This window comes from Haloferax gibbonsii, assembly GCF_001190965.1.
GTDB lineage: Archaea > Halobacteriota > Halobacteria > Halobacteriales > Haloferacaceae > Haloferax > Haloferax gibbonsii.
Genome location: NZ_CP011947.1, coordinates 2,817,074 through 2,872,673 on the forward strand (window position 1 = coordinate 2,817,074; position 55,600 = coordinate 2,872,673).

General features: G+C 66.2%; 52 protein-coding genes, 2 tRNA genes, 3 rRNA genes and 2 pseudogenes (2 of these 59 cut by a window edge). 30 read left to right on the forward strand and 29 right to left on the reverse strand.

What is annotated here, in order from left to right; genetic code table 11:
• On the reverse strand, positions 1–298 hold the start of the coding sequence (locus ABY42_RS14355; protein ID WP_050459822.1) for a hypothetical protein. It extends 623 nt beyond the left edge of the window; the window shows 298 of its 921 coding nt (coding positions 1–298); its start codon is at positions 296–298; its stop codon lies beyond the left edge, outside the window.
• Between the two features lie 126 nt (positions 299–424).
• On the opposite strand from ABY42_RS14355, the gene ABY42_RS14360 reads away from it, so the two are divergent.
• Positions 425–748, forward strand: coding sequence for a hypothetical protein (locus ABY42_RS14360; RefSeq protein ID WP_004969267.1), 324 nt, complete (start codon positions 425–427; stop codon positions 746–748).
• 26 nt (positions 749–774) lie between these two features.
• Here the strand turns inward: ABY42_RS14360 and ABY42_RS14365 are convergent, their stop codons facing one another.
• Positions 775–1,212, reverse strand: coding sequence for a hypothetical protein (locus tag ABY42_RS14365; protein WP_050459823.1), 438 nt, complete (start codon positions 1,210–1,212; stop codon positions 775–777).
• Positions 1,213–1,305: 93 nt separating this feature from the next.
• Here ABY42_RS14365 and ABY42_RS14370 point away from each other — a divergent pair, with 93 nt between their 5' ends.
• A complete protein-coding gene (locus ABY42_RS14370) occupies positions 1,306–1,569 on the forward strand; it encodes a BolA family protein (protein ID WP_004974320.1) in 264 nt (87 codons plus the stop codon).
• Positions 1,570–1,669: 100 nt separating this feature from the next.
• On the opposite strand, the gene ABY42_RS14375 is transcribed toward ABY42_RS14370, so the two are convergent.
• From ABY42_RS14375 to ABY42_RS14390, 4 genes are all read right to left on the reverse strand, one after another.
• A complete protein-coding gene (locus tag ABY42_RS14375) occupies positions 1,670–2,809 on the reverse strand; it encodes an ABC transporter ATP-binding protein (protein ID WP_004974319.1) in 1,140 nt (379 codons plus the stop codon).
• 90 nt (positions 2,810–2,899) lie between these two features.
• Complete coding sequence (locus tag ABY42_RS14380) at positions 2,900–3,859, reverse strand: carbohydrate ABC transporter permease (protein WP_004974317.1); 960 nt, start codon at positions 3,857–3,859, stop codon at positions 2,900–2,902.
• The gene (locus tag ABY42_RS14385; protein ID WP_050459824.1) at positions 3,856–4,926 is read right to left on the reverse strand and encodes a carbohydrate ABC transporter permease; all 1,071 of its coding nucleotides are present in this window, start codon (positions 4,924–4,926) and stop codon (positions 3,856–3,858) included. The genes ABY42_RS14380 and ABY42_RS14385 overlap by 4 nt, the downstream gene beginning before the upstream one ends.
• A 24-nt stretch (positions 4,927–4,950) precedes the next feature.
• Complete coding sequence (locus ABY42_RS14390) at positions 4,951–6,321, reverse strand: extracellular solute-binding protein (protein WP_050459825.1); 1,371 nt, start codon at positions 6,319–6,321, stop codon at positions 4,951–4,953.
• A 243-nt stretch (positions 6,322–6,564) separates the two neighbouring features.
• Here ABY42_RS14390 and ABY42_RS14395 point away from each other — a divergent pair, with 243 nt between their 5' ends.
• From ABY42_RS14395 to gatE, 3 genes are all read left to right on the forward strand, one after another.
• Positions 6,565–7,974 (forward strand): class II fumarate hydratase, encoded by a 1,410-nt coding sequence (locus ABY42_RS14395; RefSeq protein WP_004974311.1) that lies wholly within the window; start codon positions 6,565–6,567, stop codon positions 7,972–7,974.
• A 236-nt stretch (positions 7,975–8,210) separates the two neighbouring features.
• The gene (locus ABY42_RS20115) at positions 8,211–8,375 is read left to right on the forward strand and encodes an HVO_2901 family zinc finger protein (RefSeq protein WP_191965854.1); all 165 of its coding nucleotides are present in this window, start codon (positions 8,211–8,213) and stop codon (positions 8,373–8,375) included.
• Positions 8,376–8,422: 47 nt separating this feature from the next.
• Positions 8,423–10,297, forward strand: a complete 1,875-nt coding sequence (gene gatE, locus ABY42_RS14400; RefSeq protein ID WP_004974308.1) for a Glu-tRNA(Gln) amidotransferase subunit GatE — start codon at positions 8,423–8,425, stop codon at positions 10,295–10,297.
• 33 nt (positions 10,298–10,330) lie between these two features.
• Here the strand turns inward: gatE and ABY42_RS14405 are convergent, their stop codons facing one another.
• Entirely contained in the window at positions 10,331–10,858 is a 528-nt protein-coding gene (locus tag ABY42_RS14405) for a hypothetical protein (RefSeq protein WP_004974306.1), read from the reverse strand.
• Position 10,859: 1 nt separating this feature from the next.
• Positions 10,860–11,780: a M48 family metallopeptidase gene (locus tag ABY42_RS14410; protein WP_050459951.1), complete on the reverse strand. Its 921-nt coding sequence runs from the start codon at positions 11,778–11,780 to the stop codon at positions 10,860–10,862.
• 173 nt (positions 11,781–11,953) lie between these two features.
• On the opposite strand from ABY42_RS14410, the gene ABY42_RS14415 reads away from it, so the two are divergent.
• Positions 11,954–12,415 (forward strand): MaoC family dehydratase, encoded by a 462-nt coding sequence (locus ABY42_RS14415; protein WP_050459826.1) that lies wholly within the window; start codon positions 11,954–11,956, stop codon positions 12,413–12,415.
• Positions 12,416–12,453: 38 nt separating this feature from the next.
• Here the strand turns inward: ABY42_RS14415 and ABY42_RS14420 are convergent, their stop codons facing one another.
• From ABY42_RS14420 to ABY42_RS14440, 5 genes are read right to left on the reverse strand one after another with little or no spacing between them, the layout of a single operon-like run.
• Entirely contained in the window at positions 12,454–13,233 is a 780-nt protein-coding gene (locus ABY42_RS14420; protein ID WP_004974300.1) for an RNA methyltransferase, read from the reverse strand.
• Entirely contained in the window at positions 13,230–13,817 is a 588-nt protein-coding gene (locus ABY42_RS14425; protein ID WP_004974299.1) for a hypothetical protein, read from the reverse strand. Before ABY42_RS14425 ends, ABY42_RS14420 begins: the two co-directional genes overlap by 4 nt.
• 44 nt (positions 13,818–13,861) lie before the next feature.
• Positions 13,862–14,854 (reverse strand): PstS family phosphate ABC transporter substrate-binding protein, encoded by a 993-nt coding sequence (locus tag ABY42_RS14430; RefSeq protein WP_050459952.1) that lies wholly within the window; start codon positions 14,852–14,854, stop codon positions 13,862–13,864.
• A gap of 55 nt (positions 14,855–14,909) precedes the next feature.
• Entirely contained in the window at positions 14,910–16,961 is a 2,052-nt protein-coding gene (locus ABY42_RS14435) for a HAMP domain-containing sensor histidine kinase (protein WP_050459827.1), read from the reverse strand.
• Between the two features lie 22 nt (positions 16,962–16,983).
• Positions 16,984–17,553 (reverse strand): response regulator, encoded by a 570-nt coding sequence (locus tag ABY42_RS14440; protein WP_050459828.1) that lies wholly within the window; start codon positions 17,551–17,553, stop codon positions 16,984–16,986.
• A 177-nt stretch (positions 17,554–17,730) separates the two neighbouring features.
• On the opposite strand from ABY42_RS14440, the gene ABY42_RS14445 reads away from it, so the two are divergent.
• On the forward strand, positions 17,731–18,870 hold the full coding sequence (locus ABY42_RS14445) for a dihydropteroate synthase (protein WP_004974291.1): 1,140 nt from the start codon (positions 17,731–17,733) through the stop codon (positions 18,868–18,870).
• Between the two features lie 188 nt (positions 18,871–19,058).
• Positions 19,059–19,742, forward strand: a complete 684-nt coding sequence (locus ABY42_RS14450) for a 6-hydroxymethylpterin diphosphokinase MptE-like protein (RefSeq protein ID WP_050459829.1) — start codon at positions 19,059–19,061, stop codon at positions 19,740–19,742.
• A gap of 64 nt (positions 19,743–19,806) precedes the next feature.
• On the opposite strand, the gene ABY42_RS14455 is transcribed toward ABY42_RS14450, so the two are convergent.
• A complete protein-coding gene (locus tag ABY42_RS14455) occupies positions 19,807–20,574 on the reverse strand; it encodes a hypothetical protein (protein ID WP_082220696.1) in 768 nt (255 codons plus the stop codon).
• A 389-nt stretch (positions 20,575–20,963) separates the two neighbouring features.
• Here ABY42_RS14455 and ABY42_RS14460 point away from each other — a divergent pair, with 389 nt between their 5' ends.
• The 4 genes and pseudogenes from ABY42_RS14460 to sod (ABY42_RS19495) form a co-directional block, all read left to right on the forward strand.
• Positions 20,964–22,412 (forward strand): cryptochrome/photolyase family protein, encoded by a 1,449-nt coding sequence (locus ABY42_RS14460; RefSeq protein WP_050459831.1) that lies wholly within the window; start codon positions 20,964–20,966, stop codon positions 22,410–22,412.
• 102 nt (positions 22,413–22,514) lie between these two features.
• Entirely contained in the window at positions 22,515–23,120 is a 606-nt protein-coding gene (locus ABY42_RS14465) for a DJ-1/PfpI family protein (protein ID WP_050459832.1), read from the forward strand.
• Between the two features lie 137 nt (positions 23,121–23,257).
• A pseudogene (sod, locus tag ABY42_RS19490) lies at positions 23,258–23,785 on the forward strand (superoxide dismutase); the annotation flags it as partial.
• Positions 23,785–24,033, forward strand: a pseudogene (gene sod / locus ABY42_RS19495) (superoxide dismutase [Mn]); the annotation flags it as partial. The pseudogenes sod (ABY42_RS19490) and sod (ABY42_RS19495), both read left to right, overlap by 1 nt.
• A gap of 106 nt (positions 24,034–24,139) precedes the next feature.
• Here sod (ABY42_RS19495) and ABY42_RS14475 read toward each other — a convergent pair.
• Positions 24,140–24,565, reverse strand: a complete 426-nt coding sequence (locus ABY42_RS14475; RefSeq protein WP_004974280.1) for a DUF7522 family protein — start codon at positions 24,563–24,565, stop codon at positions 24,140–24,142.
• A 164-nt stretch (positions 24,566–24,729) separates the two neighbouring features.
• Between ABY42_RS14475 and ABY42_RS14480 the strand changes: the two genes are divergently transcribed.
• Both ABY42_RS14480 and ABY42_RS14485 read left to right on the forward strand, forming a co-directional pair.
• Positions 24,730–25,020, forward strand: a complete 291-nt coding sequence (locus ABY42_RS14480) for a DUF5827 family protein (protein WP_004974279.1) — start codon at positions 24,730–24,732, stop codon at positions 25,018–25,020.
• A 104-nt stretch (positions 25,021–25,124) separates the two neighbouring features.
• Positions 25,125–25,883, forward strand: a complete 759-nt coding sequence (locus ABY42_RS14485; protein WP_004974278.1) for an SDR family oxidoreductase — start codon at positions 25,125–25,127, stop codon at positions 25,881–25,883.
• A gap of 75 nt (positions 25,884–25,958) precedes the next feature.
• Here the strand turns inward: ABY42_RS14485 and ABY42_RS14490 are convergent, their stop codons facing one another.
• Entirely contained in the window at positions 25,959–26,537 is a 579-nt protein-coding gene (locus ABY42_RS14490) for an MBL fold metallo-hydrolase (RefSeq protein ID WP_004974277.1), read from the reverse strand.
• A gap of 116 nt (positions 26,538–26,653) precedes the next feature.
• On the opposite strand from ABY42_RS14490, the gene thyA reads away from it, so the two are divergent.
• Genes thyA through ABY42_RS14505 form a run of 3 tightly spaced genes read left to right on the forward strand, consistent with a single transcriptional unit; the run spans position 26,654 to position 28,447 of the window.
• Positions 26,654–27,652: a thymidylate synthase gene (gene thyA, locus ABY42_RS14495; RefSeq protein WP_004974274.1), complete on the forward strand. Its 999-nt coding sequence runs from the start codon at positions 26,654–26,656 to the stop codon at positions 27,650–27,652.
• Entirely contained in the window at positions 27,649–28,251 is a 603-nt protein-coding gene (locus tag ABY42_RS14500; RefSeq protein ID WP_050459833.1) for a dihydrofolate reductase, read from the forward strand. Before thyA ends, ABY42_RS14500 begins: the two co-directional genes overlap by 4 nt.
• Complete coding sequence (locus tag ABY42_RS14505; RefSeq protein ID WP_004974272.1) at positions 28,244–28,447, forward strand: DUF4177 domain-containing protein; 204 nt, start codon at positions 28,244–28,246, stop codon at positions 28,445–28,447. Before ABY42_RS14500 ends, ABY42_RS14505 begins: the two co-directional genes overlap by 8 nt.
• Before the next feature lie 30 nt (positions 28,448–28,477).
• Here the strand turns inward: ABY42_RS14505 and ABY42_RS14510 are convergent, their stop codons facing one another.
• Positions 28,478–28,963: a hypothetical protein gene (locus tag ABY42_RS14510; RefSeq protein WP_004974269.1), complete on the reverse strand. Its 486-nt coding sequence runs from the start codon at positions 28,961–28,963 to the stop codon at positions 28,478–28,480.
• Between the two features lie 200 nt (positions 28,964–29,163).
• Between ABY42_RS14510 and ABY42_RS14515 the strand changes: the two genes are divergently transcribed.
• The 6 genes from ABY42_RS14515 to ABY42_RS14540 all read left to right on the forward strand — a co-directional run bounded on the left by ABY42_RS14515 (position 29,164) and on the right by ABY42_RS14540 (position 33,529).
• Positions 29,164–30,078, forward strand: a complete 915-nt coding sequence (locus tag ABY42_RS14515; protein WP_050459834.1) for a hypothetical protein — start codon at positions 29,164–29,166, stop codon at positions 30,076–30,078.
• Between the two features lie 62 nt (positions 30,079–30,140).
• Positions 30,141–30,323 carry an HVO_2922 family protein gene (locus ABY42_RS14520; RefSeq protein WP_004974266.1) on the forward strand — a complete coding sequence of 61 codons (183 nt, stop codon included), beginning with the start codon at positions 30,141–30,143 and terminating at the stop codon, positions 30,321–30,323.
• Positions 30,324–30,481: 158 nt separating this feature from the next.
• A complete protein-coding gene (gene psmA2, locus ABY42_RS14525) occupies positions 30,482–31,231 on the forward strand; it encodes a proteasome subunit alpha (protein WP_050459835.1) in 750 nt (249 codons plus the stop codon).
• Positions 31,232–32,110 carry an MOSC domain-containing protein gene (locus ABY42_RS14530; RefSeq protein ID WP_050459836.1) on the forward strand — a complete coding sequence of 293 codons (879 nt, stop codon included), beginning with the start codon at positions 31,232–31,234 and terminating at the stop codon, positions 32,108–32,110.
• A 102-nt stretch (positions 32,111–32,212) separates the two neighbouring features.
• The gene (locus tag ABY42_RS14535) at positions 32,213–33,370 is read left to right on the forward strand and encodes a metal-dependent hydrolase family protein (protein ID WP_050459837.1); all 1,158 of its coding nucleotides are present in this window, start codon (positions 32,213–32,215) and stop codon (positions 33,368–33,370) included.
• Positions 33,371–33,454: 84 nt separating this feature from the next.
• Positions 33,455–33,529, forward strand: a tRNA-Glu gene (locus ABY42_RS14540).
• Positions 33,530–33,752: 223 nt separating this feature from the next.
• Here the strand turns inward: ABY42_RS14540 and ABY42_RS14545 are convergent.
• Entirely contained in the window at positions 33,753–34,472 is a 720-nt protein-coding gene (locus ABY42_RS14545) for a helix-turn-helix domain-containing protein (protein ID WP_004974252.1), read from the reverse strand.
• A 301-nt stretch (positions 34,473–34,773) separates the two neighbouring features.
• Here ABY42_RS14545 and ABY42_RS14550 point away from each other — a divergent pair, with 301 nt between their 5' ends.
• Both ABY42_RS14550 and ABY42_RS14555 read left to right on the forward strand, forming a co-directional pair.
• Positions 34,774–36,087: a 5'-deoxyadenosine deaminase gene (locus ABY42_RS14550; protein WP_050459838.1), complete on the forward strand. Its 1,314-nt coding sequence runs from the start codon at positions 34,774–34,776 to the stop codon at positions 36,085–36,087.
• An 84-nt stretch (positions 36,088–36,171) separates the two neighbouring features.
• Positions 36,172–36,786: a GNAT family N-acetyltransferase gene (locus tag ABY42_RS14555; RefSeq protein ID WP_004974244.1), complete on the forward strand. Its 615-nt coding sequence runs from the start codon at positions 36,172–36,174 to the stop codon at positions 36,784–36,786.
• Positions 36,787–36,831: 45 nt separating this feature from the next.
• Here ABY42_RS14555 and ABY42_RS14560 read toward each other — a convergent pair whose 3' ends face one another.
• Both ABY42_RS14560 and ABY42_RS14565 read right to left on the reverse strand, forming a co-directional pair.
• Positions 36,832–37,242: a hypothetical protein gene (locus ABY42_RS14560; protein WP_004974241.1), complete on the reverse strand. Its 411-nt coding sequence runs from the start codon at positions 37,240–37,242 to the stop codon at positions 36,832–36,834.
• Positions 37,243–37,296: 54 nt separating this feature from the next.
• Positions 37,297–38,487, reverse strand: a complete 1,191-nt coding sequence (locus ABY42_RS14565) for a redox-regulated ATPase YchF (RefSeq protein WP_004974239.1) — start codon at positions 38,485–38,487, stop codon at positions 37,297–37,299.
• A 265-nt stretch (positions 38,488–38,752) separates the two neighbouring features.
• Between ABY42_RS14565 and ABY42_RS14570 the strand changes: the two genes are divergently transcribed.
• Entirely contained in the window at positions 38,753–39,130 is a 378-nt protein-coding gene (locus ABY42_RS14570; RefSeq protein ID WP_050459839.1) for a hypothetical protein, read from the forward strand.
• Between the two features lie 20 nt (positions 39,131–39,150).
• Positions 39,151–39,561: a hypothetical protein gene (locus ABY42_RS14575; protein ID WP_004974233.1), complete on the forward strand. Its 411-nt coding sequence runs from the start codon at positions 39,151–39,153 to the stop codon at positions 39,559–39,561.
• A 142-nt stretch (positions 39,562–39,703) separates the two neighbouring features.
• Here ABY42_RS14575 and ABY42_RS14580 read toward each other — a convergent pair whose 3' ends face one another.
• The 6 genes from ABY42_RS14580 to ABY42_RS14605 form a co-directional block, all read right to left on the reverse strand.
• Positions 39,704–41,218: a hypothetical protein gene (locus ABY42_RS14580; RefSeq protein ID WP_050459840.1), complete on the reverse strand. Its 1,515-nt coding sequence runs from the start codon at positions 41,216–41,218 to the stop codon at positions 39,704–39,706.
• Positions 41,219–41,563: 345 nt separating this feature from the next.
• Positions 41,564–41,685: ribosomal RNA gene (gene rrf, locus ABY42_RS14585) — 5S ribosomal RNA — on the reverse strand.
• Positions 41,686–41,798: 113 nt separating this feature from the next.
• Positions 41,799–44,711 (reverse strand): 23S ribosomal RNA (locus tag ABY42_RS14590).
• A gap of 216 nt (positions 44,712–44,927) precedes the next feature.
• Positions 44,928–44,999, reverse strand: a tRNA-Ala gene (locus tag ABY42_RS14595).
• Between the two features lie 97 nt (positions 45,000–45,096).
• Positions 45,097–46,569: ribosomal RNA gene (locus ABY42_RS14600) — 16S ribosomal RNA — on the reverse strand.
• Together the 16S, 23S and 5S rRNA genes with 1 tRNA gene alongside form the textbook arrangement of a ribosomal RNA operon.
• 993 nt (positions 46,570–47,562) lie before the next feature.
• Positions 47,563–47,877: a non-histone chromosomal MC1 family protein gene (locus tag ABY42_RS14605; protein WP_004044781.1), complete on the reverse strand. Its 315-nt coding sequence runs from the start codon at positions 47,875–47,877 to the stop codon at positions 47,563–47,565.
• A 238-nt stretch (positions 47,878–48,115) separates the two neighbouring features.
• On the opposite strand from ABY42_RS14605, the gene ABY42_RS14610 reads away from it, so the two are divergent.
• The 3 genes from ABY42_RS14610 to ABY42_RS14620 all read left to right on the forward strand — a co-directional run bounded on the left by ABY42_RS14610 (position 48,116) and on the right by ABY42_RS14620 (position 50,837).
• The gene (locus tag ABY42_RS14610; RefSeq protein WP_004044784.1) at positions 48,116–48,313 is read left to right on the forward strand and encodes a hypothetical protein; all 198 of its coding nucleotides are present in this window, start codon (positions 48,116–48,118) and stop codon (positions 48,311–48,313) included.
• A 60-nt stretch (positions 48,314–48,373) separates the two neighbouring features.
• Positions 48,374–49,429, forward strand: a complete 1,056-nt coding sequence (locus ABY42_RS14615) for a quinone-dependent dihydroorotate dehydrogenase (protein WP_004974225.1) — start codon at positions 48,374–48,376, stop codon at positions 49,427–49,429.
• Between the two features lie 97 nt (positions 49,430–49,526).
• On the forward strand, positions 49,527–50,837 hold the full coding sequence (locus ABY42_RS14620) for a DUF6498-containing protein (protein ID WP_269433823.1): 1,311 nt from the start codon (positions 49,527–49,529) through the stop codon (positions 50,835–50,837).
• A gap of 66 nt (positions 50,838–50,903) precedes the next feature.
• Here the strand turns inward: ABY42_RS14620 and ABY42_RS14625 are convergent, their stop codons facing one another.
• The 3 genes from ABY42_RS14625 to pheT all read right to left on the reverse strand — a co-directional run.
• Positions 50,904–53,516, reverse strand: a complete 2,613-nt coding sequence (locus ABY42_RS14625; protein WP_050459842.1) for a valine--tRNA ligase — start codon at positions 53,514–53,516, stop codon at positions 50,904–50,906.
• Positions 53,517–53,606: 90 nt separating this feature from the next.
• Positions 53,607–54,812 carry a trans-sulfuration enzyme family protein gene (locus tag ABY42_RS14630; RefSeq protein ID WP_049905035.1) on the reverse strand — a complete coding sequence of 402 codons (1,206 nt, stop codon included), beginning with the start codon at positions 54,810–54,812 and terminating at the stop codon, positions 53,607–53,609.
• Between the two features lie 330 nt (positions 54,813–55,142).
• On the reverse strand, positions 55,143–55,600 hold the 3' portion of the coding sequence (gene pheT / locus ABY42_RS14635) for a phenylalanine--tRNA ligase subunit beta (protein WP_050459843.1). It continues 1,255 nt past the right edge of the window; only the last 458 of its 1,713 coding nucleotides appear in the window; its start codon lies beyond the right edge, outside the window; its stop codon occupies positions 55,143–55,145.

Genomic DNA, 55,600 nt, shown 5'->3' on the forward strand with positions numbered 1-55,600 from the left:
AGTACGCGCCGTCGTGTTCGACGTAGTCGCCCGAATCGAGCGGGAGATGGCGGTACGTACTGTACGTGGCCTCGCCCTCGCTGACCGCAGTTGCGACGAGACGCGACACCGTGTCAGCGTGCTCGTGGAAGTCCTGAGTCACGGTATCGACCAGTTCGGGGTCGGAGAGTGCCGTCGCTTCGAGCGAGTAGCTGGAGGGACAGCTATTGCCGGGGAGCCCGCCGAGACAGCCCGAGAGAAGGGCCGAACCGGCCGCGAGCCCGCCGAGGAGGGACCGTCGGGAGAGTTCCGAGGACATGCACGGAAATTGCCGGATTACCAGTAAGTGTCTTCTGTCGGGAACCGTCGACCGGGCGGCGGGACGCACGGCGGACAGATACCGCGGTCGAAACGCGTATCCCCGTGACGACCCCATCGCCGGGCGATGACGCTCGACGAACTCACAGACGACGTTGACGCGGCCTACGGAGACCTCGGCGACAGCCTCGACGTGTCGCTCGACCGCGAGACGCGACACGAACTCGCCATGCTCGTCGCTCTGTTCGACCCCGACGACGCCGACGAACTCGTCCGCCGGGCGGTCCACGCGCTGTTCCAGTCGGAACTCGACCGCGGACAGCTCGACTTCCACCTCCGGCAGGGCTACGACGTGACCTACGACGAGTACCTCGCGGGGATGACCTACGAGGAGATGACCGGGCAGTCGCAGGCCCCGCCGCGGGACGACGTGCGCCGCTACCAGATGTAACCGCGGTCGAGACGGGGCGAACCGACTCAGACGATTTCGGCCTCGATTTCGACGCCGTCGGTGCGGCGGTAACGGTGGGAGCCGTCGTCGCCGTCGCGGACGACCTCGAACGCCCGGAGGAGCACCACCAGTCGTTCCTCGCCGAGGTTGGCGCGGAGGACGACGCCCTCGCCGGTGACGACCACGTACGGCGGGGCCGCGACGGGCGGCGCGGCCATCGGTCTGCCGGTGGCCGTCACCGCGTCGGCGAGGGCTCGCGGCAGTCGAGAGAGCGCGCCGGAGCCGTCGAGCGCGCGCCTGAACGGCGGCATGACGCGCTCGCGGTCCGCCACCGAATCGCCGTCCCACTCGGCGGCGACGGCGGTGGCGCACTGGCCGACGACGGTCAACAGTCGCTCGTGTTCGTCGCGGAGCACGCGAGCGGCCTCCTCGGCGAGTCCAGCGTGGGGTGTCGCGTCAGTCACGAACCGAGGTGTGTCGTCACCGTATAAAAAGCTCCGCGAGTACGCCCGTCACTTCCCGGACGCTTTTTGCCGGCGCGGGCCGCCAGTACGCACATGGAACTCGCCGCCATCGAGGAACTCATCGAATCGCACATCGAGGACGCCGACGCGACGGTCTCGCGGCCGCGAACGGTCGACGAGAACCACGAGGACGACCACTACGCCGCTGTCGTCGTCTCGCCCGCCTTCGAGGGGAAGTCGCTGGTCAAGCAGCACCAACTCGTCTACGACGCCCTCGGCGACCACATGACGACGGACATCCACGCGATGGAACTGAAGACGTACACGCCCGAGGAGTACGCGGCGCTGGAGGAGTGAGCGAACCGCCGCGACCGACGTACTGAGCGAACGGCGAACCGACCGAAAAGAATCCGACTCGACTGAATCCGGCTGAACCCGACTGAACCCAACGGCCCGCTCAGAGGTTCGCTTCCGGCGCGTCGAGGTCGGCCGACTCTAACGACCTGTTCTGGAGCGTCTCGCCGGTGGTCGCGTCGAACAGGTGAACCGCGTCCTCGGGGATGCGGGCGACGACGGACTCGCCGGCTTCGACTCGGCGCATCCCGCCGACGGTGGCGACGAAGCGGCGCTCGCCGCCGAGTTCGAGGTAGACCGCGTTCTCGTTGCCCATCGGTTCGACCACGTCGACGGTCGTCTCGTAGGCGTGGTCCGCGGCCGCGTCGTCGATGACTTCGACGTCCTCGGGGCGGATACCGAGGGTGACGCGCTCCGAGCCCTCGACCGCGTTCGCGGACTTCGCCGAGAGTTCGTAGGAGAACGCGTCGCCGACGAGTTCGTCGCCCTGCACGTCCATCTCGAAGAAGTTCATCGACGGCTCGCCGATGAAGCCCGCGACGAAGCGGTTCGCCGGGCGGTGGTACGCCTCCAGCGGCGTGGCGACCTGCTGGAGTTCGCCGTCGTTGAGGATGGCGATTCGGTCGCCCATCGTCATCGCCTCCGTCTGGTCGTGCGTGACGTAGACGGTGGTGACGCCGAGGTCCTCCTGCAGGCGCTGGAGCTCCGTCCGCATCTGCGAGCGGAGCTTGGCGTCCAGGTTGGACAGTGGCTCGTCCATCAGGAACACCTCGGGGTCGCGAACGATTGCGCGCCCGAGCGCGACCCGCTGTTGCTGGCCGCCGGAGAGTTCGCCGGGCTTGCGGTCGAGCAGGTCGGCGATACCGAGCATGGACGACGTCTCCTCGACCAGTTCGTCGATGTCGGCGTCGGCCATGTCGGTCGACTCCTCCAGCCCGAAGCGCATGTTCCCGCGGACGGTCATGTGCGGGTACAGCGCGTACGACTGGAACACCATCGCGATGTCCCGGTCGCGCGGCGGGCGGTTGTCCATCCGGTCGTCGCCGAGGCGAATCTCGCCCTCGGAGACGGTCTCTAACCCCGCAATCATGCGGAGCGTGGTCGATTTCCCGCACCCCGAGGGACCGACGAGAACGAGGAACTCGCCGTCCTCGATGGTCACGGAGGCGTCGTCGACGGCGACGACTTTGGAGCCGCCGTCGTCGAAGAACTTCGATACGTGGTCGAGCGTGAGGTCAGCCATGGGTCTGTGTGCGTGTCGTGGTGGTCGTCTGCGATGCGACGAGGGAGGTACGGGAGCGGCGGAAGCCGACCGCGCCGCGTGCGAGTCGGCTCATGTGCCGCCCGCGACCCCCTTCGCGAACTTGTCCCCGAACAGGACGTAGACGAGCAACGTCGGCAGGGCGGCGACGAACGCGCCGGCCATCTGCGTGTTGAACGTCTGGATGATGCCGCCGGTCAGTTCGTTGAGCGCGATAGTCGCCACCGCCGCGGGGCCGGACCCCGAGGGGATGATGATGAGCGCGAACAGCAGGTCGTTCCAGACCTGCGTGAACTGGTAGATGAGCGTCACCGCGAACATCGGCATCGAAAGCGGGAGCACGATGCGGCGGTAGACGGTGAACGCGCCCGCGCCGTCGAGGCGAGCGGCCTCCAGCATCTCCGTCGAGAGCTTCTTGTAGTAGCCTCGGAACAGCAGCGTCGTGATGGGAATCCCGTACGCCGTGTGGGTGATGATGAGGTTGATGATGCTCGCGTAGTGCGGGTGGGTGGCGAGTTCGACCGTCCCGAGGACGGGCACCTGCGCCGAGAACACCGTGATGTCGAGAACCGGCGCGAGCAACGACTGCGTGTCCACGATGGCCCAGAGCCGCGACAGCGGGATGAGCACCGCCTGGTACGGGATGAAGATGCCCGCGATGAACAGCGCGACGACGCCGAGTTGGCCGCGCCACTCGAAGTTCGTGAGTCCGTACGCCGCGAAGCTGCCGAACAGCGCCGACAGCACCGTCGCCGGCACGGCCAGCATGATGCTGTTGAGGATGGCCGACGACAGCGTGTCGATGGCGACGCCGAACGGTTCGAGCGTGAAGCCCTCGACCGTCGGCGGCACGAACGGCGGCGACGTGGCGAACTCGGCTTCGGTCTTCAGCGCGGTCATCAGCCCCGATTCGAGGGGCGACAGGTAGAACGCCACCAGCCCGACGAGCGTCGCGTAGAGGGCGACGCGAAGCGGGTCGACGGCTTCGAGGTCGACGCCGACGCGCTCCGCGAGGTCGTCGCGGACGCTCATAGTTCACCCCGCCGGTACTCGCCGTAGAGGTACGGCGCGACCACGGTCAGCGCGACGACGAAGAGCACCACGGCGATGGCGGAGCCGTAGGCCCACTCGTTGGCCGAGAAGGCCTGTCGGTACATCATCGTCGAGAGGATGTCCGCCGTCGGGCCCGGGTTGCTCCCGAACAGGACGTACAGGAAGTCGAACGCCTTGAGCGCGAACACCATGAGGACGACCGCGGCGCTCACCGTCGAGGCGCGGAGCTGCGGCAGGATGACCCGCCGGTACATCCGGAGGATGGACGCGCCGTCGACCCGCGCGGCCTCGTACTGGTCGTTCGGAATCGCGCGCAGACCGGCGAGGTAGACGACCATCGCGTAGCCGCTGAACTGCCAGAGCAGCGCGAAGATGACGGCGAACAGCTTGAAGTAGAACGTGTCGGGGACGAGCGGTATCGCCCCGAGCGCGCCCGTGTCGATGCTGCCGGTGAGCCACTTCGACGCGACGAAGTCGAGGCCGATTCCCCGCAGGAACGCGTTGATGAGCCCCGAGTCGAAGTTGTACATCCACCGCCAGAACACCGCCGTCACGACGAACGACAGGCTGAACGGCAGGAGGTAGACGGTGCGGAACCAGTTTTCGAACCGGATGCCGCGGTCGACGAGGATGGCGAGGCCGAGCCCCCCGGCCAGCGAGAGGCCGGTAAACGAGATGAGGAGCACGAACGTGTTCCGGGTGGCGATCCAGAACTGGCCGTCCGAGAAGGCCCGCCGGTACATCTCCAGGTCGAACGTCGAGGGGTCGTACGTCGGCAGCGTGAGCCCGCCGAAGTCGGTGAGGGAGATGACGATGTTCCAGCTGATAGCGCCGTAGACGAAAAATCCCATCAGCAGGAACGGCGGGAGCCAAAACGGCGCGGAGCGGACCGCGTCGCTCTCGCGGAGCGACGATAGCGCCGACCCGAGGTCGGAGTCGCCCCCGGCCGTTTCGCTCCCCGCGGCGGCCGTCCCACCGTCGGTTCGAACCGGCGGACCGCCGTCTCGCAGACGGTCCAGGAGTCGCTTGAGGATGTGAGTTGACATAATCGGAAATGGGGGAGTGTTCCCTTACTGGAACGCCGACTGCACGGCGCTGTAGGCCGCCTCCACGTCGTAGTTGGAGATGAACGAGGCCATCGCGTCCTCGAACGCGGTGAGCGCGTCGGGGGCGACCGCGAGGCCGTGCTGAATCGAAAGCGGCTGGGCCTCGGAGTTGGAGAAGTCGTCCATCTGGTTCTGGAGGAACGGTCCGAAGGCGTCCTGCGGCACGTCGGTGCGCGGCGGGATGGAGCCCTTCTTGGGGTTGAACCGCTCTTGGGCGTCGACCGAGCCGACGTAGCGGAGGAACGCTTTCGTCGCCTCGGGCGACGGGTTGTTCGTCGGCATCGGGAACGAGTCCATGTTGAGCGAGTAGAGTCCCTCGGTACCCGGGAACGGGACGTGGTCCCAGTTGGACTCGTACTCGAAGCCATCCTGCCCGCGGTACATGCCCGCGGCCCAGTCGCCCTGGTGGAAGAACGCCGCGTCGCCCTCGATAATCTTCGAGTTGGCATCCTGCCACGAGATGGAGCCGGCGTCGTTCGGGTAGTACTCGGAGTACTGCTTGACGATGTCGAGCGAGTCGCGGACGGCGTCCGCGTTGGCCTCGACGTTACCCGCGGTCACGTCGGCGTACACGTCCGCGCCGTACTCGCCGAGGAGCACCTGCGCCCAGAGCTGACCGGTCGACCACGCGGAGTTCGTCTGCTGGGCCATCCCGACGTAGCCCGCCTCGTCGACGGTCGCCATCGCGTCCACGAGGGCGCTCGGCGAGTCGATGCTCGCGGGGTCGACGCCCGCGTCCTCGACGACCTCGACGTTGTAAAAGAGGTTGTTGAGGCGGTGGATGTTCAGCGGGACCGAAACGTAGTTACCCGCCGGTTGCGCCGCCTCCTGGGGGCCGTCGAGGTAGGTGTTCTTCATGTCGTTGTGGTCCCAGACGGACTCCTCGATGTCCTCCAGCTTGTCGGCGTCCGTGAAGGGCTGGAGGTTCGCGCCGGGCCACGCCTGCCACGAGCTCGGCGGGTCGTTGTTCAGGATGCGCTTTTTGATGACCGCGCGGAGGTTCTGTCCCGCGCCGCCCGCGACTGGGTTCTCCGTGAGTTCGATGTCGGGGTGCTGCTCTTCGAAGCCCTCGAACAGCGCCTGCACCGCCGCGCCGCCGTCGCCGCCGGTCCACCAGTGCTGCACTTCGAGCGCGTTGTACTCCGTCGAAGAGTCGGAGTCGTCACCGCTCGTCTCCTCGGTGCTCTCGGAGTCGCCGGAACTCTCCGTGGACTCCGTCGTCGACTCTCCGCCGCCGCCGGTACAGCCCGCGAGGAACGTCGCGGTTCCGGCACCACCGGCCAGTTTGAGATACGTGCGTCGAGAAACGTCGTCCGAATCAGGTGTGTCAGTCATGATTGTTGGTCCGTGACAAGTCCAGACAATGAATTTTACACGATTTACTTAAGACTTTCCAAATCAACAATTCGAAATCGAGTAAATTTTTTTGTCATCAGAAAACTGGTTGGTCAGAATCGCTAGACTGCGTTTACATACGGTACAAATTAATAACTATTCAAACATGAGTAAATGTTCATGAACGAGGGGCGGGCGCACGGACCAATGGATTTTACCCCCTGCCAAAACGACCCCCGAGCCATGAGCGACGATGATTATCGAATCGAGCGGGACAGTCTCGGCGAGATGGAAGTTCCTGTCGACGCCTACTGGGGCGCACAAACCCAGCGGGCGGTCGAGAACTTCCCCATCTCCGGTATCACCTTCGGGCGGCGCTTCGTCCGCGCGCTCGGCGTGGTGAAGAAGGCCGCCGCGCAGGCCAACCGCGACCTCGGCATGATAGACGAGGACGTCGCGGCCGCCATCGTCGAGGCCGCCGACGAGGTCATCGCCGGCGAACTCGACGACCAGTTCCCCGTCGACGTGTTCCAGACCGGCTCCGGGACCTCCTCGAACATGAACGCCAACGAGGTCATCGCCAACCGCGCCGCGGAGATTATGGGCGAGGGCATCGGCGACCGCGTCGTCCACCCGAACGACCACGTCAACTTCGGTCAGTCCTCGAACGACGTGATTCCGACGGCCATGCACGTCGCGTCCCTCGAAGCCGTCGAGAAAGACCTCCTCCCCGCGCTGGAGACGCTCGCCGAGGCGCTCGGCGACAAGGAAGACGAGTTCGACGGCGTCGTCAAAACCGGTCGCACTCACCTGCAGGACGCCACGCCCGTCCGCCTCGGACAGGAGTTCGGCGGCTACCGCACGCAGGTCGAAAAGGGCGTCCGCCGCGTCGAGAACGTCCGCGAACACCTCGGCGAACTCGCGCTCGGCGGCACCGCGGTCGGCACGGGGCTGAACACGCACCCCGAGTTCCCGGCGAAGGCCGCGGAGTACATGTCCGAGGAGACCGGCGTCGAGTTCCGGGAGGCCGACAACCACTTCGAGGCGCAGGCGGCCCACGACGCGATGAGCGAGGCCCACGGCGCGCTCCGCACGGTCGCCGGCTCCCTCAACAAAATCGCCAACGACCTCCGCCTGCTCGCGTCCGGCCCGCGCAACGGGCTCGGCGAACTCGAACAGCCGGAGAACCAGCCCGGCTCCTCCATCATGCCCGGCAAAATCAACCCGGTCGTCGCGGAGGCCGTCAATCAGGTCCACAAGCAGGTCGTCGGCAACGACGCCGCCGTCTCCGCCGGCGCCGCCGAGGGCCAAATCGACCTCAACCTCTACAAGCCCGTCCTCGCGCACAACTTCCTCGAATCGGCGAAGCTGCTGGCGAACTCCTCCGAGGTGTTCGCCGAGCGGTTCGTCGCCAAGCTCGAAGCCAACGAGGAACACTGCGAGACGCGGGTCGAACAGTCGATGGCGCTGGCGACGGCGCTCAACCCCGCAATCGGCTACGACAAGGCCTCGAAGGTCGCCAAGAAGGCGCTCGCGGACGGCAAGAGCGTCCGGCAGGTCGCCGTCGACGAGGGCTACCTCACCGAGGCGGAGGCCGACGAGGTGCTCGACCCCGAGAAGATGACCCATCGCGGCATCCTCGGCGACGACTGAGCCCGGTCGGAAAAGCAGTCCACTTTTTGATACGTCGGGGCGAGCGGGTGGACGTCCCGATTCGAGTCGCGCGCTCGACGATTTCAGTCGGTTCAGTCGTAGAGACGGTTATATTTACTCGGCTCGCGGTAGCAATCGCACTCCGGCACCGCCGTGACAGTCACCCCCGAGTGAAGAACTGTCACGAAATCTCGAAAATCGGTATTTTGAAGCCTGATTTTGACGATTATACCAGTATGGCCGGACTGCAAGAGCAGCGGGCCCGCGGGCGAGACATGTTGGAGTGTCGAGGTTGTGGGGCCGTATTCCCGGAGGGACGAGCGACGAACGACGGGTGGACGTACGTCTGTCCCGAGTGTGAACAGGTCGAAGGTATCGGCGAGGGGCTTCGTCGCCTCTGACGGCAGACTGAATCCTTTTTTACTCCCCCCGAACGCAGGGAGTAGCAATGACCGACTACGACTACGACTACGAGGACCTCGGCCTCGTGGCTGGGCTGGAGATTCACCAGCAACTCGACACCGAGACGAAGCTGTTCTGCGGGTGTCCGACCGACCTCCGCGAGCCCGACGAGGCGGCGCGCACGTTCACGCGCTTCCTCCACCCGACCAAGAGCGAACTGGGCGAACTCGACGACGCCGCGCTCGAAGAGAGCCGCGTCGAACGCGAGTTCGAGTACCTCGCCTACGACTCGACTTGTCTGGTCGAAGAGGACGACGAGCCGCCGCACGAACTCGACCACGAGGCGCGCACGGTCGCCATGCAGATCGCCGAACTGCTCGACATGAACGTCGTCGACGAGGCGCACGTGATGCGCAAGCTCGTCATCGACGGCTCGAACACCTCGGGCTTCCAGCGCTCGTCGCTCATCGCGCAGGAGGGCGAGATTCAGACCAGCGAGGGCCCCGTCTCCGTCGTCGACCTCATGCTCGAAGAGGAGTCCGCCCAGCGGGTCGAAGAGCGCGACGACGGCGTCCTCTACAGCCTCGACCGCCTCGGCATCCCGCTCGTCGAAATCGGCACCGGGCCGGACATCTCCTCGCCCGAGCAGGCGCGCGAGGCGGCCCAGACCATCGGCATGCTCCTGCGCTCGACGGGCACGGTCAAACGCGGCCTCGGCACCATCCGGCAGGACGTGAACGTCTCCATCGCCGACGGCGCGCGCGTCGAAATCAAGGGCGTGCAGGCGCTCGACCAAATCGACGAAATCGTCCGCTTCGAGGTCGGCCGACAGGCCGAACTGGTCGAGATTCGCGACGAACTCCAGTCGCGGGACGCCTCGGTCGGCGACGTGGCCGACGCGACCGACGTGTTCGAGGACAGCGATTCGGGCGTCATCCGCGGCGCGCTGGACGCGGGCGGAAAGGTCACGGCCGTCCCCCTGTACGGCTTCGACGGCCTCGTCGGCCGCGAACTCCAGCCCGACCGCCGCCTCGGTACCGAACTCTCCGACCACGCCAAGCGCCACGGCGCGGGCGGCATCTTCCACACCGACGAACTCCCGGCCTACGGCGTCACCGAGGCCGAGGTCGAAGCGCTCCGCGACGCCGTCGACGCCGGTCCCGAGGACGCGGTCGCCATCGTCGCCGACGACCCCGAGACGGCCGACCTCGCCATCGACGCGGTCGCCGAGCGCGCCGCCGTCGCCATCGAGGAGGTCCCCGAGGAGACCCGCGGCGCTAACGACGACGGGACGACGCGCTACCTCCGCCCGCTCCCCGGCGCGGCCCGGATGTACCCCGAGACGGACGTGCTCACCGTCGACCTCGACCCGAGCGACGTTGAGACGCCCGAACTCCTGACCGAGAAGGTCGACCGCTACCAAGACGAGTTCGGCCTCGACGCCGGCCTCGCGGAACAGGTCGCCTACGGCCGGAAGATGCCGCTGTTCGAGGAGGCGGTGGACGCCGGCATCGACGCGACGTTCGCGGCGGGCCTGCTCGAATCGACGCTGACCGAACTCCGCCGCGACGACGTGGCCGTCGCGGGGCTCACAGACGACCACCTGCTCGCGGTCATGCACCTCGTCGAGGACGGCGACCTCGCCAAAGAGGGCGTCAACGACGTGCTCGCCACCATCGCCGAGGACCCGAGCCTCACGGCCGAGGAGGCCGTCGAGGAGGCCGGACTCTCCGGCGTCTCCGAGGACGAGGTCCGCGAGGCCATCGCGGAGGTCGTCGAGCGCAACGCCGACCAGGTCGAAGAACAGGGCATGGGCGCGTTCTCCGCGCTCATGGGCGAGGCGATGGGCGCGCTCCGCGGCAAGGCCGACGGCGAGATCGTCAGCGACGTGCTCCGCGAGGAGATTCAAAAGCGGGCCTGAAGCCGTCAGACCGCACCCGGTTTTTCTCCGTTCTCACGTCGTCGAGCGCCCGCCACCGCGGACGAACCGCCGCCAGCCCCACCGGCCCGCGTACTCGACGCCGGCCGCGACGAGGAGAAGCGCCAACAGCGCCGGCCCGACGATGAGGAACATCCCGAGCGCGTCCGTCTCGCCGCGGACGTGGAGGAACGCCCACCAGACGAGTTCCGTGACGCCGAACAGGCCGACGAGCGGCGCGACCAGTCCCCGGCGAGCGAACAGCAGGGCCGCGACGACGACGAACCCGGCGAGCAAGAGGAACGAGAACCCGACGAAGCCCGCCGCGGCCAGCGAGTCCTCGACGAAGCCCGAGGGGAACGCGTCGGTGGCGAGTCGCGCCGCGGTCCAGACGGCGAGCGTGGCGACGGCGTAGCCGCCGCCGAGGAGCGCGGGTATCAGGGAGCCGCGGGCGCTCCGAGCGCGAGTCGCGTAGACGACGCCGACGGTCGTGAGCGCGGCGGCGACGGCGACGACGTGGGTGAGAAGCCAATTACCGAGCACCGGGTCGGGTGAGCCGGGCATCTCACCGCACCTCGATTCGCGTCATCGACTCGTCGGCCATCGCGGCCAGTCGCTCGACGCGCTCGTCGGTCGAGGGGTGGGTCGAAAGCAGGTCCGACACCGGGTCTTCGACCTCGACCTCGCCGTACACCCACAGCGGCGACAGGCCGAACCCCGGCCGAGCGGCCCGCTCTAACTTCCGCAGGGCCGACGCGAGCGCCATCGGCTTGCCCGTCACCTCGGCGGCCCGCGCGTCGGCCGCGAACTCCCGCTTTCGCGACTGCGACCGGACGAACACGGTGAGGCCGAAGCCGAACAGGCCGACGAACTCGTCCAGTCGGAGTCGGAGCCGCCCGGCGAGCGTCTCGTGCCACGACCCCGGCCGGCCGCGCATCCACGCCGAGCCGAGGGCGACGCCCGTCGTCAGGAACGTCACCGGCGAGACGAACAGGTAACCGACGCCGACGACCGTCTGGAGGACGCTCGCCACGAGCGACTGGACCAGCCCGTCTTTCCGTTCGAGGTGCGCGAGTTCGTGCGCGAGCAGCGCCTCGAACTCGTCGGCGTCGAGGAGGCGAAACAGCGCGGCGTCGAGGACGACCACGTCGCGACCCATCGGGTCGAGCGCCATCGCGTTCGGCGCGGAGAAACGCGCGAGCTTCAGCGTCGGCGGGTCGAGGTCCATCCGCTCCGCGAGGCGGTCGCGCAGGCGGTGGACCGACGGCGACTCCCCGGGCGACATGTCCCGCGCGTCGAGTTGGCTGAGCAGTCGCACCGTGCCGAAGCGGAAGCTCAGGTAGCCGAGGACGACGGCGACGACGACGCCGACGACGGCGGCGGTCAGGGGGTCCGGGCGAAGCCGCCACAGCGTCACCACCGCGAACGCGCTGAGCGCGCTGAGCGAGAGGTAGAACGCGAGGACGACGACGCCGACGACGACCATCGGGAGGCGAGAGCGGCGCGGGGGCGATGCCATCTCGCGTGAGGATACGGCGTCGGGTCGCAAAAACTGTCTGGCGCGCCGGAGGAACAGAGTCGTCGAACGCGGTCGAGCGACCGCGCCGCCCGGACCGCCGGCACCGCTACTTTCTCCACGGGGCCGGCCGAAGAGGGGTCATGCAGTTCTTCGAGGATTTCGCCGTCGGCGACACCCACGAGTTCGGCGAGTACGACGTGACCGAATCGGAGATTCTGGAGTTCGCCGGGCGGTACGACCCGCAGTGGTTCCACACCGAGCCCGAACGCGCCGAGGCCGAGTCGATGTACGGCGGCGTCATCGCCAGCGGCTGGCACACCACGGCGATGACGATGCGCCTGCTCGTGGACGGCTTCCTCGCCGACTCGGCGTCCCTCGGCGCGAAGGGCCTCGACGAACTCCGCTGGTGGAAACCGGTGTACCCGGGCGACACGCTCGTCGTGGAAACCGAAGTGCTGGAGACGACCGCCGAGACCGACGACCGCGGGCTCGTGGAGATTCGGACGACGACCCGCGCCGAGCGCGAGTCCGGAGAAGTCGAGGACGTCTGTTCGTTCGTGAGCTACGTGATGTTCGCCCGCCGGAGCGGCGGTGACGAGTAGCGCGGCGCGCCGGCGGCGAGGAGTAGAGACGGGTCGCGTCAGTTCTCGTCGTCGCGGAAGCGGTCCGGGTCGCGGACGGCCTCGGCGGCGCGGCGGAACACGCCCGTCAGCGTCGCGGCCTCGCGCTCGGTCGGGTGGGCGCGGCCGAGCAGTCGGCGCATCATCCGCGAGGTTTTGGTCCGCTTGTGCTCGCGGTAGTCCACGGCGTCGAGCAACTCGTCGAAGAAGCGGTAGACGACCTCGATTTCGGCCTCGGAGGCGCGCTCGCGCTCCACGTCGGGGAGTTGCGTCTCCTCGACGGTGAAGCGGCGAAGCTCGTACATGAGAATCGTCGCCGCCTGTCCGAGGTTGAGCACGGGGTAGCGGTCGTCGGCGGGGATGCAACAGACCTCGTCGAGCATGGCCAACTCCTCGTTGTCGAGGCCGGTCCCCTCGCGGCCGAAGACGAGCGCGGTCTTCGTCTCCACCGACTCCAGCGAGTCGGCGATTTCGACCGGCGTCTTGAACGGGTAGCGGATGTGCCGGGTGGAGTCCTCGTGGGAGACCGCGGTCGTCCCGATGGTGTGGAACTCCTCGACGACCTCCTCCAAGGTCGTCTCGGTGGCGTTCGGGAGCACGTCCTCGCGGGCGTGGCCGGCGAAGCCGTACGCCTCGCCGTCGGGGTCCAGCTCCGGCGGGTCGACGAGGCGGAGGTCGTAGATGCCGAAGTTCTTCATCGCCCGCGCGATGGTGCCGACGTTGCCGGGCGTCTCGGGTTCGACGACGACGACGACGAACTCGCGGCCCCCGCCCGTACCGGCGTCTCGGTCGCCGCTCATTTCGTCGGGTAGTCCGTGTCGAGGTCGACGGCGTCGAGGTCGTCTTCGGTCAGGGGCGTCGCGTCCTCGTCGTCCGCGTCGGGGCCGTAGTCGCGGAGGTTGATGCGCTCGCCCTCGACGAAGTTCTCCTCCAGCCGGCGCTGAATCTCGTTGGCGTCCGGCGGCGACGGGAGTTCGTCGGGGTCGGTGTCGACGTAGTCCAGTCCGCCGTAGCCGTCGGGAGCGCGACCGCCGTCCGCGAACCACTCGTGGAAGGCGTCGGCGAACACCGCGTCGCCGACGAAGTCGCGGCCGTCCTCCTCGCGGAACCAGTAGAGGAAGTCCGGCTCGTGGTGGTCACAGAGGAGCACCTCCTCGCGGGGCTCGCCGTAGACGATGGACGCCTGTCGGCACTGCTGTATGTCCTCGTCGCCGTGGACCAGATAGCAGGCGTCGCACGGTTCCTCGACGAGCGAGACGAGGCGCATGAGTCGCTCCCGCGGGTCCTCGGGAATCTCGTCGAGCGGTTTGAACTCGCCCTCGTCGGTGAATATCTCGGACTCTTCGAACCGCCATCCGCGGAGTCCGACGCTGACCTTCGCCATGGGCCGAGGTAGCCGAGCGGCGGATAAAAATGGCGTGATGCCGGTCAGCCGTCCGCGAGGAGCGCGTCCAGCCGGTCGAGATTGGCCGACGCCGTCTCCGCCGTGACGGGCACGTAGCCGACGACCGCAGGCTCCGACGTGGACCGTTCGAGGTAGTACCGGACGAACGCGGCGACCTCCGGGCGCGACAGCGCCTCGCGAGCGACGTAGATATAGAGGGGCCGCGAGAGCGTGTCGTAGCTCCCGTTCTTGGCGTTCGCGGGCGACGGGAGAGCGCACCCGTCGGGCTCGGAAATCGGGACCGCCCGGACGGCGTCGCGATTCTGAAGGTAGTACGCGAGGCCGAAGTAGCCCATCGCGTACGGCGATTCGCGGACGGTCTTGGCGATGGCCGTGTCCTGTTCCGTCGTGAGGTGGTCCGTGCGCTGGACCGCGCTCGGGAGAACAGCCGCCGAGAAGTAGTCGAACGTGCCCGAGGCCGTGGTCGGGCCGGCGAGGCGAATCGGCTCGTCGGGCCACTCGGGTCGCACGTCGCTCCACGACGAGGCCCCGTCGACGCGCCATATCTCGGCGAGTTCGGAGAGCGTGAGGCAATCGACCCAGTCGGCGTCGGGATTGACGACGACGGAGATGGCGTCGGTGCCGATGCGGAACTCCACCGGCTCGACACCGGCGGCTGCGCAGGCGTCGCGCTCGTCCGTCTCGATGGCCCTGCTCGCGTCGTTCACGACGGTTCGGCCCGCACAGAAGAAGTCGGCGAACCCCCCGCCGGTGCCCGTCGAGGTGACGGACACCGTCACGTCCGGGTGCGCGTCCGAAAACGACTTTCCGAGCGAGAGCGTCAGCGGGTAGACCGTGCTACTGCCGGCGATGGCGATACGCCCCGAGAGCGCGTCGTCGTCGGTCGTCGTGGCCGCGGTCCGGGTCGGAGTTGACCCGACGCTCCCGAGACAGCCGGCCAGCCCGACCGCTCCCGTCGCCCCGAGCGCGCCGAGAAGCGCACGCCGACTCGGTTCGTCGTCCCGACAAGGTGGCATTACGGTCAGTCGTTTCTCGCGTCCGGTCATGGTGGTTGCTAAGTGCGATATATAGTCACACGAGGGAGGCCGCGTCGTCGGTGTCGCGGCCGACGCGCTCGACGTCGCTGAGTTCGAATCGCGCCCCGCCGGACGCCGACTCGCAGAGCGTGAGGTCCCAGCCGTGGGCGTCGGCGACCTGCAGGACGATCGGGAGGCCGAAGCCGGTCCCGCCGCCGGCGCGGTTCGTCGTGTAGCCCGGTTCGAGCACGCTCGCTCGGTCGGACTCCGGGATGCCGGGGCCGTCGTCTTCGACGTAGAACCCGCGGGCGTCCCCGAGCGCGCCGACGGTGACGGTCACTCCGTCGTCGCCGTGTTCCACAGCGTCACCGGACACAGTCCGGTTGCCTGTAGAACCATGTTCTACAGCGTCGTCGGATGGAATCCGACTGCCCGTGGAACCGTGTTCCACCGAGTTCCGAAAGAGGTTCTCGAAGACGTGGGCCGCGAGGTCGGGGTCGGCGGCGAACCGGGGGTTCTCGTCGACGACGAGCGTCGCGTCCCCGGTGTCCACGTGCGTCCACGACCGACGCGCCACGTCGGACAACGCGACCGGGAGCGTGTCTTCGACCCGGCGCTGGAGCGCCAACACGAGCGCGTCGTCGATGATGGCGTCGATGCGGTCGAGCGATTCGACGAGCGGTTCGACGTGGTCGCTTTCGGTCTCGTCGGCGAGGAGTTCCGCCCGGCCGACCGCGACGTTGAGGGGGTTTCTGAGGTCGTGCGAGAGCACGTTCGAGACGGTTCGAAGCTGTTCGTTCCGCTCTTGGACGTCGGCCATCATCTCGTTGAACGACCGAGCGACCTCGGCCATCGCCTCGCTCTCCTCGTCGGGGTCGATTCGCTCCGCGAGGTCGCCGTCGGCGCAGGCCCGCATCACCTCGCCGTAGGCCTCCGCGGTCCGTTCGAGGTGGCGGCGGCGGCGCTCCGAGGCCTCCTTTTCGTCCCACGCCTCCCGTCTCGCCGACTCAGCCTCCTCGCGGGCGCGCTCGGCGTCGAGAATCTGGTCGCGCAGGGAAACTCGCATCACGTCGAACGCCTCGTAGAGGTCGCCGAACTCGTCTTCGCGGTCGCGGTCGATCGCCACGTCGAGGTTGCCGTCGGTGAGTTCCCGCGCGCTCGACCCGAGGGTCCGAACCGCGTCGACGGTGTCCCGTCCGATGGTGGCCGCCAGCAGGGCCGCTCCAGCGCCGACGACGAACAGGGTCGCGAGTATCTGGGTGAGGATGTCCGCCCGGAGGGCGTACGCCTCCCCCGTGGGGACGCGCGAGGTGACGACCCAGTCGTGGGCCTCCATTCGGGCGAACCCGACCTCGGTCTTCGAGTCGCCGAGCGACTGGCCGGGGACGAACCCGGACGCCGAGTCGTACCGGGTCGTTTCGAGCGCGTCGGTCTCCAACAGCCGCGACTCGTCCTCCGCGAGGACGACGGTGCCCGCCGCGTCGACGACGACGAACCGACCGGCGTTGATGTCGTGGAGGTGTGTCTCAGAGATATCGCGGAGGTTCGCCACGGCGATGACGGCCCGGTTCGGCCGCTCGGGTATCGTCGTCGCGAAGAGGAGGACCGGTGCGGCCCCCTCCGAGGGGCGAAACGGGTCGGAGATGACCACGTCGCCGTGGGACTGCTGGGCGAGCGCGGTGAACTCCTGTCGGCCGTAATACGTCGTCACCGACTCGGCCGAGGCGACGCTGGCGCTCCCCGTGCTCGTGAGGACCGTCTCGTTTCTCGTGTCGATGTAGTACGCGGCGTCGATGTCGCGGTCGCGTTCGACCACCGACCACAGATAGAGGTTGATGTCGCGGTCGTCGCCGGACTGGAACGCCGCGGACTCCGATATCGACCGCATCTGCACCTCCATCCGGGTGAGCCACTCGTCGAGGTTTTGCGCCTGAATCTCGGCGTTCGTCACGAGGCCGTCGCGCGTCTCCTCGCCGATGACCTCGTTGGCGTGGAGGTACGAGTAGCCGCCGACGGCCGCGATGGCGAGCGTGACGAGTCCGAGCGCGAGTGCGAACTTCACCGCGTACCGCTTCCTGACGAACCGCGGCAGAAGGCGTCTCGTCACGGTCGAGCGAACCTCCCGTCTGTCATCCGAGGTCGGGAGTCGTCCCCTCGAAGCCGTCTTCGAGCAGTTCCGCACGGGCCGCGTCGGCGCGGGTCTCCGCGTCGTCGACGGCGGCGGTGAGTTCGCGGTACGACGCCGAGTTTTCGAGCGCCTCGCGGTCGCAGGAGGCCTCCAACACGGCCCGCTTGCGGGCGAGCGCGAAGTACTCCCGGAGGTGGTCGTTGTACGACCCGCGAACCACGAGCGAGCGGACGGTCCGCTGGACCTCCCGCTTTCCGACCGGTTTGACGAGGTAGTCGTCGAACGGCATCTCGACGATGTCGGTGTCGGGTTCGACGCCCGTCACCATCACGACCGGGAAGTCGTGGTCGCGCGCCCGGAGTTCGGACAGCACCTCGTCGCCGGTGCCGCCGGGCATGTGCCTGTCGAGCATCGCGGCGTCGAACGACTCGCCGGTGACGAGTTCGAGAGCCTCCTCGGCGCTCGACGCCGTCCTGACGCGGAAGTCGTCTGCGAGCCACGCCTCGTACAGCGTCGTCAGGGACGGTTCGTCGTCAACGGCGAGTATCGTCGGGAGTCCGTCGCCAGTCATAATCGGTGGGTGCGCCCGGTTGGAGCCCGGTTGGATGTAACGTCCAAAGAGCGCTATTAAGCGGTTGCTATGAGGGCTCAATAGGGCTCAATTCCCGTGTTTCGTGGATTCGAACTCGGCTTTCGTCCCACCTTCCGCGACCGGTCGGCATATGTTCGTGTGGTCCAACCGGCGGGTATGCGAACCGTCGATGCGGCAGGACTCGAAATCGGCGACGACCACCCGCCGCGAATCATGGGTGTGCTGAACGTCTCCAAGGAGTCCCCGTACAAGCCGAGCGTGTTCAACGACCCGAGCGAGGCCGCCGAGTACGTCGACCGCGAACTCATCGACGAGGGGGCCGACATCGTCGACGTCGGCCTCGAATCGGCGAACAAGCGCCTCGACGTGCTGTCGGCCGAAGACGAACTCGACAGGCTCGACACGGCGCTTTCGGTCCTCGACAGCGTCTCCGGCGACGCCGTCTTCTCCATCGAGACGCGCTACCACGAGGTCGCCGAGGCGGCGCTCGACGGCGGCTTCGACATGGTCAACGACATCTGCGGCTTCGCCGACCCGGAGATGCCCCGCGTCTGCGAGGAGTTCGACGCCGCCGTCGCCAAGATGGCCAGCCCGCCGGACCTCACCCGCCCCGGTGCAATCGAGGAAGTCGACGACATCTACGACGCCCTCGAACTGAACGGCTTCACCGACAAGACCATCGTGGACCCCGCCTTCGGCGGCTGGTCGGAGGCGAAGACGCTCGAACACGACCGCGAGACGTTCGACCGCCTGCGGGAGTTCCGCGGCTACGGACACCCCATCCTGGTCTCCATCAACCGCAAGAACTTCCTCCGCGACGTGGCCGGTCGCTCGACCGAGGAGGCGCTGCCCGTCAGCCTCGCCGCCACGTCGATGGCGGTCGAACGCGGCGCGCACGTCGTCCGGACCCACGACGTGAAAGAGACCCGCGACGCCGCCCTCATCGGCCACGAGTTCAAGCGCCGCCGCGTCCGCGAACCCGGCGACGTGTCGGTCGAAGAACTCGACGTGACGACGCCCGGCGAGGCCGCGAGGCACCTCGACCGCGTCGGCGCGAACCGCGAGGTCGCCGCCGAGAGCGTCACGCGCGTCTTCGAACTGGAAGGGCTCGGGGCCGACGACCGGGAATCTCTCGCCGCCGCCGCCGGCGACGCGGGAGCCGTCTTGGCCGCCGGCGACACCGGTGCGCTTCTGGTCGGAAGTCCCGCCGCGCTCGCCCGGCTTCCGACGCTCGTCACGGACGCCTCAGATGCCCTCGAAGCCGCGTTAGAGACCGTCGAGCGGGCGACGAACTGACTGGTACGCTATCTCGTGCCAGACCCGTCTATTCGTCTGACGTTCGGCAGACGTTGACCGTTCTACTAAGAGAAAACTTATACCATCCGACCCTAAAACGGTCCTGTGGACGCCGGAAGGGCACGCGGGTAGGGGTACACGAGTGCCATTCCGGCCCATACAGTTACATTCTGAGCGACAGCTACACCATGGATTTCACCACGTGGGAACCCGTCTACGGACGGATTCTCGACGATTTCGGCTTCGACCGAACCGACGACGAGCGCGCCAGAGACGCGCTCGCCGACCTCGTGAGCCCCTTCGACCGCGACCGACTGGACTGGGCGGACGCGACCGTCGCCGTCTGCGGGGCGGCACCGACGCTCGACGACGAACTCGACAGGCTCGACGCCCCCGACGTGGACGTGGTCGTCGCCGCCTCCACCGCCGCCGACGCGGTCCGAGCCGCCGGGTTCGACCTCGACCTGATGGTGACCGACCTCGACAAGAACCCCGAGACGGCGGTCGAGCTAACGGAATCCGGCGTGCCCGTCGCGGCCCACGCCCACGGCGACAACCTCCCCGCGGTCCGCGAGTGGGTGCCGCGGTTCGACGCCGACAACGTCCTCGGGACGACGCAGGCGGCCCCGGTCGGCCCCGTCGTCAACTGGGGCGGCTTCACCGACGGCGACCGAGCGGCCTTCATCGCCGACGAACGCGGCGCGGGACGGCTCGTCTTCGTCGGCTGGGACTTCGACGACCCGAGCGTGGGGGCGATGAAAGCGCAGAAGCTCCGGTGGGCCGAGCGCCTGCTCCGGTGGCTCGAACGACGCCGCGGAGAGCGTTTTTCCGTTCTCGACGGCCGGCGCGACGGCATCGACCCGCTGCCCTGAGAGCGGCGGTCCGCCGCGAATCCGAGCCCTCGCCGTCGCGGCTCAGTCGGGCGGAGCGTCGCGCTCAGCGCGTGTTCTGCGGGTGAACGCCGGCCCCCTCGTCGGACCCGGACGGCTCGCCCGCCGACTGCTCGACGACGCCGTCGAACAGGACCGAATCGCACCCCCGACAGGTCGCCGAGACGCGTCGCTTCGCCCGCTCGCTGTCGGGCCGTGCCACTTGTTCGCTCTCGACCGCGACTGCACCGTCGCAGGTCGGGCACGTTCGGAGACACAACCGAAGAGCGCCGAGGACGCGGTTCCGGTCCGCCGTCGGCAATCGCCACCACTCGGGGTAGTACCGGCGGAACGTCGCGACGGCCGTGAGGTCGGCGACGAACGCGGCCCGGGAGGTCCACTGCCCGACGGTGCCGCGGTCGAGTCGCGCGAACAGTCCCCGCTCGTTCCACCCCATCTCGACCCGCTCCGGGGCGACGCCGAGGAGCGCCGCGAGCGCCTCGCGGTCGCGGTCCCGACCGTCGGTGTCGAGCATGCGGGCGCGCCAGTCCTCGGCGAACCGCGGCGACAGCGAGAGGTTGTCGTCCGCGTCGGTCGCGAAGACGCCCGCGCCGTGTAGCGCGGCGGCGAGGTCGACGCGGCCGTCGAGCGAGAGCGGCGGCGAGGGACGCGCCGACGGGAGCATCGGCGGCGACGGCGAGGTCGACGAGAGTTCGGCGAACGCGAAGCCGAAGACGACCAGTGGTGGAAGCACGCCGAGGAACACGCCGTAGGGGACCCAGACGAGCCACCCGAGCGTTCCGCAGACGAACGTCAAGAGGAGAAGCGGAAACACGAGTGGGGAGCGGAGACGCGGCTGTCGGACCGCGGAGTCAGGAAGGAAGCGATGCCCGGACATACCAGAACCGTGGGTACGACGCGGTATAGGTATGAACCGGGTACACCAGATAGCAAGAACGTAAACGTACTCTCGTCCCGGAATTCGGTCGATAACATCACATTACCCGAGACAGTCGCGCCGCCGCGAGGGTCGGCCACCGTACCATATCCATGCCAGCAGGCGTCCGAAAACGGGGCAGTGACGGCCGTTAGGCGCGGTAGGATGCCGTTTCCCGAGCCGTAGGCCGATTAAGTTCGTTCGAACGGACGGGTTAGGCGGCTTCGCTCTCGCGTCGGGGTCGGACTGCCGCTACATTGACATAGCCGCCGTCCTGAGGCGCGGCTATGCAACTGCACTGGCACCGCCGGGACCTGCGAGTCGCGGACAACCGCGGCCTCGCGACGGCCGCCGAGGCGGGCCCCGTCGCCCCGCTTTTCGTCTTCGACCGGGACGTGCTCGACCACGCCGGCGCGCCCCGCGTCAGGTACTTACTCGACGCGCTCGCCGAACTCCGCGGCGCGTACCGAGAGCGCGGGAGCGACCTGCTCGTCGCCCGCGGCGACCCCCGAGCCGTCGTCCCGGCGGTCGCGGCGGCGCTCGACGCCGAGCGAGCCACTTGGGGAATCGATTACTCCGGACTCGCCCGCGAGCGCGACGCCGACGTGCGACTCGCCCTCGACGACGCCGGCGTCGGCCGCGAGCCGGTCCACGACGCCATCTTCCACCCGCCGGGGAGCATTACGACAAACGCGGGCGACACCTACTCCGTCTACACCTACTTCTGGAAGAAGTGGCGCGACCGCGACAAGCCCGAGCCCTATCCGGAACCGGACGCCGACGACCTCGCCGACGCCAACACGCTCGAAACCGCGGTGGAAGCGCTCGCTGACGCCGAGTTCGACGTCGCCGCCGGCGACCTACCGACCATGTCGGACCTCGGCTTCGAGGAGCCGTCGGCCGCGGTCCAGTCGGCGGGGACCGAAGCGGCCCGCGAGCGCCTCTCGGCGTTCTGTGCGGACGCCATCTACCGCTACGCCGACGACCGCGACTACCCGACGCGGGACGCCACGTCGCGGCTCTCGACGGACCTCAAGTTCGGGACCATCGGCATCCGCGAGGTGTACGCGGCGACCGCGGCGGCCCGGGAGGGCGTCGGCGGGGAGCGAGACGAGTCGGTCGAGGAGTTCCAGTCGCAGTTGGCGTGGCGGGAGTTCTACGCCCACGTCCTCCGGGAGCATCCGAACGTCGTCACGGAGAACTACAAGGAGTACGAAAACGACATCGCGTGGCGCGACGACGCCGAGGAACTCGCGGCGTGGAAGGAGGGGAAGACCGGCTACCCCATCGTCGACGCCGGGATGCGACAGCTCCGCGAGGAGGCGTACATGCACAACCGCGTCCGGATGATCGTCGCGTCGTTCCTCACGAAGGACCTCCTGTGCGACTGGCGACACGGCTACGCGCACTTCCGCGAGCACCTCGCGGACCACGACACCGCAAACGACAACGGCGGCTGGCAGTGGGCCGCCTCGACCGGGACCGACGCCCAACCGTACTTCCGCATCTTCAACCCGATGACGCAGGGCGAGCGCTACGACCCCGACGGCGAGTACATCAAGCGGTACGTCCCCGAGCTATCGGACGTGACGGCCAACACCATCCACGAGTGGCACGAGCTGACCGACCTCGAACGCGAGCGCCTCGCGCCCGACTACCCGGAGCCCATCGTGGACCACTCCGAGCGCCGCGAACGGGCGATTTCGATGTTCGAGGCCGCCCGCGGCGACGACTGACCGACGGCCGCAACGGCGGCGGCTCTCGACCGCCGCTTCCGTTCTCCGCCCTCGGTCGCCGCGGCGCGAACGACTTTCTCCCCGGAAACCGACTCCGCAAGCATGCAGGTCGCTATCATCCTCTACGACGGCTTCGACGAACTCGACGCCGTCGCGCCGTTCGAAGTGTTCCAGAACGCCGGCGCGGCCGGGGCCGACTGCGAGGCCGAACTCGTCGCGCTCTCGGACCGCGAGTTCGTGACGGCGAGCCACGGGATGCGCGTCGGCGTCGACGACGTCCTCGACCCCGAGACCGACCGCCCGGACCTCCTCGTCGTCCCCGGCGGCGGCTGGAACTCCCGGGCCGCACAGAGCGCGTGGGCCGAAGCCGAGAAAGGCGAGATTCCGGACGCCATCGCGGCGCTCCACGAGGCCGGAACCACCGTCGCCGGCGTCTGTACCGGCGGCATGCTCCTCGCCCGCGCCGGCATCCTCGACGGCCGCCCCGCGGTCACCCACGGCGGCGCGCTCTCGGACCTCCGCGAGACGGCCGCGGAAGTCGTCTCCGCCCGCGTCGTCGACGACGGCGACGTGCTCACCGCGGGCGGCGTCACCTCCGGACTGGACCTGTCGTTGCACGTCGTCGAACGGGAGTTCGGGTCGGACATCGCCGACGCCGTCTCGACCGAAATCGAGTACGAGCGCCGAACGGACCCGTTCGACGGCTGACACGCTCGCGCGAAGCGGAGTTTCTCGAATCGGAGAAATCGACCGACAGCGACCCGCACGTCGTGGTTTGTGCTAGCATACCTCTCCTCAAGTTTTAACAGGATTCCGCCCGACCCGTGATATGGAGGTTACACATTATGAGCTACGAACTCGACCCGCTTCCGTACGAGTACGACGCCCTTGAACCGCACATCTCCGAGCAGGTGCTGACGTGGCATCACGACACCCACCATCAGGGCTACGTCAACGGCTGGAATGCGGCCGAGGAGACCCTCGCCGAGAACCGCGAAGCAGGCGAGTTCGGCTCGTCCGCCGGCGCGCTTCGTAACGTCACCCACAACGGCTCGGGACACATCCTGCACGACCTGTTCTGGCAGAACATGTCGCCGGAAGGCGGCGACGAGCCCGAGGGTGCGCTCGCAGAGCGCATCGCGGAGGACTTCGGCTCCTACGAAGCCTGGAAGGGCGAATTCGAAGCGGCGGCCGGCGCGGCCGGCGGCTGGGCGCTTCTCGTCTACGACTCGTTCTCGAACCAGCTTCGGAACGTCGTCGTCGACAAGCACGACCAGGGCGCGCTCTGGGGCTCCCACCCCATCCTCGCGCTGGACGTCTGGGAACACTCCTACTACCACGACTACGGCCCGGCCCGCGGCGACTTCGTCGCGCGGCCGGCGGCTGGGCGCTTCTCGTCTACGACTCGTTCTCGAACCAGCTTCGGAACGTCGTCGTCGACAAGCACGACCAGGGCGCGCTCTGGGGCTCCCACCCCATCCTCGCGCTGGACGTCTGGGAACACTCCTACTACCACGACTACGGCCCGGCCCGCGGCGACTTCGTCTCCGCGTTCTTCGAGGTCGTCGACTGGGACGAGCCCGCCGCCCGCTACGACCAGGCCGTCGAACTCTTCGAGTAGACCCGGTACATCCCGACTTTTCTTTCGGACGCGACGTCGCCAGCGGCGGCGCTCTCCGCGTCGAATCGAGTGCTGAGGGTCGTCTCTCGCGGGTACGGTCGCCTTCTCAGGGCCGTCGGTCGCGGGCGGCCGCGTCATCGAACAGTTCCGCTCCGTCGAACGCCTCGTTCAGCTCGCAGACTCGGTCGTTCAGGGCGGCGAAATCCCGGCCGTCGGTGCCGCGGTCGAAGCTGGCCAAGATGCCGACGGGACGGTCGCCGAGGAACGTTCGGAACTGCTCGAACGAGTCGAATCCGCGGACGGTGTAGCCGTAGTCGGCGTAGTACAGCGTCTCGTAGGTGTCTCTCGTGATGTAGCCGAACCGTTCGTTGTCGATGAATCGGGAGATGTCGACGCATCCGATGGCGTCGGACACGTCCTCTCTCAGATAGAGGTGTTCGTACCCGTGATGGTCGAAGACCCAGAGGTCTCGGAGGTCGTCCCCACCGAAGTCTCGGAAGGTCTCAACCAGTCGTGCAGCGGCGTCGCTCATCGCTTCGGGTCTCGCGTCGCGCCTGATAAGCCTACTCATGAGGCCGCTGACGGTCGTCGCTGACGGTCGCACGGGCGACGAACGCCCGCCGTCGACCAGCACGCCGCCGGCCGCTCGCTGCCCGCGGTCGTCGGGGTTTTGCCCGTCGGCCGAGAAGCGTGAGTATGCCCAAACCGAAAGACGAGTTCGAAACCCTCTACGGGTATCTCTTGTACGAACCCGCCGACATCCTCGACCCCGATTACATGTACACCGTGGGCGAAATCGCCCGCCTGATGCAGGGGCTGTCCCCGCAGGACGACCTCAGCGAGGAGACCGAAGACCGCATCGTGCAGTGGACCATCCCGTGGATCGTCGCCAACCAGGAGGACTTCGTCATCAACGACCCCCGGAGCGACGAGCCGGGCTACTTCGGCCTCCACCCGGACGCCGTCCCCGAAGAAGACGAGGAGTAACCGCCGCCACGCACTCACCGCACTGGTCGGCGCCCGCGACGTTCTCCCGACCTGAGAGTCGCACAAACGGTTATCTGTCAGGTGGTTGTTGACTATAGCGTACTATGGCTCAATTCGACACCGAAGTCGCGGTCGTAACTGGTGCTGGCTCGGGAATCGGCCGCGCGGTGGCGGAGGCGTTCGCCGCGGAGGGTGCGCGAGTCGTCGTCTCCGACGTGGACGTCGAGGGCGGCGAGGAGACCGTCGCGCGAATCGAGGAGGCCGGCGGGACGGCGACGTTCGTCGAGACCGACGTGACGGACGGCGACGCCGTCGCCGCGATGGTCGAGACGGCGGTCTCCGAGTACGGCCGACTCGACTTCGCCTGCAACAACGCGGGCATCGGCGGCGCGCAGAAACCGACCGCCGACCTCTCGTTCGACGAGTGGCAGCAAGTCATCGACGTGAACCTCAACGGCGTCTGGCGGTCGATGCGCCACGAGGTTCCCGCGATGCTCGAAAACGGCGGGGGCGTCGTCGTCAACATGGCGTCGATTCTCGGAAAGGTCGGCTTCGCGAACGCGAGCCACTACGTCGCCGCGAAGCACGGCGTCCTCGGGCTGACGAAGAGCGCGGCCATCGAGTACGCCGAGCAGGGCGTCCGCGTCAACGCGGTGTGTCCGGGCTTCATCGACACGCCGCTGCTCGGAGAAGGCGGCCTCGACGACCCCGAGGCGCGGAAGGGAATCGAGTCGCTCCACCCGATGAACCGCCTCGGCGACGTCGACGAAATCGCCTCCGCGGTCGTCTGGCTCTGTTCCGACGGCGCGTCGTTCACGACGGGCGAGGCGCTCACCGTCGACGGCGGCTACACGAGTCGGTAGAACGGGTTAGCGCGACGTGACGAGTTGGCGAGGCGTAACGGGACGACGCAGCGGCGGCGAGGTCGACCCGGGGACTTACCTCGTCCGCGCCGCTTTCGCCGCGAGGTCGATGTCGTCTTTTGGGCGAGTGGTGACGCTCGGCCCGTGGCCGGTGTGGAGTTCGGTCAGGTCGTCGCCGACGACCTCGCGCAGGCGGTCGATGCTCTCGACGAGCGCGCCGCGGTCGCCCTCGGGGAGGTCGGTCCGGCCGAAGCCGCCGTTGGCGAAGACGAGGTCGCCCGCGAAGCAGACGCCCGACCCGCGGGAGAAAAAGCACAGGTGGTCGTCCTTGTGCCCCGGCGTGTGGACCGCCTCGTACACGTCGTCGCCGATTTGGATGCGCTCGCCGTCGTCGATGCGCTTGTCCACGGCGAGGTTGCCGGTGTCGTAACCCCACGTCTGCACGTCGAACGCGTCGCGGACGGCGTCGACGTTTCCGATGTGGTCGGGGTGCGTGTGCGTGAGGTACACCGCGTCGAGCGACTCCGTGAACTCGCGGACCTTCGGCACCACGTCGAAGTTCGCGCCGGCGTCGACGAGCGCGGTGGTCTCGCCGTCGACGAGAAAGGCGTTGCTCGTGAAGACCCGGATTCCCTGCGCGAGGTTGCGAATCATGGGCACAGGTGCGAAAAGCGGGCTATTCCGTGTTGTGGGTGCTGCGGAAATCCGGGCCGAGGACGGTAGGATTTAGAGGGGCCGACGACGACGAACATCCAATCAGGGCACCTCTCATGCGCCAATATCTCGACCTCGTGACAGACGTTCTCGGCACCGGACAACACAAACCCAACCGAACCGGGGTAGACACCATCTCGGGCTTCTCGAAGCACTACACCGTCGACCTGCAGGAGGGCTTTCCGCTCCTCACGACGAAGGACCTCTCGGGCTTCCGCTGGAACTCCCTCATCCACGAACTCCTCTGGTACCTCTCCGGCGAGGAACACATCCGCACCCTGCGCGAGGAGACGGGCATCTGGGACGCGTGGGCCGACGACGACGGCCATCTCGACACGGCCTACGGCCGGTTCTGGCGGCGCTATCCGGTCCCCGAGGAGGGGCTTGCAGGCGAGGCGTGGCCCGAAGACGACCACCGCTGGATGAACGACGAGGGGACGTTCGACCAGCTCGCGTACGTCCTCGACACGCTCGACGAGAACCCGAACTCGCGCCGGCTGGTCATCAACGCGTGGCACCCCGCCAACGCCGCCGTCTCGACGCTTCCGCCGTGTCACTACACCTTCGTCTTCAACGTGCAGGGCGACGAACTCAACCTCCATCTGACCCAGCGCTCCGGCGACATCGCGCTCGGCGTTCCGTTCAACCTCGCGGCGTACGCCATCCTCGCGCAGGTCGTCGCCCAGCGCGCCGGCTTCGAACTCGGGTCGTTCGCCCACACCATCGTCGACGCCCACGTCTACTGCGGCACCGGCGAGCGCGGCGCGTGGTACGGCGACCACCTCGACGAGCTCCAGTCCCGCCTCGCCGACGTGGAGTCGCCCGAAGGGTACCTCGACGTGCGCGAGTGGCTCCTCGACGCGGCACCCGAGGAAGCCGAGGGCGAGGAGGACTACGACCACGTTCCCGGACTGCTCCTGCAGGCCTCGCGCGAACCCCGCGAGCGCCCCACGCTCGACGTGGCCGACGTGCCGCTCGAAGACCTCTCGTTCGAGGACATCGTCCTCCGCGACTACGACCCCGCCGACGGGATTCGCTTCGCGGTGGCCGAATGAGCGGCGAGGAGCCCGCTGGGGCCGAAACCGAGGGCGACGCCGCGGTCCGGTTCGTCCTCGTCGCCGCCGTCGCCGACAACCGCGTCATCGGCCGCGACGGCGACATGCCGTGGCACATCCCCGAAGACCTGAAGCACTTCAAGCGGACGACGACCGGCCATCCGGTCGTGATGGGCCGCAAGACCTACGAGAGCATCGCCCGCCAGCTCGGCGGCCCGCTGCCGGACCGCCACAGCGTCGTCCTGACGACCCGTGACCTCGACCTCCCCGAGGGCGCTGAGGCGGTCGAGTCGGTCGACTCCGCGGTCGCCGCAGCCGAGAACGCGGCCGACGAGATGGGCGTCGAGACCGTGTACGTCGTCGGCGGCGCGACCGTCTACGAGCAGTTCCTCGCCCGCGCGGCGGGGCTGGTCCTCACCGAACTCGACGAGGCCCACGAGGGCGACACGCGGTTCCCCCAGTGGGACCGCGACGGGTGGGTCGAGACCGACCGCGACGACCGAGACGGCTTCTCGTTCGTCACGTACGAGCGCCGGGGACACCGAGAACACCGGGAACCCGACGCGGCCGACCGCGGCGCGGAGGAATCCGATGACTGACTCGGGCGAGTGGGAGTACAAAATCGTCCGCACGGCCGACGGCGGCCTGTTCAGCGGCGACACCACCCCGATGGAAGACGCTCTCAACTCCCTCGGCGGCGACGGCTGGGAGCTCGTGGACACGATTTCCGACTCGCGCGGTGCCGGCGCGAACAGCGGACAGACGGCGCTCGTGTTCAAGCGACCGAAGCGCTGAGACTCGCCGTTCCCGTTGTACCTACTCTCTTCATTCTTCGAGCGTCCGGAACAGCGGTGACGAGTCACCGGCCTCGAAGCGGACCATCTCCTCGCCGTCGAAGGTGACCGTGACCGAGTCGTAGTCGCTCGGGACCGAGACCACGGCGTCGAGGGTCGTGCGCGGCACGCAGTCGTCTGACGGCTCCTTCTCGCCGTCTTCGTCGGGTGCGGTCGTGATTCGGTAGACGTAGACGCCGTCTTCGGCCGTGTCGAGTTCGCCGCGGACGACGACGCTCGGCGCGTCGTGCGTGAAGGTCCGGTTGAACGCGACGGTCGTCTGGTCGCCGGCGGGCATCCGACCGACCCACGAACTGGGCGCGGTCTCGTCGGCGAGCAGACAGCCGGTCGCGGTGGTCATCGAACTGGTCGGTGAGGTCGTCGTCTCCGTCGGAAGCGAGTAGGCGACGACGCCGGCACCGGCGACGAGACCGACGAAGAACACCGCGAGAAGGGCGACAGCGGAGTACGAGGCCATACCCGATAAACGCGTTCCGGAGCGATAAACGGGGCGTGACGCGTGCTATCGGAAGGGTCGTCCCGGGTCGTCCCGGGTCGTCACGTGCCGTCTGTGGGCCCCGCGGGTCACGTTCGTTCACCTGCGGGATTCGTGACAGATGATAGGTAGGTTTATTGACGGGTGAGTCCTCATAACAGGGAACGAAGCTTCCCCTCGCTATGCCCACACCGACACTCGCAGACCGACTCCGTCAGCCCGAGTACACCGGCGAGAACCGGTGTACGCCGTGTACCGTCGTGAACGTCGTCATCGCCGCCGCGCTGAGTCTGTTGCTCGGCGTCGCGTGGCCGCCGCTCGCGCTCGTCTCGTTCGCCGTCTTCGCGGGAGCCATCTACTTCCGCGGCTACCTGGTTCCCGGCACGCCGACGCTCACGAAGACGTACTTCCCCGACCGGGTCCTCCGATGGTTCGACAAGGAACCGACGCCGACCCGCGTCGGGTCCGCGCCGGCCGCGCCGGCGACGGAGAACGACGCTGACGCCGAATCGACGAGCGACGAGGTCGAGGCGGGGCAGTTAGACGAGGGCGGCGAGTCCGCCGAGGAGTTGGACGTGGAGGCGTCGCTCCTGGAGGCCGGCGCGCTCGACTGGGACGAAAGCGGCGACGAACTGCGCCTCGACCCCGCGTTCGAGTCGGCGTGGAACGACGAAATCGAGCGCACCGACGACGCGACGATTCGACGGCGACTCGCCGACCTCACCGACCTCGACGCCGACGACATCTCGCTGGAATCTCGGTCTCGGAACCGGTGGTTCGTCGCGGTCGTCGACGGCACCACCATCGGGACGTGGGAGTCGCGCGCCGCGCTCGTCGCGGACGTGGCCGCCGACGCCGCCCTCGGCGACCGCTTCGACGACTGGGACCGCCTGACGGGCGAACAGCGGAGCGCGCTGGCGAGAGGGCTCCGCATCTACCTCGACCGCTGTCCGGCCTGCGGCGGGGACGTTCGATTCGGCTCCGAGACGGCCGAGTCGTGCTGCCGCTCGTGGGAGGTGTTCGTCGTCCGCTGTGACGACTGCGAGGAACGACTGTTGGAGGTCGACGCCGACGCGCTCGAACCCGAGGCGGCGTAGGTCTGCGTTCGAATCCCGTCGTTGGCGGGTACACTTTTGTTTGCTGACAACAGTATCCGAGTATGAGCAAAGCGCACTTCGAGGTGTTCGTCGACGCGGCGGACAAGTACCGGTGGCGACTCGTCCACGACAACGGGAACATCCTCGCCGACTCCGGCGAGGGCTACGCGTCGAAACAGAAGGCGAAACAGGGCATCGAGAGCGTGAAGCGGAACGCTCCCGACGCGGACGTGGTCGAAGCGTAGTACGGGGCTTCCAGCCCTCGATTCGTCTGAAAACGCGGATTTCCCGGCGATTCGAACGTGAACCCCACACCGATGCCGGGTGTGGAGGCTTTTTCCGCCTCCGGAACTGACCACGGAGTAATGACGAACGTCGCCGACGCGAGCGAGGAGGTCGCACGATGAACCGAAACGACAAGCAGGCCTACGACCGCGGTACGTCGCTTTTCTCCCCCGACGGACGCATCTATCAGGTCGAGTACGCCCGCGAGGCCGTCAAGCGCGGCGCGCCGGTCCTCGGCGTCCGCACCGCCGACGGCGTCGTTCTGGCGGCCCTCCGGTCGACTCCGTCGGAACTCATGGAAGCCGAAAGCATCGAGAAGCTCCACAAGCTCGACGACGCGCTCGGCGCGGCCACGGCCGGCCACGTCGCCGACGCGCGGAAGCTCGTCGACTTCGCGCGGACGACCGCCCAGCGCGAGCACCTGCGCTACGGCGAGCCCATCGGCGTCGAGACGCTCACGAAGACCATCACCGACAACATCCAGGAGAGCACGCAGTCCGGCGGCACCCGCCCGTACGGCGCGTCGCTCCTCATCGGCGGCGTCGAGAACGGCTCGGGTCGCCTCTTTGCGACCGACCCGTCGGGGACGCCCCAAGAGTGGAAGGCGGTCGCCATCGGCGGCCACCGCGAAGACGTGCAGGCCGCCCTCGAAGACGGGTACGCCGAGGACCTGTCGCTCGAAGACGGCCTCGCGCTCGCCGTCCAGGCGCTCGTCGCAGCCGACGACGAAATCGAGAGCGACGAGCTGAATCTCGTCACCGTCTCCGAGGCGGGCTACGAAATCGTCGACGAGGAGACCATCGCCGAGCTGTTCGCCGACGCGACCGCGGACGACGAGTCCGACGAGACGGACGAAAACGAGGAGTAGATGACTGACGGGAGCCCGACCGACGATAGCGGCCGGACGACCGACGCGGATGCGTCGGAATCGACGGGTGCGGAAGCGGGCGCGACCGCCGGCGCGGCGGCCGTGACGCTCGACCGCATCGCGGTCTACCCCGTGAAGTCGCTCGACGCCGAGTTCGTCGACGCCGCCGATATCGTCGAGAACGGCGGGCTCCGCGGCGACCGCGAGTACGCCATCTTCGACGAGGACGGCGAGTACGTCAACGGGAAGCGCGAGCGGGCGGTCCACCGCATCCGGAGTTCCGTCTCGCTCGACGACGGCACGGTCGAACTCTCGGCCCCCGAGATGGCCGACTACGACGGGCCGATAGCCGAGGCCGACGACTGGCTCTCGGCGTACTTCGGCTACCCGGTCGAACTCCGGCGCGACCCGGCCGGCGGGTTCCCCGACGACACCGAGGCCAGCGGACCGACGGTCATCTCGACGGGGACGCTCGAAGCGGTCGCCTCGTGGTTCGACGGCGTCGACGCCGACGAGATGCGCCGTCGCCTCCGGCCGAACCTCGTCGTAGACGCGACCGAGCCGTTCTGGGAGGACCACCTGTTCGACCGGCGCGGGACGGTCGTCGAGTTCGCTATCGGTGCCGCGGCCTTCGAGGGCGTCAACCCCTGCCAGCGCTGTGTCGTCCCGAGCCGGGACCCCGACACGGGCGAAGAGACGCCCGACTTCCGAACGACGTTCATGACGAAGCGCCGCGAGACGCTCCCCGAGTGGTCCGGCGGCGACTGGTTCGACCACGACTTCCGGCTCATGGTCAACACCGCCGTCCCGGAGTCGTCGTGGGGCGAGACGCTGTCCGTCGGCGACGCGGTCACTGTCGGCGACGTCGTTCCCGAGTGAGTCGGTCCGTTTTTTCGCGTACTGGTCGACCGTCTCGCTGTCGGGCGGTTCCACCTCGCCGACACCCGCGGATTTACGTCGTCCGGCTCGGTTGAGAGACCCATGTTCACGCTGACCGGCGTGCGGGTCGTCGACGCCGACGGGGCCCGCGAGGCGAACGTGGTGATAGACGAGTCGACCGGGCGCATCGCGTCCGTCGGCGACGAGACCGAAGGCGAGACGCGGGACCTCCCGGGCGCGGTCGTCGCGCCGGGACTCGTCGACGCCCACGTCCACCTCATGATGGACGGCCGCCCCGACGTGGCGGCCTACCAGTCTGAGCCGGTCGAACGCGCCTGCTACCGAGCCGCGGCCAACCTCCGGAAGACGCTGGAAGCGGGCGTCACGACCGTCCGCGACCTCGGGAGCTCCGGCGACCTCGCGACGAGCGCGAAGGCCGCGGTCGCCGACGGCGAACTCGACGGGCCGCGCGTCCTCGCCGCCGGGGAGAACATCACCATGACCGGCGGCCACGGCCACTGGTTCGGCCGGGAGGCCGACGGCCCGAACGAGGTCCGCAAGGCCGCCCGAGAACAACTGAAACGCGGCGCCGACGTGGTGAAGTGCATGGCGACCGGCGGCGTCCTCACCACCGGCGCGGTCACGGGCGCGCCCGAGTTCACGGAGGCTGAGATTCGCGCCCTCGTCGACGCCGCGAGCGCGAAGGGCGTCCCGACCGCGGCCCACGCCCACGGCGAGGAAGGTATCAAGAACGCCGTCCGCGCGGGAATTTCGAGCGTCGAACACGGGATGTTCATGGACGAGGAGGCCGCGGCGCTCATGGTCGACCACGGCACGTACTGGGTCCCGACGGCCTCGGCGGTTCGGGAAATCGTCGAGGCGGGCGTCGAGGCCGGCATCCCGCCCGAGGCGGTCGCGAAGGCCGAAGACGCCGTCGAGCGCTTCGAAGGCGCGTGGGAACACGCGCTCGACGCCGGCGTGAAAATCGCCATGGGAACCGACGCGGGCACGCCGTTCAACGACCACGGCCAGAACGCGCTCCGCGAGATGGAACTGCTCGTCGAGTACGGCCTGTCGCCCGCCGAGGCCCTCGAAGCCGCGACCGTCGGCGGCGCAGACCTGCTCGGACTGGACGACGTGGGGAAGGTCGCCGAGGGCTACGTCGCGGACCTCGTCGTCCTCGACGCCGACCCGAGCGAGGACGCGGGCGCGTGGCGGACGGTCGAGCAGGTGTATCGCGAGGGCGAGCAGGTCGTCTAATCGCAACACGGCAGTCGGTATCATACCCGATTTGAAGCGACAGCCTTTTACAATCACGAGCAATACGAAAGGATGTACCAACGTGCTCTGTTGGTGTAGTCCGGCCAATCATATCACCCTCTCACGGTGATGACCAGGGTTCGAATCCCTGACGGAGCACTTCTCTCAACTCTCGAACCGCGAGCGACAGCGAGCGTGTTCGAGTCCGAGGTGCAACAGAAGGGTTCGAGCAGCGAGCAACGCAGCGCGTTGCGAGTGAGTTCGAATCCCTGACGGAGCACTTCTCTCAACTCTCGAACCGCGAGCGATAGCGAGCGTGTTCGGTTCGAAATACGATGACGGTTCGAGCAGCGAGCGTCCGCTTCCGAGCGTCGTCGACTCCTTACCGATTCCGGTCGCCGAGTTTCGACATCACGAGGTCCTCGGCGGTTCGCAGACGGTACTGAACTGTCGAGCGCGGCACGTCGAGCACCTCGCTGAGGTCCTCGACGGTCACCTTTCGCGGTCGCTCGTAGTAGCCGTGTTCGACGGCGGTTTCGAGCGCCTCCCAGTGGGCCGACGAGAGGTCGGCCGCGATACGCGCTTCGGCGTCCCAGTTGCCCGCGCTCGTGAGGTGTTCGACGTCCAGCTGCAGCCCCTCCCTGAGTTGCGCCTCGATGGTCTCGTACAGTTCGCCGAGCGGGTGGTCGCCGGGGTAGAGGATGCGCCAGCGGTACGCGCCCGCACGGCGGGACGATTCGAAGATGACGCCCGGTCCGACGTGTTCGAGGACGTACCGCGGAATCGAGTGGCAGTTACTCACCTCCTCGCGGTAGGTGTAGACGGTCATCGAGTTGTCCGACCGGTCGAGGACGTGGTAGTCGCGGTGGGTGTGGCAGTCGGGCGCGTCGAGACACTCGTTGCACCGCGTCTCGTCGAGGAACACCCCCTCGAACGCCGACAGCGCCTCCGGCGTGCCGACGACGTGGTCGACCCGCCACATCACGTCCTCGGTGGACGAACAGACCGACGAACGGGACCGCAAACTCGGATACTCGTAAAACAGGTCCATCAGCTCGTCGGTGCCCTCGGAAAAGCGAACGACGAATTCGAACTCGCGCATTCGGTCTCCGCTCTGTCGCGAACTGACTTAGCATGTACTAATCACGCTCGTGCGTGTTCGGAGTTCTCTCCGAGTATTTCTGGAGCGATACCGCTCGGGTCGGAACTGGTTAGCATATACTAGCGAAATTGTGAGAGGAGTTGCGGACAGAACAAGCGTCGGAGTGACGCGGGGTCCGTTCGCCTCGCGAGAACCGGTCCCGACCACCCACACCGCCACCGACCGCAAGCTCACTCCAACCAACCTCGGACGGCGACCGGGTCACCACCTATTTCACGCCCGGTCGTCTACCCGCACGAGGATGTTACTCGCGGGAACCGTGGTCGCCGACGCGTCCACTATCATCGAAGAGGGAGCCGTAGTCGTCGACGACGACCGCATCGTCGCGGTCGGAGGGCGCGCTACCCTGACAGAGCGGTATCCGGACCACGAGCGACGCGAGTTCGACGTCATCGCGCCGGGGCTGGTCGGCGGGCACGTCCACTCGGTACAGTCGCTCGGACGAGGTATCGCCGACGACACGTCGCTTCTCGACTGGCTCTTCGACCACGTGCTTCCGATGGAAGCCGGCCTCGACGCGGCGGGAATGCGCGTCGCCGCCGAGCTCGGCTACCTCGAATGCATCGAGTCCGGGACGACGACGGTCGTCGACCACCTCTCGGTCCGACACGCCGAGGAGGCGTTCGAGGCGGCGGGCGAGATGGGTATCCGCGGGCGAATCGGGAAGGTGCTCATGGACACGAACGCGCCCGAGGGACTACAGGAAGACACCGACGCCGGCCTCGCCGAGTCCGAGCGCCTCATCGAGCGCTACCACGACGGCTTCGACGGGCGCATTCGGTACGCCGTCACGCCGCGGTTCGCCGTCACCTGCTCGGAGGCGTGTCTGCGGGGCGTCCGCGAACTCGCAGACCGGTACGACGGCGTCCGCATCCACACCCACGCGAGCGAGAACCGCGACGAAATCGCCACCGTCGAGGCGGAGACGGGCATGCGGAACATCCACTGGCTCGACGAGGTCGGAATCACCGGCGACGACGTGGTGCTCGCCCACTGCGTCCACACCGACGAGTCCGAGCGCGAAGTGCTCGCCGAGACCGGTACGCACGTCACCTACTGCCCGTCGTCGAACATGAAGCTCGCGTCGGGCATCGCGCCGATTCCGGACTACCTCGACCGCGGCATCAACGTCGCCCTCGGCAACGACGGCCCGCCGTGCAACAACACGCTCGACCCCTTCACCGAGATGCGGCAGGCCAGCCTCCTCCAGAAAGTCGACTCGTTCGACCCGACGAGCACGCCGGCCGCGACCGTCTTCGAGATGGCGACTCGCAACGGCGCGAAGGCCGCCGGCTTCGACCGGGTCGGCGCGCTCCGCGAGGGGTGGAAAGCCGATATCGTCGGTATCGACACCGACCTCACCCGCGCGACGCCGATGCACGACGTGCTTTCGCATCTCGTCTTCTCCGCCCACGGCGACGACGTGGTGTTCACCATGGTCGACGGCGACGTGCTCTACGACGGGGGCGAACACGTTCGCGCGGACGCCGACGACATCCGCGAGCGGGCGCAGGCGGTCGCCGACGGCCTCGACGCGGCGCCGACGAGCGACTGAGCGCCGGTTCGACCTCGAGCCGAATCACCCGCGAGACCGGCCGCCATCGTCGCATCTTTCTCTCCGCGTGACCCCTCCTGAGTCATGACTGTCCGCCTCCGCACGGCGACGGCGTCCGACCTCCCCGCGATTCGGGAGATTTACGCGCCGTTCGTCGAGGACACCGCGATTTCGTTCGCCTACGACCCGCCGAGCGTCGCGGACCTCGAAGCGAAACTGGAGAAGAAGACCGGCTACCCGTGGCTCGTCTGCGAACTCGACGGCGAGGTGGCCGGCTACGCCTACGCCGGGGCGATTCGAGAGCGCGTCGCCTACCAGTGGGCCGTCGAGACCTCGATTTACGTCCACCCGGACTTTCAGCGTCGCGGCGTCGCCCGCGGCCTCTACACGGCGCTTTTAGACCTGCTCGAACGGCAGGGATACGTCTCTGCCGTCGCCGTCGTCACGACCCCGAACCCCGCGAGCATCGCCTTCCACGAGTCGTTCGGCTTCGAGCGCGTCGGCCGTTTCGAGCGCGTCGGCTACAAACACGACGCGTGGCACGACGTGGAGTGGTGGAGCCTCGACCTCGGCGAGCGACCCGAAGAACCCGAAGCACCGCTGTCCGTGGCCGACGCTCGGGAATGCGACTGGTGGGACGACGCGCTCGCTCGCGGCGCTGCGCTCGTCGAAGACACCGGACAGAACAGCACTACCTGAGCCGAGATTCCTTCCCTTCTCCCGGCCCCTCGCCCGCGTCCGCGTTCAGACGCCGGCTTCGAGGGAGTCTTCCGTCTCGGTTTCCGCCGAGTCGCTCCCCTCGACCGCCTCGACTTCGCCGACGTCGTCAACCTCGGCGGCCGCGTCGGCGGTCGGGCCGTCTGCCCCCGCCTGTTCGAGCACGTAGCGCTCGACGCCGGCGGAGAGCATCGCCTGCCAGTCGTCGAACTCGGTGTTCGCGTCGACGTACCGGTCCAACTCGTGGGCCGGTATCGACTCGAAGGACTCCTGGTCTGCGACCGCGAAACCGCTCTCTTCGAGGAATTCACTAATCGATGCCGCCTGACAATGTGACTCGACCCACGACGACGGGAACAAGTCGGCCAGCGTCACCTCGCCGCCGAGACCCCCAATCTCGACGTCGAGTGTCGCGGCCGTCGTTTCGGCCTCACCCATACCCGGGTCCTACAGCCACGGATATAACGGTGTTGCGGTTGGCGTCCGAGAGAGTCAGTTCGTCGAGACGATTTCGACCACGTCCCGGTGCGCGAGTTCGTGGTCCGAACCGATCTGGCGCTTCGAGTGGCAGTCGATGCCGTGGAGGAGGCCGTCGCCGATGTCCGAGTGCAGGTGGTACGCGAAGTCCTCGGTCGTCGAGCCCTCGGGGAGGATAAAGCAGTCGCGGAAGACGCCCTGCGAGTCGCTCTTGCCGTTCGCGCTCCCGGGGAAGATGGCGATGGCACCCATCACGTCGAACAGCGCGTTTTCGAGCGACTGCTGGACGCCCGTTCCGCCGAACTCCGCGACGAACTCGCGAATCTGTTCGAGGCCCGCCTCCTGTTCGTCGCTCACGTCGCCGACGATGTCGAAGTCGTCGTCGCCGGGGCGGTAGTCGACGACGCCGCCCTCGTCGGCCTTCTTCAGCGCCTTCTCCGCGTGCGCCGAGGTCGGGACGAACGTCAGGTGTTCGTAGTCGGCGTCGGCCGTTATCTCCTCGTAGTTCTCCTGGGAGACCGGCTTGTCCATCTTGTTCGCCGCGATGATGATGGGCTTCGTCCGCTTTCGAATCTCGCGGGCGAGCGACTCCTTGTCCGCGTCGTCCCACTCGTCGGGGTCGAGCTCCAGGCCGAGAGAGAGGATGATCTGCTTGATTTCGTCCTTGTTCGTCTTGAACGCGGACATCTGCTCCGCGAGGTCGACTTCGATGTCTTTGTCCTCGCCGTGGTAGCCCGAGCGGTAGCGGTCGATGCCCTTCTCGAGGACGCCGAGGTACCACATGTCCAGTTCGTTCTCGAGGAAGTCGATGTCCTCCCGGGGGTCGTGGCCCTCCGTCGCCTCGCCTTCGATGTCCGTCTCACCGGAGAAGTCCACGACGTGGACGAGCACGTCCGCCTCGTTGAGGTCGGTAAGGAACTGGTTCCCGAGGCCCTTCCCCTCGTGCGCGCCGGGGATGAGACCCGCCACGTCGACGAGTTTGACCGGGACGTACCGCATTCCGTGGTCGCAGTAGCCGACAGAGGGCGTACACGACTCGTCGAACTCCGGGGCCGCACACTCGACTCGGACGTACGCCTCGCCGATGGAGGGGTCGATGGTCGTAAACGGGTACGCGCCCTCGGGCACGTCGTTCATCGTCGCCGCGTTGAAGAAACTCGACTTCCCGACGGACGGTTTTCCGACGAGACCGATCTTGTAACTCATTCGTTGGTCGGACTGGTGTCTCGAACGCTAATAACCGTTCGACGTTCGTCTCTGTGTGCGTGAGATTCGCACGCTACCGGGGTCGAGGAGGACGGTTCCCCGGGCTCGACACCCCGGTTCGAGCGCCGGAGACGCGGCTCCGTCACCGGGTTCGCGGCACGCGGTAGCCGGGTCGCGCCGGGGTGTCGGCGACGACGCGCGCTCGTGGTTCGCCTTTCGGCTCACGTCCGGTGCATCTTTGTCTCCACGTCTCCGACAGCCGGGCATGACCGACCCCGACGAGACGGCGAGCGAAACCGCACCCGCGTCGAGCACGGACTCCGACGCGGCCGCCACCGAGCCCTCGCCGGACGATTCGACCGACGCGGACACGTTTCGCGTCGGCATCCACGTCACCGAGACCGAACTTCGGTTCGTGGTCAACGTCCCGTCCGATATCGACTCGGGGTGGACCGACCCCGACGCGTTCCAGCGCCTCGTCGAGCGCGTCACCTGGGAGCAACTCGACCAACGAGCGACGCTTCAGACCGTCGCGACCAACGCCGCCGAGGGCGAGACGGTGTTCCTCGGGACGGTGACGCTGCGACCGGACGAGACCGTCGTCGACCACACGCTCCGCGTGCCGCCGCTCGACGGGGCGTGAGCTAACTCGTCTCTCCTCCGATGACCGACCCGACGACAGCAAGCGCGATTCGAGAGATTCAGGACGCCGCGCTCACCCGCGCGCTCACCGACGGCGACCACGCGAGACAGTCGCTCGCCGTCGCCGGCGCGCTCGAAACGGCCAGAACGGAAGCGACCGAGACGGAGTTCGACGGCGGCGGCGTGACGCTCGCGGCGTCCCTCGCGTTCGTCTCGACGCTGTTCGCACACCGTCGGCTCCGCGAGTCGCTCCGGTCGAGCGTCCGCGCGTCCGACGACTCGGCGTGGTATCCCAGCGGCGCGCCCGCCCGCGTCGACGACGACCTCGTGGTCGCGGGCGCACGGCTCGCGGTTCGACGGTTCGACGTCGACCCCGCGCTCGTCGGCGCGCTCGGTGACGTTTCCACAGAAAAAGTCGCGTCGGGCGAGTGAGTAGCCCGACCGTCGTGCTCTGACAACCACGGTCGGGGGCGTAAGATGTTGGGGGTGCCTCTGTCCACAGTACCCGCCCGGGCGCGTACGAAGGGTGAAACCCAAGCCCACGCTTGATGCGTGGGAACCCGTGTTCGATTAGTTAGTTGTTGTTCGCGTGCTCCGGCGGGCCACCACCGTTGCCGTTGCCGTTACCGTTGGACTCGTCATCGTCTTCTGACTCGTCGTCGGAGTCGTCGTCGGTCTCCTCTTCGTCGGTCTCCTCAGTCTCGGCGGTCTGCTGTTCGTCCTCGTCGTTCGCCTTGTCGTTGTTCGCGTGCTCCGGCGGGCCACCGGCGTTACCGTTCTTGGCCTTGTCGGAGTTTCCGGGTGCGTCCTCCTCGCCGTCAGCGTCATCGCTGCTGTTCTTCGGGCCGGCGTGGTCCGGACGCTTGTCGTCCGCGTTACCCGGGTTGTTCTCGGTCACGAAGTCGGAGACGGCCTGTCCGATGGGGCCGTCACCGCCCGTGTCCTTGAGCCGCTCGACGAACCGGCTGACGAGCTGGCCGAACGGGTCGTCCTCGGCGACCTCACCCTGCAGGGTGGCGGTCGTCTCGGCGCTGAGGCCGTCGTACTCGGCGGTCACGTCGACCGTGACAGTCTGCAGGGGCGCGGTGAGTTCGACGGTACCGTTCGCGTCCGTCTCGTACTCGCCCGCGTCCGTGTAGTTGCCCTCGACCGCGACCGAGGCGTTCTCGACGGCGTCGCCGTCTTCGGTCACGGTGATGGTGACCGACTCGTTTTCGTCCTGCGAGACGGAGACGTCGAGGTCGTCAGCCTCCACCGCGACCGTCGTCTCGGCGGTGAGGCCGTCGGCCGTCGCGACGAACGTCAGGTTCGTCGCGGTCGTCGGCTCGGCGACCTCGACGGTGCCGTTCGCGTCCGTCTCGTACGTTCCGTTGTCGGCGTAGTCGGTCCCGTTGACCTGAACCGACGCGTTCTCGACCGGTTCTCCGTCCTGCGTGACGGTGGCGACGACCGTGTCGTTGGCGTCGTCAACCTCGACAGAGACGTTGAGGTCGTCAGCCTCCACCGCGACCGTCGTCTCCGCGGTGAGGTCGCCGTCCATCGCGACGAACGTCAGGTTCGTCGCGGTCGTCGGCTCGGCGACCTCGACGGTGCCGTTCGCGTCCGTCTCGTACGTTCCGTTGTCGTACGCGCTCCCGTTGACCATGACTGACGCGCCTTCGACGGCGTCGCCGTACTGGGTGACGGTGGCGGTGAGCGTGTCGTTGGCGTCGTCAGCCTCGACGGAGATGTCGAGGGACTCGTCGAGCGGGACGAGGACGGCCGACGCGGTGGTCGTGTTGTTCCCCTCCGTGACGGTGAACGTCGCGTTCACACGCTCCTGCGGATTGGGGAGGTCGACGGTGCCGTTCGCGCCCGTCGCGTACGTTCCGTTCCCGGAGTAGTTACCGCTCGATTCGACGACGACCGTCGCGTTCTCGACGGCCGTCTCGTTCCGCGTCACGGTCACTGTCGCGTCGCCCGTGTCGGCGTCCTGCGTGACGCCGACCTGGAGGGCATCGGTGCTCGCTGCACCGACGGTCCCGGGGACCATCGCGACGGCGAGCATCGCAACGACCATGACTACGGTGAGGTGTTTGCTGCCGCGCATGCAACCCTCCCTTCTAACCCTGATACGGTAAAAGGGGAGAATCGTAACCCCGGTTTTCGCTGAATTTCACCCCAATCAACGTGTTCGAAATCGGGCCGTCGTCTGTCGATTTCGCCGAGTTTCGAGCGGAACGGCCGTCCGGGTCCCCTCGAAACACCGTCACGGTCGAACGCGAGTGGTGTCGGCGGAACCGGCGCGTTCGACGAGAGCGTTGCCACTCTCAGACGACATGAGAGACGCGACCGAGAGAGCGGTCGCTGTCTGTGTAGTGTGCGAGCGAGCGTTTGCCGCTCGCCATAAATGAAAAAAGCCCACTGGACCGAAGTCCAGCGGGCTCTGTATGAGTGGGGGCGGCGAACTGGATTTCCCAGAGGATCGCTCACTCCAGTACTGACCAGAACGCAGGTGAGCTTAACTGCCGTGTTCGGGATGGGTACGGGTGGAACCTCACCGCTCTGGCCGCCTTAATGCCGATCAACGGAATCGAACCGTTGTCATACCAATATCGGACGGGCCGTCTTACCAATGTGTTCGTGCAATCCAGTTTGCGCCTGGACCCGTTCTCGGGTCTCAGTGCGTATGAATGTGGCTTGGACTGTTAGTGCTCGCGGGCTTAACAACTCGTTGCCTCGTTGCGTACACCCCGAGTCTATCGAACTCGTCTTCTACGAGTGTCCTCAGTGGAACTTCTTTTCCGTGTGGGTTTCGAGCTTAGATGCGTTCAGCTCTTACCCCGTGGTGCGTAGCTGCCCGGCATCTGCCCTCTCGGACAACCGGTACACCAGTGGCACCCATTCGTAGTTCCTCTCGTACTATACGAACGTTCACGTCAAGTTCCTTAACACCCCCAATAGATAGCAGCCGACCTGTCTCACGACGGTCTAAACCCAGCTCACGACCTCCTTTAATAGGCGAACAACCTCACCCTTGCCTGCTTCTGCACAGGCAGGATGGAGGGAACCGACATCGAGGTAGCAAGCCACCCGGTCGATATGTGCTCTTGCGGGTGACGACTCTGTTATCCCTAAGGTAGCTTTTCTGTCATCTACGGGTCCCATGAATGAACCTCGTAGGTTCGCTAGACCACGCTTTCGCGTCAGCGACACTCGTTGGGAATGTCACTGTCAGACTTCCGTTTGCTCTTGCGCTCTTCCACGAGTTCCCGACTCGCGTGAGGAAATCTTTGGGCGCGCTCGATATCTTTTCGAGCGCGTACCGCCCCAGTCAAACTGCCCGGCTACCGGTGTCCTCCGCCAGGAGTGAGAGTCGCAGTCACTAACGGGTAGTATTTCAATGTTGCCTCGGTGGCCCGCTGGCGCGGGTACCTGTGTAACGGCTCCTACCTATGCTGCACATTAGCGACCACGTCTCAGCGACAGCCTGCAGTAAAGCTCTATAGGGTCTTCGCTTCCCCTTGGGGGTCTCCAGACTCCGCACTGGAACGTACTGTTCACCGGGCCCAACGTTGGGACAGTGACGCTCTCGTTGATCCATTCATGCAAGCCGCTACTGAAGCGGCAAGGTACTACGCTACCTTAAGAGGGTCATAGTTACCCCCGCCGTTGACGGGTCCTTCGTCCCATTGTAATGGGTGTTCAGATACCCGCACTGGGCAGGATTCAGTGACCGTACGAGTCCTTGCGGATTTGCGGTCACCTATGTTGTTACTAGACAGTCGGAGCGTCCGAGTCACTGCGACCTGCTCGGTCAAGAGCAGGCATCCCTTATCGCGAACTTACGGGACTAACTTGCCGAATTCCCTAACGTCGGTTGATCCCGACAGGCCTTGGCTTGCTCTGCCAGCGCACCTGTGTCGGATCTCGGTACGAGCTTCTTGCTTGTCTTTTCACGGGCTCTAGGTACCGCCGAGTTTCCCTATCTCACCATTCGTTCGCTTCGTGCCGTTACGGCTTCCACGAATTTCGGTGATTCGACGGGGCGAAGGCCCCGCTCGGTGTTTCCTAAAGCGTCGACGTTTAGTGCAAGAAGGTACTGGAATATTAACCAGTTTCCCTTTCATCTAATTCGAATTACGGTTAGACTTAGGATCGACTAACCCTCGGCTGATTGACAGTGCCGAGGAACCCTTGCGCGTAAGGCCGTCGGGGTTCACACCCGACTCTCGCTGCTACTGAGACCATGATTTTCGTTGCTGCACGGTCCACACGAGTTCTCACCCGTGCTTCCACCCATGCAGTATGCCAACCTACGGAATCGTGTCATAAGACACGCCGCCAGGTCTCGGAGGTGGATTTGAGTCCCGATCATTTTAGACGCCTCGAACCTCGGCCGGTAAGCTGTTACGCTATTCTTAGAGGGTAGCTGCTTCTAAGCTCACCTCCCGGCTGTTTAGGGCTCGAGACAATCTTCAATCACACTTAATCCACACTTTGGGTCCTTAACCTGGCTCTGGGTTGTCTCCCTCACGGTGCACAAGCTTACCCCGCACACCGGACTCCCTGAGTCTACGACGTCTGTAAGTTCGGAGTTTGACAGGGAAGCGAACTCCTCTCGGAGTCCGGATTCCCAATCGGTCGCTCTACCTCACAGACTATCTCATCAGAGGTCATGCTTCGACATGTTTCGGTTGGAACCAGCTGTTGCCAAGTTCGATGGGCCTTTCACCCCTACACCAGAGTCACGAGAGGGTATTGTAGGACACCAACTCTAACGGGCCTCCACGCAGCTTTCGCCACGCTTCGCCCTGCTCCGGCGTAGATCACTTGGTTTCGGGTCGCATCCGGTTGGCTCCCCGCCCTTGAAGACGGTGGCCCTGGTCAAAGACTGCGGCCGTATCGGTTTCCCTATGCCTCCGGGGGTTCACCCCTTAGACTCGCCAGTCAGATGCACTCCATGGTTCGTTTTTCAAAACGCACGACGTAACATCGGCTTCACTCGAGTCATACTACGGGATCGCTCCCAGTTCTTTCGTCGAGTGACCTTGTATGCCACGTCGCTCTATCGCCAACTGATTTCAAGCCCTATTGCACCGCCCTTTTCGGGGTGCTTTTCAGCGTTCGCTCACGCTACTTGTTCGCTATCGGTCTCGAGGAGTGTTTAGTCTTCGCAGTTGATGCCTGCGAAATTCACGAGGGATATCCAACCCCCGCTATTCTGGAACAACCCCGGGATCTGAATCTTATGTTACGGGGTTTTCACCCTGTATCACGCTCCGTTCCAGGAGACTTCACATAAGATCCAGGTCCGTTATGGGTAGTCCGTACACCACATTGCCCGAAGGCTTCGGTTTGGACTGTATCGCGTTCACTCGCCGTTACTAACGACATCGCGGATTGCTTTCTTTTCCTGTTCCTACTAAGATGTTTCAATTCGGAACGTTCCCCATTGCGCGAGGCAATTGCGTGGGGATTCCCATTCGGAGATCTTCAGTTCTTACCCTCCATGCGGGTCCCTGAAGCTTTTCGCAGCTTGGCACGTCCGTCATCGGCTCTCGAGCCGAGCTATCCACCAGCTGGCACAGTAGCCAGTTGATATAGTCACTGTGACCCGGAGAACGGGTCCAGTGGACGCCTGGATTGCACGTACACACGGTTTCATCAAACACCCTCGGAGATAGCCGAGGCGTGTTTTCGACCCTTCCCAACCTCGCTTGCGCGGGATGGTGCATCTGTCGTCAGTATCCATTCAGTCGAAACGTCTTGCCACACTTAAGGGGCACGATCGTTTCGGAGTGGAGTACTGCTTACCATGGACCCACAGGGATTCGAACCCTGGGCATCCTCCTTGCAAAGGAGGCACTCTACCACTGAGCTATGGGCCCGTGTTAGCCCTAGTAGTTCTAAGGTGTCCGAACGGGTGTCATTGGTGAACTCGGAAGATCGCGTGTGAGCCACCCCGTCGGGGTGGTCTCGGTCGTTAGGAGGTGATCCAGCCGCAGATTCCCCTACGGCTACCTTGTTACGACTTAAGCCCCCTTGCGAAGCCCAGATTCGACCACCGTGTGGTGGCCTCATCCGGACCTCACTCGGGTGCTTTGACGGGCGGTGTGTGCAAGGAGCAGGGACGTATTCACCGCACTCTATTGAAATGCGATTACTACCGAATCCAGCTTCATGAGGGCGAGTTTCAGCCCTCAATCCGAACTACGATCGAGTTTAGGAGATTAGCGTTCTCTTTCGAGATAGCAACCCATTGTCTCGACCATTGTAGCCCGCGTGTAGCCCAGCTCATTCGGGGCATACTGACCTACCGTTGCCCGTTCCTTCCTCCGCTTTAGCAGCGGCAGTCCTTCTAATGTACCCAGCCAGTCGAAACTGCTGCTGGCAATTAGAAGTGCGGGTCTCGCTCGTTGCCTGACTTAACAGGACGCCTCACGGTACGAGCTGACGGCGGCCATGCACCTCCTCTCTATAGCGTCGTGATAAGGTCATCAACCTGATCGTCATCACTATAGTCGGAGCTGGTGAGATGTCCGGCGTTGAGTCCAATTAAACCGCAGGCTCCTCCGGTTGTAGTGCTCCCCCGCCAATTCCTTTAAGTTTCATCCTTGCGGACGTACTTCCCAGGCGGCTCGCTTCTCGGCTTCCCTACGGCACAACACAGGCTCGTAGCCTGTGTCACACCTAGCGAGCATCGTTTACAGCTAGGACTACCCGGGTATCTAATCCGGTTCGAGACCCTAGCTTTCGTCCCTCACCGTCGGATCCGTCTTCTCGAGGTGCTTTCGCCATCGGTGGTCCGTCCAGGATTACGGGATTTCACTCCTACCCCGGACGTACCCCTCGAGCCTTCCGGTCCCAAGCCATGTGGTTTTCACCGGACGCCCGCCAGTTGAGCTGGCGGATTTCCCGATGAACCTTCATGGCCGGCTACGGACGCTTTAGGCCCAATAATATCGGTCATCACTTGAGCTGCCGGTATTACCGCGGCGGCTGGCACCGGTCTTGCCCAGCTCTTATTCCTCGACCGCCTTACAGTCGAGAAAAGCGAGGACTATATGCCCTCGCACTTGGGGTCCCCTTATCGCACTTGCGTGCAGTGTAAAGGTTTCGCGCCTGCTGCGCCCCGTAGGGCCCGGAATCTTGTCTCAGATTCCGTCTCCGGGCTCTTGCTCTCACAACCCGTACCGATTATCGGCACGGTGGGCCGTTACCCCACCGTCTACCTAATCGGCCGCAGCCACATCCTACAGCGCCTGAGCGTTTCGGGGAGTCGGCATTCCAGCATGACTCCCGTATGAACTATTAGCCTCAGTTTCCCGAGGTTATCGTTCTCTGTAGGGTAGTTTGGCCACGTGTTACTGAGCTTTTCGCCACGAGTGTGAACTCGTGCAACTAGCATGGCTAAATCGGACCCCAATAGCAATGACCTCCGGCAGGATCAACCGGAATGGGTCGCGACCATTTAAACCTGGTCGCGGGGTTTTGGCGGGTGAATGGCAGCGTAATGCTGTCAAATCACCGTTCAAAGGTCCGAGTTCGTATGACATCCGTTCGGATGTCACCGAACTACTAGGGCTAACATCAGATACCGTCTTGCGGCGTACCGCAGGGGCGGAATCCTCATTTCCTTCGGACCTGAACCGAGGCGATTCGTGGGTATAAACCCTTCGAACCTCCGTGGGTTCTGGCCCGGTGAGGCAGGACGCGTTGAATCGCCCTGCAATCGCGGTGTGTCGTTCGCATTCATCCGAAATGCCTTGGACCACTTAAGGCCGTCGTATCGTGGCGACCCCCGGGAAGGTGTAATGTCACCGAACTACTAGGGCTAACATCAGATACCGTCTTGCGGCGTACCGCAGGGGCGGAATCCTCATTTCCTTCGGACCTGAACCGAGGCGATTCGTGGGTATAAACCCTTCGAACCTCCGTGGGTTCTGGCCCGGTGAGGCAGGACGCGTTGAATCGCCCTGCAATCGCGGTGTGTCGTTCGCATTCATCCGAAATGCCTTGGACCACTTAAGGCCGTCGTATCGTGGCGACCCCCGGGAAGGTGTATCATCCCGGTGAGCGCCTGACGACCTTGGGGTCGGGGCGTTCGGTGGAAGCTTTCGGGGGGAGTACCCCCGTGCGCTTCTTCGCATTAATCCGAATGCCGGGGATACATAAAAGGCCGTCGAACCGATGGCGCTTCGTCATGCGGTTTCATGGCGGGATTACTCATAAAATAATGATAGACTCTCGGAGACACGGATAACTCTCGAGGACGTAGATATCGCGCGACTGGAGGCCGGTCGGTCATCCCCCGCGTCGTACGTTCGGTCTGACCGGGTGTCGGTCGCGCAAGCAGACGCTGGCGGCGCTGTTTGAAAGGCGTATCGACTGCACTACGACTCGGGGTGCTACACGTGCGTGCGCACGATAAGAATGTGAACGTCGGTCGCGCTACTCGTCGAGGTGCTCGATTCCCTTCTTGGAAACGTTTCCTTTGGTAATCTTCCCCTCCATCCAGCCGGGCTTGTCCTCTGGGGCGCTGCTGTTCCACGCCCACGCGTCGAAGATGTGGACCTTGTCGGTCCCCTTCTCCCGGAGTCGAATCTCGACCGCGTCCGACTTCGCGTCGTCTTCGGACCCGGCGGGGTCGAGTCGTCGGGCCGCCTTGAGCGCCGCTTGCCTCGGCATGCTGCCCGAAAACACGCTCGTCTCTGTACCGTCCTCCTCTCGGAGCACGAAGTTCCGCTTACCGTCCTCGCGTACCATGATTTTCCACCTCTATGCCAATGAACCACATGGCACATGATAAATATATCGACGAATTTCGACCGACGACGCCGTGTTACTTATATACTCGACCGGTTCGACGCGCCGACTCACCTCGCCGACGATGCGACGGACTTCGCTGCGAGACGGTCGGGTTCCGGCGAAAATCACCACTCTCCGGGAGGACGGAGACAACACTTATGTATCCCCTGCGGCGAACCAACGGATAGACCCCCAGATGGTCCGGAAAAAGAAGCTCAGTCCGAGTGGCGCCAAAGACGAGAACGGCGAGTACCACAACGTCCATGTCAACCTCCACGAAGACGAACTCGCGGTCGCCGGAATGGAGATCGGCGACGAGGTGTTCGTCCGCGTTCGGGACGGTAAAATCATCATCCAAAAAGCGGACCCAGACCAGGTCGAACACGACTTCTGAGCGCGTGATACGTATCGTCTCGAACCGACCCGTCACCAGCGGAAGGCACGACAGACAGCAATGAACCCCTATCACCTCGCCAAACCACTCCTCTTTTCGTTTCCACCGGAGACCGCCCACCGGACCATCCACGGACTGCTCGCGACCGCTCGCGGCACTCCGGTCGAACCGCTCTTAGAGCGGCGCTACCGCGTCGACGACTCCCGACTCGCGACGAACGCGTTCGGCCTCGACTTCCCGAACCCGGTCGGCGTCGCGGCCGGGTTCGACAAGAACGCCGAGATACCCACCGTTCTTTCGGCGCTCGGCTTCGGCCACGTGGAAGTCGGCGGCGTCACCGCGGAGCCCCAGCCCGGAAACCCGCGCCCCCGGATGTTCCGCCTCCCCGAAGACGAGGCGCTCATCAACCGCATGGGCCTCAACAACGAGGGCGCGGACGCGGTCGGAGAGCGCCTCGCAGCCGGACCCCTCCCGGACATCCCCGTCGGCGTCAACCTCGCGCTCTCGGAGGTAACGCCCACAGAGGAGGCCCCCGACGACTACCGCTACACCTACGAGCGCGTCGCCGACGGCGCGGACTACTTCGTCGTCAACGTCTCGTGTCCCAACAGCGAGGGCTTCCGCGACCTGCAGAACCGCGACTCGCTCGAAGCGATTCTCGGGACGCTCGTCGACGCCGGCGCCGACCCGCTTCTCGTGAAACTCTCGCCCGACCTCCCGGATCCCGCCGTGGAGGACGCGCTCGAAGTCGTCGACGAACTCGGTCTCGACGGCGTCATCGCCAGCAACACGACCACCTCTCGGCCCGACACCCTGCGGAACCCAAACCGGGCAGAACGCGGCGGCCTCTCCGGGAAGCCGATCGAGGCCGAGGCCACGAACATGATTCGCTTCATCGCCGAGCGAACCGACGTGCCCATCGTCGGCGTCGGCGGCGTCTCGGACGCCGAAAGCGCCTACAGAAAGATTCGCGCCGGGGCCGAGATGGTCCAACTCTACACGGGCATGGTCTACGAGGGGCCGTCTATCGCCCGCGACATCAACCGCGGCCTCCTCGACCTGCTCGACCGCGACGGCTTCGACGACGTGGCCGACGCCGTCGGGTCGGGACTGTAGCGACCCGAAATCTCGCCGACCGCGGCCGCAACGACCGAGGACCTGCGCGCTGATAGCGAACCGAAGACTGATTTTCTTCCCATCCGGTTGAAAAGTCGTGCGCCCTCCTTCACCTCGTGACTCCGGCGTGCTGGCGGTCCTCGCCTCGAACGCCGTCGCGCCCGTCGGCGTCCTGTTCCTCGACTGGTCTCCGACCGTGCTCTTCGGCGTGTTCGTCGCCGAAATCGCCGCCGTGCTGTGCTGGACGCTCGTGAAGATACCCTTCGCAGCGAAGCGCCCCAACAACGCCATCGGCGACGGGGACCGACTGTTCGGCCCGTTGCAAGCCAAGCGAGGGGGAGTCTCGCTGCCCCGGTCCCTCCCGCGGTTCTACCCGCGGAACGTTCCGACGCTCCTCATCGCGGCGTTCCTGCTCGTCCCGCTCGAACTCGCCGTCGCCTTCGTCGCCTTCGGCCTGACCGACCCGGTCGTCACCGACGTGGTCGCCGGACAAATCCTTCTGGGCGGCGTGAGCGTGTTCGTCGGGCGGGGCGTCGAAACGGTCACCGGCTACTTCGCGGCGGGCGGCTACCGCGACCACTCCGCGCGGTCGGTGTTGCTCCCCCCGTTCAAACTCCTGTTCGCCGTCGGACTGCTGTTGTTCGTCTTCGGACCGTTCGCGATCGAACTCGAAAACGACGTGTTCCTCGTGATCCTCGTCGGCCTGAAGTTCCTCTACGACCTCCGCGCGCTCCAACTCGAACGGAGCGAAACGCGGGGCGTCTTCTACCGACTCTACGGGAGCGAGGAGACCGAAATCGAACCGATCCCGGTGGAGGTGCCTGCAGGAGCGCCGACCTATCGAACCACGCCCGCCCGTTCGGTCGCCCTCACCGACGCGGTCTCCCAAAGCCTCCGGTACACGGTCACCAGCGGCGTGCTGTGGTGCTACGGCGTCGCCGCCGCGCTCGTCTTCTTCGGCGCGTGGACGTTCGCGCTCGCGCCGCTCGCCCTCGCCGCCGCGTTCGGGACTATCCGAGGGACCTCCCGCTACCTCGCCTACGGACCCGTCGAGTTCCGGTGCTACGGGGACGTGCTCGTCGCCCACGACGCGCTGTTGGACGAGCCGCAAGCACGCCTCGAACGCGACGCGGTCACCGACGTCAGCGTGTCCACCGACGCCGTCGACCGCCTGTTCGGCACGGAGACGATACGGTTCGAGACGGGTGTGGACACGAGTCCCGACGTGGGACTCACCGTCCCCGACCCCGAGGAGGCTCGCACCGACGACGCGAACGCGAATCATCCGATGACGATTCCCCACGTCGAAGACGCGGCGGCGGTGCTGGACGCCTTCGGCGACGTAGATGAGACTGAGACTGGGCCGGAGACAGAGGTCGAGACGACGGTGCCGAGCGGCGACGACTGACGGGCCGCCCGCTAAGCGACCGAATACCGGGAAAAGAACGCGGACGGAAACGACCGAGTGGCCGTCTCAGTCGGCGTGCTGGACGATGACGATGGCGTCGCCGGCTTCGAGCATGTCGCCTTCGCCGACGTACTCGCGGGACTCCTCGATGGTGAACATCTCGGGGTCGAGTTCGACGCCCGCGACGTGCATGACGCCGTCTTCGACCTCGTAGTCGTCGCTTTCGAGGGCGGCCTCGATGTCCGGGACCTGCGCGCCGTACTCGGGGCCGACGAGCGAGTAGTCGAGGTCGACGCCGGTCACGACCGACTCGATTTCGGGCTCCTCGTCGAGCAGTTCGAGCGCCTCGATGTGCATGACGCCGCTCACGTCCTCCTCGAAGCCGTGGATGTCGCCGTACACCTGCACGAGGTCGACGGGGGCGTTCATCGAGAGCTGGTTGTCGCTTTTGTACTTGCGGAGCGCGCCGACGACGGCCATCGCGGTTTCGCCGGCCGCGACGTCGGCGTCGAGTCCGAGCGGTTCGGGCCACGACTGGTCGTGGACGCTCGTTTCGTCGTACATGTCGCGCCAGAGTTCCTCCGTGACGTGTGCGAGGATGGGCGCGAAGCAGGTCAGGAACCGCTTGTGAGCGGTCTGGAGCGTGTACGCCGCCGAGGGGTCGTCGCCCTCGCGGACGCGCTGTTTGGCGATTTCGAGGTAGTCGTCGCAGAACGTGTGCCAGAAGAAACTACGCAGGCGGTCGCGCGCCTTCGAGAACTCGCGGTTCTCCAGTTTCTCCGTGACGAACTCGAGTTCGCGGTCGAGCGAGGCCAGAAGCCAGCGGTCGATGGCCTTCAGGTCGTCGTGGTCGAACTCGGCGGGCGCGTCCTCGGTGAGGCTCTCGACGAGCTTCGAGGCGTTCCAGAGCTTCCGCATGAGTTTCTCGCCCGCGACGAGGCCCTTCTCCTGGTACGGCAGGTCGTCGCCGACGGCGCTCCCGGCGGCCCAGTAGCGGGCGGCGTCGACCGGGAACTTCTCTAAGACCTCGTCGGGCGAGACGACGTTACCGACGGACTTCGACATCTTCTCGCGGTTCTCGTCGAGGACCATCCCGTTTATCATGACGCTGTCGAACGGGACCTCGCCGGTGTGCTCGTAGCACTTGACGACCGTGTGGAACAGCCAAAAGGAGATGATGTCGTGGCCCTGCGGGCGCATGTCGAACGGGTAGAGTTCGGGCCGTTCGAGTTCCATCGCCTCCGTCTCTGGATTCCAGTCCCAGCCGCCGTTGATGAGGGGCGTGAGCGACGAGGTCGCCCACGTGTCGAACACGTCGTCCTCGGCGGCGAACTCGTCGTGGCCGCACTCGGGACAGGCATCGACCGGCGGGTCGTCCGAGAGCGGGTCGACCGGCAGGTCCTCGCGGTCGGCGACGACCACGTGCTCGCAGTCCTCGCAGTACCAGACGGGGAACGGAATCCCCGAGGAGCGCTGCCGCGAGATGGCCCAGTCCCACTGGAGACCCTCGATCCAGTTCTTGTACCGCGTGAACATCTTCTCGGGGTACCAGTCCATCTGCTCGCCGGCTTCGAGGTACTCCTCGCGCTTGTCGAGCAGTTTGATGTACCACTGGTCCTTGACGAGGAACTCGACGCTCGTGCCACACCGCTCGTGGACGTTGACCGTGTGCGTGATGGCGCGCTTGTCGAGGAGCGCCCCGGCGTCGTCGAGGTCGGCGACGATGGCCTCCCGCGCCTCGTCGGCGGAGAGACCGGCGTACTCGTCGGCCTCCTCGGTCATCGTGCCGGACTCGTCGATGGCGACGCGGAGCGGCAGGTCGTGGGCCTGATACCACTCGATGTCGGTCTGGTCGCCGAAGGTACAGCACATGACGAGACCCGTGCCGGTCTCCAGGTCGACGCGCTCGTCTTCGAGGATGGGAACCCGCTGTCCGAACAGCGGAACCTCCGCTTCCTGCCCGACGAGGTGCTCGTTGTCGTCGTCGTCGGGATGGACGAAGACGGCGACGCAGGCGGGGAGCAGTTCGGGTCGCGTCGTGGAGATGACGAACGACTCCTCGGACTCGGCCACGCCGAACTCGATGTCGTGGAAGTGCGAGCCCTGCTCGTCGTCTTCGGTCTCGACCTGCGAGATTGCGGTCTCGCACTCGGGACACCAGATGGCGGGGGCGCGCTGGCGGTACTGCCGACCCTTGTCGTAGAGGTCGACGAAAGAGAGCTGGGAGACGCGCTGGACCTCGGGCGAAATCGTCTGGTACGTCTGGTCCCAGTCGATGGAGATGCCGAGGTTCTGCATCTTCTCCGTGAACTCCCCTTCGTACTCCGCCGTGACCTCGCGGCAGAGCTTCTGGAACTCGCGTCGCTCGTAGTCCTGGTGTTTGATTCCGAGTTCGTCCTCGGTCAGGAGCTCCGACGCGATGCCGTTGTCGTCGTAACCGAACGGGAAGTACACCTCGTCGCCGCGCATCCGGTTGAACCGGGCGACGAAGTCCTGGAGGGTGAAGCCGTAGACGTGGCCCCAGTGGAGGCTCCCGGACACCGTCGGCGGCGGTGAGTCGATGGAGAAGACGGTGTCGGGGTCTACCGCACGCTCCGGGTACGCGTACAGGTCTTCGTCGACCCACCTCTCTTGCCACTTCGCCTCGACGGTTTCCGGATCGTATTCTCCGCTCGGCATTGCGTTGGCGTACCTACAGCCGGGCGGACTGTTAAACGCCTCGGTTAAGTGCCCGAGGGAACGGAATTCGGGCGCGAGAGCGGTGACTACCTACAGGACCGAAAGCGCCGATTCGAGGTCCGAACGAAGGTCGTCGACGTGCTCGACGCCCACGGACATCCGAAGCAACGAATCGGAGATGCCGAGCGCGTCGCGTTCGGTCTGCGAGAGCGGCGAGTGGGTCATCGTCGCCGGGTGCTCGATGAGACTCTCGACGCCGCCGAGACTCACCGCCAGCGGGAACTCCCGGAGTTCGCCGAGGAATTCGGCGGTCCCGTCGAGGTCGGTGTCGAGTTCGAACGACAGCACCCCGCCGAAGCCCGACTGCTGGCGCGCCGCGAGGTCGTGTTGCGGATGGGACTCCAGCCCCGGGTACAGCACTCGCGTCACGGCCTCGTGGGATTCGAGGAACTCGGCGATTTCCATCGCGTTGGCCTCGTGCTGGCGCATCCGCAGCGGGAGCGTCTTGATTCCCCGGAGCGTCAGGTAGGAGTCGAACGGCGAGAGCATCGACCCCATCCCGACGCGCTGGAGGAAGGTAATCTCCTCCAGTACGTCCTCGCGGTCGGTGACGACCGCGCCGCCGATGGAGTCGGAGTGACCGTTGAGGTACTTCGTGGTGCTGTGGACGACCACGTCGGCCCCGAGCGAAAGCGGATTCTGGAACTGCGGGCTGAGGAAGGTGTTGTCCACCCCGAACACCGCGTCGCCCTCGTCGGCGATGGCCGCGATGGCCTCGATGTCGCAGAGGTGCATGAGCGGGTTCGTCGGCGTCTCCATCCAGACGAGCGCCGTCTCCTCGCGCATCGCGGCCGCGACGTTCTCCGGGTCGGTGGCATCGACGAACGACACGTCCACGTTCAGCCGGTCGGCGAACAGCCGGTTGAGCATCGTCTTCGTCCCGCCGTAGAGGTCCTCGAACGCGACGATGTGGTCGCCCGGCCGGACCACCGCGGTCATCGTCGCGGCGATGGCCGCCGTGCCGGAGACGAACGCCAGCGCGTGGTCGGCACCTTCGAGCGCCGCGAGCCGGTGTTCCAGCGCGTTCCGCGTCGGGTTCGACAGCCGCGAGTAGAGGTACTCGCCCGCGTCGGGGTCGAGCGTCTCCAGGTCCGCGTCGGGGTCGATGGTCGGCACCGCGTAGGTCGAAGAGAGATGGACCGGAACGACGACGTCCTCGACGCCAGGGGCCGGGGTCTGACCGCGCTCGCCGTGGGTCACCGCCAGCGTCTCGCGGCGTACATCATTATCGTTCATACAGGAAAGGCGACGACTCGCGTCCTAAAGGTTTCTATCGCGTTCTGACCAAATGCACGAAAAGAATTACTGGCGTCGTTAAATTACCTCAAGTTATCCGATTTCGGTTCGTAGACCCTCAAAGATATTCCCGTCCACCTGTACCAACGCCGACAGGTCGAAGCTCCCACCGTTTTCCGCGACTCGCTCCGCTCGTCACGCAAAAATCTGGACCAAAAACGACCGCCGAAACTCCTACGCCAGCGCCGACAGGTCGAAGCTCCCACCGTTTTCCGCGACTCGCTCCGCTCGTCACGCAAAAATCTGGACCAAAAACGACCGCCGAAACTCCTACGCCAGCGCCGACAGGTCGAACTCGAACGCCGCGACCGGCAGTTCGAGGTCGTGGTCGACGATGACTTTCGGGTGGAGTTCGCCGACGACGCCGACTTCCTCACCGTCGATGACGACCGCGGCGGTGCGGCCGTCGATGAACGACGGATGCTCGGTCGCGGGCGTCTCCAGTTCCGCGTCGTAATCGCGGCAGAGCGCCGCGAGGCGAGCCTTCGCGTCCTCGTAGGTCGCATCGTGGCGGGCGAGGACGGCCGCGACGTGCCGGGCCTCGGCGACGCGGGTGTTCTCGCCGTCGTCGCGGTGGGCCACGTGGCCGATTTCCGCGAGGTCCTGCGGGTACGCCCGGTGGGTGTTGTTCTCCAGCACCATCGTCAGCGAGGGCAGCACCCACGTCCGGAGCATGGTGTAGTCCTCGCTGTACGGCTCGGTGATGGAGGCCGGATCGCCGCCGCCGA

What these genes read in the sequence shown, in the direction of transcription:
- psmA2 (WP_050459835.1), top strand. Translation starts at nt 30,482, where the DNA reads ATGAACCGAAACGACAAGCAGGCCTACGACCGCGGTACGTCGCTTTTC.
- ABY42_RS14405 (WP_004974306.1), bottom strand. Translation starts at nt 10,858, where the DNA reads ATGCCCGGCTCACCCGACCCGGTGCTCGGTAATTGGCTTCTCACCCAC.
- ABY42_RS14500 (WP_050459833.1), top strand. Translation starts at nt 27,649, where the DNA reads ATGAGCGGCGAGGAGCCCGCTGGGGCCGAAACCGAGGGCGACGCCGCG.
- ABY42_RS14565 (WP_004974239.1), bottom strand. Translation starts at nt 38,487, where the DNA reads ATGAGTTACAAGATCGGTCTCGTCGGAAAACCGTCCGTCGGGAAGTCG.
- ABY42_RS14630 (WP_049905035.1), bottom strand. Translation starts at nt 54,812, where the DNA reads ATGAACGATAATGATGTACGCCGCGAGACGCTGGCGGTGACCCACGGC.
- ABY42_RS14560 (WP_004974241.1), bottom strand. Translation starts at nt 37,242, where the DNA reads ATGGGTGAGGCCGAAACGACGGCCGCGACACTCGACGTCGAGATTGGG.
- ABY42_RS14580 (WP_050459840.1), bottom strand. Translation starts at nt 41,218, where the DNA reads ATGCGCGGCAGCAAACACCTCACCGTAGTCATGGTCGTTGCGATGCTC.
- ABY42_RS14375 (WP_004974319.1), bottom strand. Translation starts at nt 2,809, where the DNA reads ATGGCTGACCTCACGCTCGACCACGTATCGAAGTTCTTCGACGACGGC.
- ABY42_RS14575 (WP_004974233.1), top strand. Translation starts at nt 39,151, where the DNA reads ATGACCGACCCGACGACAGCAAGCGCGATTCGAGAGATTCAGGACGCC.
- ABY42_RS14545 (WP_004974252.1), bottom strand. Translation starts at nt 34,472, where the DNA reads ATGCGCGAGTTCGAATTCGTCGTTCGCTTTTCCGAGGGCACCGACGAG.
- ABY42_RS14450 (WP_050459829.1), top strand. Translation starts at nt 19,059, where the DNA reads ATGGATTTCACCACGTGGGAACCCGTCTACGGACGGATTCTCGACGAT.
- thyA (WP_004974274.1), top strand. Translation starts at nt 26,654, where the DNA reads ATGCGCCAATATCTCGACCTCGTGACAGACGTTCTCGGCACCGGACAA.
- ABY42_RS14395 (WP_004974311.1), top strand. Translation starts at nt 6,565, where the DNA reads ATGAGCGACGATGATTATCGAATCGAGCGGGACAGTCTCGGCGAGATG.
- ABY42_RS14615 (WP_004974225.1), top strand. Translation starts at nt 48,374, where the DNA reads ATGAACCCCTATCACCTCGCCAAACCACTCCTCTTTTCGTTTCCACCG.
- ABY42_RS14420 (WP_004974300.1), bottom strand. Translation starts at nt 13,233, where the DNA reads ATGAGCGGCGACCGAGACGCCGGTACGGGCGGGGGCCGCGAGTTCGTC.
- ABY42_RS14440 (WP_050459828.1), bottom strand. Translation starts at nt 17,553, where the DNA reads ATGACTGGCGACGGACTCCCGACGATACTCGCCGTTGACGACGAACCG.
- ABY42_RS14490 (WP_004974277.1), bottom strand. Translation starts at nt 26,537, where the DNA reads ATGATTCGCAACCTCGCGCAGGGAATCCGGGTCTTCACGAGCAACGCC.
- ABY42_RS14410 (WP_050459951.1), bottom strand. Translation starts at nt 11,780, where the DNA reads ATGGTCGTCGTCGGCGTCGTCGTCCTCGCGTTCTACCTCTCGCTCAGC.
- ABY42_RS14605 (WP_004044781.1), bottom strand. Translation starts at nt 47,877, where the DNA reads ATGGTACGCGAGGACGGTAAGCGGAACTTCGTGCTCCGAGAGGAGGAC.
- ABY42_RS14415 (WP_050459826.1), top strand. Translation starts at nt 11,954, where the DNA reads ATGCAGTTCTTCGAGGATTTCGCCGTCGGCGACACCCACGAGTTCGGC.
- ABY42_RS14480 (WP_004974279.1), top strand. Translation starts at nt 24,730, where the DNA reads ATGCCCAAACCGAAAGACGAGTTCGAAACCCTCTACGGGTATCTCTTG.
- ABY42_RS14430 (WP_050459952.1), bottom strand. Translation starts at nt 14,854, where the DNA reads ATGCCACCTTGTCGGGACGACGAACCGAGTCGGCGTGCGCTTCTCGGC.
- ABY42_RS14425 (WP_004974299.1), bottom strand. Translation starts at nt 13,817, where the DNA reads ATGGCGAAGGTCAGCGTCGGACTCCGCGGATGGCGGTTCGAAGAGTCC.
- ABY42_RS14385 (WP_050459824.1), bottom strand. Translation starts at nt 4,926, where the DNA reads ATGTCAACTCACATCCTCAAGCGACTCCTGGACCGTCTGCGAGACGGC.
- gatE (WP_004974308.1), top strand. Translation starts at nt 8,423, where the DNA reads ATGACCGACTACGACTACGACTACGAGGACCTCGGCCTCGTGGCTGGG.
- ABY42_RS14485 (WP_004974278.1), top strand. Translation starts at nt 25,125, where the DNA reads ATGGCTCAATTCGACACCGAAGTCGCGGTCGTAACTGGTGCTGGCTCG.
- ABY42_RS14515 (WP_050459834.1), top strand. Translation starts at nt 29,164, where the DNA reads ATGCCCACACCGACACTCGCAGACCGACTCCGTCAGCCCGAGTACACC.
- ABY42_RS14390 (WP_050459825.1), bottom strand. Translation starts at nt 6,321, where the DNA reads ATGACTGACACACCTGATTCGGACGACGTTTCTCGACGCACGTATCTC.
- ABY42_RS14445 (WP_004974291.1), top strand. Translation starts at nt 17,731, where the DNA reads ATGCGAACCGTCGATGCGGCAGGACTCGAAATCGGCGACGACCACCCG.
- ABY42_RS14555 (WP_004974244.1), top strand. Translation starts at nt 36,172, where the DNA reads ATGACTGTCCGCCTCCGCACGGCGACGGCGTCCGACCTCCCCGCGATT.
- ABY42_RS14520 (WP_004974266.1), top strand. Translation starts at nt 30,141, where the DNA reads ATGAGCAAAGCGCACTTCGAGGTGTTCGTCGACGCGGCGGACAAGTAC.
- ABY42_RS14610 (WP_004044784.1), top strand. Translation starts at nt 48,116, where the DNA reads ATGGTCCGGAAAAAGAAGCTCAGTCCGAGTGGCGCCAAAGACGAGAAC.
- ABY42_RS14510 (WP_004974269.1), bottom strand. Translation starts at nt 28,963, where the DNA reads ATGGCCTCGTACTCCGCTGTCGCCCTTCTCGCGGTGTTCTTCGTCGGT.
- ABY42_RS14505 (WP_004974272.1), top strand. Translation starts at nt 28,244, where the DNA reads ATGACTGACTCGGGCGAGTGGGAGTACAAAATCGTCCGCACGGCCGAC.
- ABY42_RS14475 (WP_004974280.1), bottom strand. Translation starts at nt 24,565, where the DNA reads ATGAGCGACGCCGCTGCACGACTGGTTGAGACCTTCCGAGACTTCGGT.
- ABY42_RS14625 (WP_050459842.1), bottom strand. Translation starts at nt 53,516, where the DNA reads ATGCCGAGCGGAGAATACGATCCGGAAACCGTCGAGGCGAAGTGGCAA.
- ABY42_RS14530 (WP_050459836.1), top strand. Translation starts at nt 31,232, where the DNA reads ATGACTGACGGGAGCCCGACCGACGATAGCGGCCGGACGACCGACGCG.
- ABY42_RS14570 (WP_050459839.1), top strand. Translation starts at nt 38,753, where the DNA reads ATGACCGACCCCGACGAGACGGCGAGCGAAACCGCACCCGCGTCGAGC.
- ABY42_RS14535 (WP_050459837.1), top strand. Translation starts at nt 32,213, where the DNA reads ATGTTCACGCTGACCGGCGTGCGGGTCGTCGACGCCGACGGGGCCCGC.
- ABY42_RS14460 (WP_050459831.1), top strand. Translation starts at nt 20,964, where the DNA reads ATGCAACTGCACTGGCACCGCCGGGACCTGCGAGTCGCGGACAACCGC.
- ABY42_RS14370 (WP_004974320.1), top strand. Translation starts at nt 1,306, where the DNA reads ATGGAACTCGCCGCCATCGAGGAACTCATCGAATCGCACATCGAGGAC.
- ABY42_RS20115 (WP_191965854.1), top strand. Translation starts at nt 8,211, where the DNA reads ATGGCCGGACTGCAAGAGCAGCGGGCCCGCGGGCGAGACATGTTGGAG.
- ABY42_RS14550 (WP_050459838.1), top strand. Translation starts at nt 34,774, where the DNA reads ATGTTACTCGCGGGAACCGTGGTCGCCGACGCGTCCACTATCATCGAA.
- ABY42_RS14380 (WP_004974317.1), bottom strand. Translation starts at nt 3,859, where the DNA reads ATGAGCGTCCGCGACGACCTCGCGGAGCGCGTCGGCGTCGACCTCGAA.
- ABY42_RS14360 (WP_004969267.1), top strand. Translation starts at nt 425, where the DNA reads ATGACGCTCGACGAACTCACAGACGACGTTGACGCGGCCTACGGAGAC.
- ABY42_RS14465 (WP_050459832.1), top strand. Translation starts at nt 22,515, where the DNA reads ATGCAGGTCGCTATCATCCTCTACGACGGCTTCGACGAACTCGACGCC.